At 67.1% G+C, this 56,555-nt stretch carries 49 protein-coding genes and 1 pseudogene (2 of these 50 cut by a window edge); 20 read left to right on the plus strand and 30 right to left on the minus strand.

The genetic code is table 11. The features are described from left to right. From ABZ803_RS20235 to ABZ803_RS20250, 4 genes are all read left to right on the plus strand, one after another. A protein-coding gene (locus ABZ803_RS20235; protein ID WP_357040224.1) for a polymorphic toxin type 37 domain-containing protein crosses the window boundary here: on the plus strand, nt 1-1,203 show its 3' portion. 45 nt of this gene lie to the left of the window's left edge; 1,203 of the gene's 1,248 nt are visible here — the last part of the coding sequence; the start codon falls outside the window, past its left edge; the stop codon is at nt 1,201-1,203. Further along, complete coding sequence (locus ABZ803_RS20240; RefSeq protein ID WP_357040227.1) at nt 1,203-1,517, plus strand: hypothetical protein; 315 nt, start codon at nt 1,203-1,205, stop codon at nt 1,515-1,517. Before ABZ803_RS20235 ends, ABZ803_RS20240 begins: the two co-directional genes overlap by 1 nt. A 262-nt stretch (nt 1,518-1,779) precedes the next feature. After that, nucleotides 1,780-2,088: a hypothetical protein gene (locus tag ABZ803_RS20245; RefSeq protein WP_357040230.1), complete on the plus strand. Its 309-nt coding sequence runs from the start codon at nt 1,780-1,782 to the stop codon at nt 2,086-2,088. Nucleotides 2,089-2,627: 539 nt separating this feature from the next. Further along, nucleotides 2,628-2,975 (plus strand): HNH endonuclease, encoded by a 348-nt coding sequence (locus ABZ803_RS20250; RefSeq protein WP_357040233.1) that lies wholly within the window; start codon nt 2,628-2,630, stop codon nt 2,973-2,975. 339 nt (nt 2,976-3,314) lie between these two features. Here ABZ803_RS20250 and ABZ803_RS20255 read toward each other — a convergent pair whose 3' ends face one another. Next, nucleotides 3,315-3,626, minus strand: coding sequence for a hypothetical protein (locus ABZ803_RS20255; protein WP_357040236.1), 312 nt, complete (start codon nt 3,624-3,626; stop codon nt 3,315-3,317). Nucleotides 3,627-3,630: 4 nt separating this feature from the next. Further along, nucleotides 3,631-3,828, minus strand: coding sequence for a hypothetical protein (locus tag ABZ803_RS20260; RefSeq protein ID WP_157114718.1), 198 nt, complete (start codon nt 3,826-3,828; stop codon nt 3,631-3,633). 250 nt (nt 3,829-4,078) lie between these two features. Between ABZ803_RS20260 and ABZ803_RS20265 the strand changes: the two genes are divergently transcribed. From ABZ803_RS20265 to ABZ803_RS20275, 3 genes are all read left to right on the plus strand, one after another. Continuing rightward, nucleotides 4,079-5,005, plus strand: a complete 927-nt coding sequence (locus tag ABZ803_RS20265) for a helix-turn-helix transcriptional regulator (protein ID WP_357040241.1) — start codon at nt 4,079-4,081, stop codon at nt 5,003-5,005. Beyond that, nucleotides 4,995-5,201, plus strand: a complete 207-nt coding sequence (locus ABZ803_RS20270) for a DUF397 domain-containing protein (RefSeq protein ID WP_357040244.1) — start codon at nt 4,995-4,997, stop codon at nt 5,199-5,201. Before ABZ803_RS20265 ends, ABZ803_RS20270 begins: the two co-directional genes overlap by 11 nt. A gap of 217 nt (nt 5,202-5,418) precedes the next feature. Next, complete coding sequence (locus ABZ803_RS20275) at nt 5,419-5,781, plus strand: hypothetical protein (protein ID WP_357040247.1); 363 nt, start codon at nt 5,419-5,421, stop codon at nt 5,779-5,781. Nucleotides 5,782-6,177: 396 nt separating this feature from the next. Here ABZ803_RS20275 and ABZ803_RS20280 read toward each other — a convergent pair whose 3' ends face one another. Next, nucleotides 6,178-10,311 carry a class I SAM-dependent DNA methyltransferase gene (locus ABZ803_RS20280; RefSeq protein WP_357040250.1) on the minus strand — a complete coding sequence of 1,378 codons (4,134 nt, stop codon included), beginning with the start codon at nt 10,309-10,311 and terminating at the stop codon, nt 6,178-6,180. Here ABZ803_RS20280 and ABZ803_RS20285 point away from each other — a divergent pair. Further along, nucleotides 10,291-10,827: a hypothetical protein gene (locus ABZ803_RS20285; RefSeq protein WP_357040253.1), complete on the plus strand. Its 537-nt coding sequence runs from the start codon at nt 10,291-10,293 to the stop codon at nt 10,825-10,827. The genes ABZ803_RS20280 and ABZ803_RS20285 overlap by 21 nt on opposite strands. On the opposite strand, the gene ABZ803_RS20290 is transcribed toward ABZ803_RS20285, so the two are convergent. Further along, nucleotides 10,821-13,706 carry a helicase-related protein gene (locus ABZ803_RS20290; RefSeq protein WP_357040721.1) on the minus strand — a complete coding sequence of 962 codons (2,886 nt, stop codon included), beginning with the start codon at nt 13,704-13,706 and terminating at the stop codon, nt 10,821-10,823. The two genes, ABZ803_RS20285 and ABZ803_RS20290, sit on opposite strands and share 7 nt — an antisense overlap. 1,346 nt (nt 13,707-15,052) lie before the next feature. On the opposite strand from ABZ803_RS20290, the gene ABZ803_RS20295 reads away from it, so the two are divergent. Beyond that, complete coding sequence (locus ABZ803_RS20295) at nt 15,053-16,267, plus strand: cytochrome P450 (protein ID WP_357040256.1); 1,215 nt, start codon at nt 15,053-15,055, stop codon at nt 16,265-16,267. A gap of 35 nt (nt 16,268-16,302) precedes the next feature. After that, nucleotides 16,303-16,542, plus strand: coding sequence for a hypothetical protein (locus ABZ803_RS20300; RefSeq protein WP_357040259.1), 240 nt, complete (start codon nt 16,303-16,305; stop codon nt 16,540-16,542). A gap of 75 nt (nt 16,543-16,617) precedes the next feature. On the opposite strand, the gene ABZ803_RS20305 is transcribed toward ABZ803_RS20300, so the two are convergent. From ABZ803_RS20305 to ABZ803_RS20320, 4 genes are all read right to left on the minus strand, one after another. After that, nucleotides 16,618-17,637: a DUF4041 domain-containing protein gene (locus ABZ803_RS20305; RefSeq protein ID WP_357040262.1), complete on the minus strand. Its 1,020-nt coding sequence runs from the start codon at nt 17,635-17,637 to the stop codon at nt 16,618-16,620. A 164-nt stretch (nt 17,638-17,801) separates the two neighbouring features. Then, nucleotides 17,802-19,097 carry a hypothetical protein gene (locus tag ABZ803_RS20310; RefSeq protein ID WP_357040265.1) on the minus strand — a complete coding sequence of 432 codons (1,296 nt, stop codon included), beginning with the start codon at nt 19,095-19,097 and terminating at the stop codon, nt 17,802-17,804. A gap of 310 nt (nt 19,098-19,407) precedes the next feature. Continuing rightward, the gene (gene galE / locus ABZ803_RS20315; RefSeq protein ID WP_357040268.1) at nt 19,408-20,388 is read right to left on the minus strand and encodes a UDP-glucose 4-epimerase GalE; all 981 of its coding nucleotides are present in this window, start codon (nt 20,386-20,388) and stop codon (nt 19,408-19,410) included. Next, a complete protein-coding gene (locus ABZ803_RS20320) occupies nt 20,385-21,449 on the minus strand; it encodes a hypothetical protein (RefSeq protein WP_357040271.1) in 1,065 nt (354 codons plus the stop codon). Before ABZ803_RS20320 ends, galE begins: the two co-directional genes overlap by 4 nt. Before the next feature lie 71 nt (nt 21,450-21,520). Here ABZ803_RS20320 and ABZ803_RS20325 point away from each other — a divergent pair, with 71 nt between their 5' ends. Further along, nucleotides 21,521-22,276, plus strand: coding sequence for a DUF6882 domain-containing protein (locus ABZ803_RS20325; RefSeq protein WP_357040274.1), 756 nt, complete (start codon nt 21,521-21,523; stop codon nt 22,274-22,276). A 36-nt stretch (nt 22,277-22,312) separates the two neighbouring features. Here the strand turns inward: ABZ803_RS20325 and ABZ803_RS20330 are convergent, their stop codons facing one another. Next, nucleotides 22,313-23,512 (minus strand): hypothetical protein, encoded by a 1,200-nt coding sequence (locus ABZ803_RS20330; RefSeq protein WP_357040277.1) that lies wholly within the window; start codon nt 23,510-23,512, stop codon nt 22,313-22,315. 415 nt (nt 23,513-23,927) lie between these two features. Between ABZ803_RS20330 and ABZ803_RS20335 the strand changes: the two genes are divergently transcribed. Both ABZ803_RS20335 and ABZ803_RS20340 read left to right on the plus strand, forming a co-directional pair. Continuing rightward, nucleotides 23,928-24,512, plus strand: coding sequence for a hypothetical protein (locus ABZ803_RS20335; RefSeq protein WP_357040280.1), 585 nt, complete (start codon nt 23,928-23,930; stop codon nt 24,510-24,512). Nucleotides 24,513-24,687: 175 nt separating this feature from the next. After that, nucleotides 24,688-26,643: a GMC family oxidoreductase N-terminal domain-containing protein gene (locus ABZ803_RS20340; RefSeq protein ID WP_357040283.1), complete on the plus strand. Its 1,956-nt coding sequence runs from the start codon at nt 24,688-24,690 to the stop codon at nt 26,641-26,643. A 16-nt stretch (nt 26,644-26,659) separates the two neighbouring features. Here the strand turns inward: ABZ803_RS20340 and ABZ803_RS20345 are convergent, their stop codons facing one another. The 5 genes from ABZ803_RS20345 to ABZ803_RS20365 all read right to left on the minus strand — a co-directional run bounded on the left by ABZ803_RS20345 (nt 26,660) and on the right by ABZ803_RS20365 (nt 33,751). Further along, nucleotides 26,660-27,034 (minus strand): DUF742 domain-containing protein, encoded by a 375-nt coding sequence (locus ABZ803_RS20345; protein ID WP_357040286.1) that lies wholly within the window; start codon nt 27,032-27,034, stop codon nt 26,660-26,662. Beyond that, nucleotides 27,031-27,447 carry a roadblock/LC7 domain-containing protein gene (locus tag ABZ803_RS20350; RefSeq protein WP_040872147.1) on the minus strand — a complete coding sequence of 139 codons (417 nt, stop codon included), beginning with the start codon at nt 27,445-27,447 and terminating at the stop codon, nt 27,031-27,033. The genes ABZ803_RS20345 and ABZ803_RS20350 overlap by 4 nt, the downstream gene beginning before the upstream one ends. A 32-nt stretch (nt 27,448-27,479) precedes the next feature. Next, entirely contained in the window at nt 27,480-29,810 is a 2,331-nt protein-coding gene (locus tag ABZ803_RS20355) for a nitrate- and nitrite sensing domain-containing protein (protein ID WP_357040289.1), read from the minus strand. A 625-nt stretch (nt 29,811-30,435) separates the two neighbouring features. Further along, complete coding sequence (locus ABZ803_RS20360) at nt 30,436-32,226, minus strand: 3-deoxy-7-phosphoheptulonate synthase (RefSeq protein ID WP_357040292.1); 1,791 nt, start codon at nt 32,224-32,226, stop codon at nt 30,436-30,438. Nucleotides 32,227-32,275: 49 nt separating this feature from the next. Beyond that, nucleotides 32,276-33,751, minus strand: a complete 1,476-nt coding sequence (locus tag ABZ803_RS20365) for an NAD(P)/FAD-dependent oxidoreductase (RefSeq protein WP_357040295.1) — start codon at nt 33,749-33,751, stop codon at nt 32,276-32,278. A 1,203-nt stretch (nt 33,752-34,954) separates the two neighbouring features. On the opposite strand from ABZ803_RS20365, the gene ABZ803_RS20370 reads away from it, so the two are divergent. Continuing rightward, nucleotides 34,955-35,563, plus strand: coding sequence for an STAS domain-containing protein (locus tag ABZ803_RS20370; protein ID WP_357040298.1), 609 nt, complete (start codon nt 34,955-34,957; stop codon nt 35,561-35,563). Nucleotides 35,564-35,625: 62 nt separating this feature from the next. Here the strand turns inward: ABZ803_RS20370 and ABZ803_RS20375 are convergent, their stop codons facing one another. From ABZ803_RS20375 to ABZ803_RS20385, 3 genes and pseudogenes are all read right to left on the minus strand, one after another. Then, nucleotides 35,626-36,282, minus strand: coding sequence for a TetR/AcrR family transcriptional regulator (locus ABZ803_RS20375; protein WP_357040301.1), 657 nt, complete (start codon nt 36,280-36,282; stop codon nt 35,626-35,628). Between the two features lie 120 nt (nt 36,283-36,402). Further along, nucleotides 36,403-36,837: a nitroreductase family deazaflavin-dependent oxidoreductase gene (locus tag ABZ803_RS20380; protein ID WP_357040304.1), complete on the minus strand. Its 435-nt coding sequence runs from the start codon at nt 36,835-36,837 to the stop codon at nt 36,403-36,405. A 129-nt stretch (nt 36,838-36,966) separates the two neighbouring features. Further along, nucleotides 36,967-37,305, minus strand: a pseudogene (locus ABZ803_RS20385) (winged helix-turn-helix domain-containing protein); the annotation flags it as partial. Between the two features lie 55 nt (nt 37,306-37,360). Between ABZ803_RS20385 and ABZ803_RS20390 the strand changes: the two are divergent. The 3 genes from ABZ803_RS20390 to ABZ803_RS20400 all read left to right on the plus strand — a co-directional run bounded on the left by ABZ803_RS20390 (nt 37,361) and on the right by ABZ803_RS20400 (nt 40,312). Continuing rightward, nucleotides 37,361-38,035 carry a hemerythrin domain-containing protein gene (locus ABZ803_RS20390; protein ID WP_357040307.1) on the plus strand — a complete coding sequence of 225 codons (675 nt, stop codon included), beginning with the start codon at nt 37,361-37,363 and terminating at the stop codon, nt 38,033-38,035. A 149-nt stretch (nt 38,036-38,184) separates the two neighbouring features. Next, the gene (locus tag ABZ803_RS20395) at nt 38,185-38,643 is read left to right on the plus strand and encodes an SRPBCC family protein (protein ID WP_357040310.1); all 459 of its coding nucleotides are present in this window, start codon (nt 38,185-38,187) and stop codon (nt 38,641-38,643) included. A 136-nt stretch (nt 38,644-38,779) separates the two neighbouring features. Further along, nucleotides 38,780-40,312, plus strand: a complete 1,533-nt coding sequence (locus ABZ803_RS20400) for an FAD-dependent oxidoreductase (protein ID WP_357040313.1) — start codon at nt 38,780-38,782, stop codon at nt 40,310-40,312. On the opposite strand, the gene ABZ803_RS20405 is transcribed toward ABZ803_RS20400, so the two are convergent. The 3 genes from ABZ803_RS20405 to ABZ803_RS20415 all read right to left on the minus strand — a co-directional run bounded on the left by ABZ803_RS20405 (nt 40,301) and on the right by ABZ803_RS20415 (nt 43,265). Further along, a complete protein-coding gene (locus ABZ803_RS20405; protein WP_357040316.1) occupies nt 40,301-40,969 on the minus strand; it encodes a hypothetical protein in 669 nt (222 codons plus the stop codon). The two genes, ABZ803_RS20400 and ABZ803_RS20405, sit on opposite strands and share 12 nt — an antisense overlap. 459 nt (nt 40,970-41,428) lie before the next feature. Then, on the minus strand, nt 41,429-42,652 hold the full coding sequence (locus ABZ803_RS20410; protein WP_357040319.1) for an oxygenase MpaB family protein: 1,224 nt from the start codon (nt 42,650-42,652) through the stop codon (nt 41,429-41,431). Beyond that, nucleotides 42,603-43,265 carry a helix-turn-helix domain-containing protein gene (locus tag ABZ803_RS20415; RefSeq protein ID WP_357040322.1) on the minus strand — a complete coding sequence of 221 codons (663 nt, stop codon included), beginning with the start codon at nt 43,263-43,265 and terminating at the stop codon, nt 42,603-42,605. Before ABZ803_RS20415 ends, ABZ803_RS20410 begins: the two co-directional genes overlap by 50 nt. 201 nt (nt 43,266-43,466) lie before the next feature. Between ABZ803_RS20415 and ABZ803_RS20420 the strand changes: the two genes are divergently transcribed. After that, a complete protein-coding gene (locus ABZ803_RS20420; RefSeq protein ID WP_357040325.1) occupies nt 43,467-44,054 on the plus strand; it encodes an LppA family lipoprotein in 588 nt (195 codons plus the stop codon). A 115-nt stretch (nt 44,055-44,169) separates the two neighbouring features. Here ABZ803_RS20420 and ABZ803_RS20425 read toward each other — a convergent pair whose 3' ends face one another. Beyond that, nucleotides 44,170-45,105, minus strand: a complete 936-nt coding sequence (locus ABZ803_RS20425) for a helix-turn-helix domain-containing protein (protein WP_357040328.1) — start codon at nt 45,103-45,105, stop codon at nt 44,170-44,172. A gap of 71 nt (nt 45,106-45,176) precedes the next feature. On the opposite strand from ABZ803_RS20425, the gene ABZ803_RS20430 reads away from it, so the two are divergent. Then, nucleotides 45,177-45,512 carry a cupin domain-containing protein gene (locus ABZ803_RS20430; protein WP_040872161.1) on the plus strand — a complete coding sequence of 112 codons (336 nt, stop codon included), beginning with the start codon at nt 45,177-45,179 and terminating at the stop codon, nt 45,510-45,512. On the opposite strand, the gene helR is transcribed toward ABZ803_RS20430, so the two are convergent. The 6 genes from helR to ABZ803_RS20460 form a co-directional block, all read right to left on the minus strand. After that, nucleotides 45,497-47,719, minus strand: coding sequence for an RNA polymerase recycling motor ATPase HelR (helR, locus tag ABZ803_RS20435; protein ID WP_357040724.1), 2,223 nt, complete (start codon nt 47,717-47,719; stop codon nt 45,497-45,499). The genes ABZ803_RS20430 and helR overlap by 16 nt on opposite strands. Before the next feature lie 120 nt (nt 47,720-47,839). Continuing rightward, nucleotides 47,840-48,823 (minus strand): glycine betaine ABC transporter substrate-binding protein, encoded by a 984-nt coding sequence (locus ABZ803_RS20440; RefSeq protein WP_357040331.1) that lies wholly within the window; start codon nt 48,821-48,823, stop codon nt 47,840-47,842. Further along, on the minus strand, nt 48,820-49,557 hold the full coding sequence (locus ABZ803_RS20445) for an ABC transporter permease (RefSeq protein WP_357040334.1): 738 nt from the start codon (nt 49,555-49,557) through the stop codon (nt 48,820-48,822). Before ABZ803_RS20445 ends, ABZ803_RS20440 begins: the two co-directional genes overlap by 4 nt. Next, entirely contained in the window at nt 49,554-50,828 is a 1,275-nt protein-coding gene (locus ABZ803_RS20450; RefSeq protein WP_357040337.1) for an ATP-binding cassette domain-containing protein, read from the minus strand. Before ABZ803_RS20450 ends, ABZ803_RS20445 begins: the two co-directional genes overlap by 4 nt. Further along, nucleotides 50,825-51,469 (minus strand): ABC transporter permease, encoded by a 645-nt coding sequence (locus ABZ803_RS20455; protein ID WP_062970155.1) that lies wholly within the window; start codon nt 51,467-51,469, stop codon nt 50,825-50,827. The genes ABZ803_RS20450 and ABZ803_RS20455 overlap by 4 nt, the downstream gene beginning before the upstream one ends. 477 nt (nt 51,470-51,946) lie before the next feature. Next, nucleotides 51,947-52,513: a helix-turn-helix domain-containing protein gene (locus tag ABZ803_RS20460; RefSeq protein WP_357040340.1), complete on the minus strand. Its 567-nt coding sequence runs from the start codon at nt 52,511-52,513 to the stop codon at nt 51,947-51,949. A 92-nt stretch (nt 52,514-52,605) separates the two neighbouring features. Here ABZ803_RS20460 and ABZ803_RS20465 point away from each other — a divergent pair, with 92 nt between their 5' ends. Then, entirely contained in the window at nt 52,606-53,544 is a 939-nt protein-coding gene (locus ABZ803_RS20465) for an SDR family NAD(P)-dependent oxidoreductase (protein ID WP_357040343.1), read from the plus strand. 46 nt (nt 53,545-53,590) lie between these two features. On the opposite strand, the gene ABZ803_RS20470 is transcribed toward ABZ803_RS20465, so the two are convergent. The 3 genes from ABZ803_RS20470 to ABZ803_RS20480 all read right to left on the minus strand — a co-directional run. Then, nucleotides 53,591-55,366, minus strand: a complete 1,776-nt coding sequence (locus tag ABZ803_RS20470) for a hypothetical protein (protein WP_357040346.1) — start codon at nt 55,364-55,366, stop codon at nt 53,591-53,593. 377 nt (nt 55,367-55,743) lie between these two features. Continuing rightward, on the minus strand, nt 55,744-56,097 hold the full coding sequence (locus ABZ803_RS20475; RefSeq protein WP_357040348.1) for a YrdB family protein: 354 nt from the start codon (nt 56,095-56,097) through the stop codon (nt 55,744-55,746). 162 nt (nt 56,098-56,259) lie between these two features. Next, nucleotides 56,260-56,555: the 3' end of a class I SAM-dependent methyltransferase gene (locus ABZ803_RS20480; protein ID WP_357040351.1), read on the minus strand. 556 nt of this gene lie beyond the right edge of the window; 296 of the gene's 852 nt are visible here — the last part of the coding sequence; its start codon lies beyond the right edge, outside the window; its stop codon occupies nt 56,260-56,262.

Here is a 56,555-nt window from a genome sequence, read left to right on the forward strand (position 1 = left end):
TGCTACAAGCTGTCGAGGGAGTTCCAGTCCGCGTACAATCCGCTGCAGACGGCGCTGCTCGAAACCAGCGGTATGGCCGGGAGTTGCCAGGCCGCGAAGGCGTGGTCCGCGGCTTACGATGAGCGCGCGGGCGCCTTCACCACCGCGGCGACCAACTTCGCCAGGGCGTTGCAACATTTCGGCGACATCCTGATCGCGTCTGGCTACAACTGGGAATGCTCCAACTACGCGGCGAATCGTGACCCGAACAAGGGGACCGGTCCAGCGTGCCCGCGCACCATCCCTTCTGAATTGCCATACAGCGCGAACGTTGTCGTCGGCGTGGCGTCGTCTCGGAACAATGGCCCCGGGCTGGAAACCGAGTTTCCCGAGCTGTACGACAAGGTCGTCACCCAGCTCGCGGGTGACAAGGTCCCCGATGGCGACACGGACAAGCTCGATCGCGCGGCGCAGGCGTGGAAAGCCTTCGCCGACAACAACGCGATCTTCGCCGCCGGACCTCGCCTGCGAGTCGTCGCCGCCGGACTCGCCAAGTTCGATGCACCCGACATCCCGAATCTGACCGGCCACTTCGAAACACTGGCGAAGAACGCGGACGACATCAAGCTGGTCGCCGACGATCTGGCGAAATCGACATCCAGCCACCACGCCGCTGTCGTCGCAGTTCGCGCGGACATCAACACCCAGGTGGCGGCAACGCTCGTCGTCGCGTCGGTCGCCATCGCCGTAACGGCCGTGGCAATTCGCAACCCGCGCGCGGCCACAGTGGAGGGCCCCGCGCTGGAGACCGCCGCGAACGCCATCGCCGGCGCCGTCGGGTCATTCTTCACCGCACTGGCCGGGATCAAGTTCAGCACCGCGGCACTGGCCGTAGGAGCACTCGCCACCATCACCGGCCTGACCATCCTGTCCATCGCCGGCGACTCGACATTCAACTCGAACTACAAGCCTCCGGCCAATGCCTACGATCCCAACGGGCCCAAAGCTCCAGGCCGTCCAGGTGAGGCGGAAGGGTTCGTGCCACCCAAAGGCGGGGACCGATGGGTGCCCAACCCCAACGGTCGCGGCTTCGGCTGGGAGGATGCCGATGGAAATGTATGGGTGCCGACCGGTCAGGGCGGTGCGGCACATGGTGGCCCGCATTGGGATGTGGAGTTCCCGAAGGGCGGCTACAGGAACGTCAGACCAGGAGGAGGAAGCTGATGAGCGACGGATCGACGGTGGTACTGGAGGCGACCGACGTCTGGTATTACTCGCGTGGGGACGAGGCGGCGTTCTTCGAGTGGCTCGACAGGATCCCTTCGGTCCGCTCGTACGGTGGGCGACTCAGCACGTTGGAGATCGTCGTCGAGACCCCGGTGGACGACGACTCCCTGCGAGAGCTCCTGGCGCTCTTCCATCGGTACCACATCGACTTGGCTCAACTTCGCCAGCTTGACAACAGCCGAATCGGCCCTTGGTTCCGCGATCCCCAAAAATTCTGGCACGAATCTGTTTTCGGTACATCCGCCAAATAATCACACGTCCCCGGGCGGTGCCTACGATCCCAACGGGTCCACAGCGCCGGGCCGGTGTGGTGAACCAAAGGGATTCGCGCCGCGTGCAGGTGTCAACCGCTAAGTGCCGAATCTGACCCGAGCGCCATCGCTTCGCTAGGGTAGATGCCGACGGAAATGGTGCGCGCCGACCGGTAAGGCGGTGTCGCACAGGGCGCACCCACCTGGGTGCAGGGGCAAGGACCGCAAGAATTGGAGAACCGTTACCCAGGGGGCCAACCCGATGAGCGGCACTGAAATCATGCTGAAGGCAGCTGGCGTCAACTACGGGTCACCGTACGATGAAGCAGCCCTCTTCGAGTGGCTCGACAAGATCCCAGCTGTGCGGTCATACGCAGGGGAGCTGCGAACACTCAAAATCGAAGTCGACGCGATGGCCGACGACGAATCCGTATACGAACTCGTATCCCTGTTCCATCGCTACCACGTAGACATGTCGCAGTTGCGGGTGTTCGACACGGAGCGGATCGGTGAGTGGTTCAGAAATCCCGAGAGTTATTGGTATGAGTCAGTCTTCGGCGCGTCGAGATAGGTCAGTCGTACGCGCACCGGAGGCGAAAGGTGTTTGCGATTCGATGTTCACGGCCGACCGGCATATGACACGCTCGACTACGTGAGTGCCATCTTGTTGACCTGGAACCCGAAGATCTGGAACCGCTGGCATCCCGACTATGATTCGTATGCCCGCGAGGTGCGAGACAACGGCCCATGCCCGGACAGCTGGTCCATAGGCAACCACCGTAACGGGATCGTACCCGGAACCGAGGCATGGCTCTTGAAGCAAGGCGGTCTCGACGCCAGCTGCCGCGGGATCCTGGGGCATGCCATCGTGAGTCCAAACCTCGGCCCGGCACTGATCACTCGGATTCGAGCAAAACGACCCAATTCATCGACATCGATTTCGATTGGCTGCTGCCCGAGGCGGACCTCATCGATATACCCACACTGGAAGGCACTGCTACAGCGACAAAGTGGCGCCAAATCTATAGTTCCGGGACGCGTGTTGATCCCGCAGATCTCCCCGCCCTCCGCACGTTGTGGATAGAGCACGCCCAGCCTACGGCTTATGACTTGGGCGACGAGGAAGTGCCTGGCACCTACCCGGAGGGCGCGACGCGCACCGTCCAGGTCAATAGATACGAAAGTAGTCGCGCAGCTCGCGAAGCATGTATCGTCCACCACGGCACGGTGTGCATGGTCTGCGGCTTCGACTACCGACAGGTGTATGGCTCGATCGGCGCCGGCTACATCCAGGCGCATCACACGGTGCCGATCTCTCAAATGGGCGAGGACTATGAAGTGGATCCGATAACGGACCTTGTTCCTCTGTGCGCCAATTGCCATGTCATGGCACATCAGCGGCAACCCGACCCCTACACAGTACGAGAACTCGAGGTCCGCGTCAGGCGACGCCGCTGAGGAGGGTGAGTGCCCCGTTCCCTGCGAGTACTGCCCAGCTTGCGGCGCGTCACGTTGCATGGCGGCGGGGGGGTCGCCGTCACCGTATGCCACCTCGCCACTCGCGCCCGCATCCGCCGACTGGTCATAGCCCGTGCCGGCGAAACGGCCTCGCGCTGGCAGCGGACAGGGCGACCGATGAACTCGACGACTCCGCGAACGTGACCATCGTCTTCGGGTGACGGAGCATGTCCTGCCGTTCCAGCTGCGGGTGCAGCATCGACCCATGACATCGACGTCTTCGCGGAGAAGGTCGCCAAGGTCTGCTCATCTGGGCGACCTCCGTCCTCGGCCCCCAAGTCACTCGGAAAGTGTGCGCTCCGGCTGTTTCCTCGGCCGCTGCCAGCGCGTCAGCCCGCGGCATCCCATCGCGAACTCCTCCGCGTCGCGCAACGCTCTGCCCGCGACGAGGTCCAGTTCGAACGAGTCATCGCCGTGTCCGGTCATGGCCGCGATCATCTGCCGGGCGGTGGACCGGATCGCCGACTTGTTCCCCGTCACCGTCCAGCGGTCCACGGCAGGCACGTGGATGAGCCAGCGCGGGGCGCAGCAGTGCACTGTGACGCGGTAATGGCGCACGGTCACGACCTCCGCGCGCGGACGGCCCTGCATCGGATCACTCGGTCCATGACAGGGCTTCGGTGAGGGTCACCGGAGGCGGGGGAGGGGTCGACACCCCGCCTCCGGGACGTTCGGGGGCGTCGGCCCACTGGCGAAGCGCGACGGCGTAGCGCTCGAGCACGGGCAGCGGCACAGCCTTGTAGGGAGCACGGGCTCGTGGGAACGGAACGCGTTGCGGCAGTGCTTTGGTCATGTGTCCTCCGCAGGTCGAGTGGCGGCGAAAAGGGCTTACGCCGCTCCGATCACGCGGTCAGTTGAGCACCGGATACGGGGTGTGTGGACATTTCCACGCGGATTCGCGACACAAAGTGGCAAATGCCCTGGACACCTTCCAGCGACCCTGCACAATGTCTTTCAGTCGGTCGAATTGCGGCCTTCCACAATTACTTTCAGAGAAATTCCAGCCAGCGTGTGTGGATATTCCACAGAAGGGAGCAAACAGGATGGGGGAGAGGGATGCGGACGCCGATGATCGGCAGCTCAGGGCCGACATTCGCGGGACCGGGGGCGTTCCACACCGCAGCCTCGGCCGCTGCCTGCGCGGGATGAGGCAGGAAGCGGGACTGTCCATCGAAGTGGCGTCGCGGGCGATCGGGCGCGGGGCGGGGACGCTGCACCGGTTGGAGACCGGCGCGCCGAACGTGGTCGTCAGGGAGGAAGACCTGCGGCGGTTGTGCAGGTTGTATCAGCGGGTGGACATGCTGCCGGTGTTGAAATCGTTGGCGGCGCAGGGGAGGACGCCGTCATGGTTGGACGAGTTTCCCGATCAGGTGAATCCGACGTTCAATGCCTACGTGCAGATGGAGGCGTCGGCCTCTCGTATCACCGTGTATCGCCCCGATATGGTGCCTGGATTGTTTCAGGTTCCCGACTACGCGCGGGCGTTGGACCGTGTCTACTTTCCGATGGACACCGCAGAGGAGATCGAGCGTCGCGTCCGGGTGCGGCGCAACAGGCAAGCGTTGATCACTCGTGACTTCTCGCCACTGACAGCTGTACTCGTCGTGGATGAGGCTGTCACCAGGCGAGTCGTCGGAGGTCCCGGCGTGATGTCGGCGCAGCTGCGTCACCTGGCTGATCTGCCACCGAACGTACGGGTGCAGGTGTTGCCCTTCGGGGTTGGCTTCCCGCTGGGGGTCTCGACCGGTCCATTCACGATCCTGGATTTCGCCGGTGACGGAGAGGCGCGACCTTTGGAGCCGCCAGTGGTCTATGTCGAGAGCTACACAGGCAACATTTACCTGGAGCGCACCAGCACCGTGCGGCGGTACAGAGCTGGATTCGAGGTCATCCAGCGAGTAGCTTTGGACGTGCCGAATAGCAAACGCCTACTGCGGCAGGCAGCGAAGGAGTTCGACCGTGTCCGTTGACCTATCTGGAGCGCGCTGGTTCAAAAGCACTCGTAGTGCCGCCGGGAACGACTGCGTCGAGATAGCGCATCTGGATGGCGGCCATGTAGGGGTTCGTGACTCGAAGAACGTCGGCGGTGGAGTGCTGGTGTTCACGCCCTCGGAGTGGGATGTGTTCCTGGCGGGCGCGCGGAGTGGAGACTTCGACCGGTTTTGAGCTGAGCGCCAGTCTCGTCTGTGGTACCGATCTCGTCGCGAGATCGGTAGCGCGATTACGCCTACCGACCTCGATTGCGGCGCAGACTCGTGGCGCGTGTTCTGCGGATGGGACGATCTTGCCAACCTCTCGGTCTGACGCCTCTCCGAGAATTCGACGGTGTTTTCAGGATCGGCACCGCATCATTCCAGACGCAGCGCGAGAACCGAGAAGCACGATGAGTAGTACACAGCCGCGGACGCTGACCGATCTCGAAACCAGCGTCGTCACCAAGCTGCTGTCCTCAGGGGTGCCCGGAGCCTCCGAGTACCTGGCGCAGGTGCCGTATTCGCAGGTGGTCGCTACCTGGGGTATCGGTTCACCCAGTGTCGATCTCGCGGTGCGGCCCGGCGCGGTGCGAGCATCCGGTTCGCCGAACGGAATCTTCGCCAGCGGAGCGGTCACCGACCGCAACGGATCACCGATCGGCGAAGTCATTCTATGGGTGGAGAACGGCTGGCTCAGCGCGATCGAATACGCCTGGTATACCGACAAACGCCCACGCGCGCTGCCCGATCCCGCTCGAATCGAGATTTTGTAAGCCTTACCCGTGGAATGGGTCGGCCTCTCCCTGGACTGCCAGCCGCCAGGTGTTCGGCGATTTGGAGCCCTCGTTGAGGCAGCGCGGAAACCATCGAGTTCTTTGAGTGACGAGAGCCCGTGCATAGCCCTGACTGTGTGTGCCGTACGCGGTTCTGTGGTCTCGGCATATCGCAACACATCTGGGACGACTTGTCGGGACACCGTTACCGTGTATCCGGCCAACCCCATGGCGCTGACCGGCATGCCTCGTCCCGGATGGATTGGGTCGACATCTATGACGTCACCTTGCGCGGGAAGGCCGTGGTCCCTCGGACATGATCGGTCAGCGTACGATCAGGTGGGCCGCCCAGCAGGCCATCGACGCCCGATAATCCGGTGTGTCCGGTCGCAATGATCATCGCGATGTCTCCTCAGTCGCCCGCTCGATTCGAGACCCGCCGAAGCCCTCGGAACTCGTGAGACCAGCGAGGCTCGAGAAATGTGCATGGGCCAGCAACATGTCGCGCTCGCGGTCGACGCCGGTGAAGGGGGCAGCGTAGGTGATGCCGTTTGCGGTGATATCGGTGCGGCCAAGGGCGGGGTCCTTGCGGAGTTCGGAAGCGACTTTTGTCGGGAGTTGGCGACCGTTGGCGTCGTAGCGGGCTTCGCGTTCGTAGCGTTGCAGGACGGGGAACTGGGTGCGGTAGATGGTGAGGAGCTCGTCGGCCGAGATGTTGAGCATGACGGCTACGATTGCGTCGATTTCAGCCAGAGCTTGGCGGCGGTCAATGGCAGTGCGGAAGGGGGTTCGCCGCGTCCAAGTGCGCGACACTGAACCCAGCGCGGACTCGTGACGTCGTGTGGCCGTTTCGTCAGGAACCCAGGAGTCGTCCCGCCAGCGGCTGTCGTACAACTTTGACCAGAGCGAAGAATATTCGGCTACAACGCAATTCAATCTCAGGGCGCGAAGCGTGAGGTTCGGCTCCAAGACATGGTTTCGGATGTGCGGAATTTTGCCCAGCGCGGATACCTTTACGTGACCGACGCCCATGACTTTGATCAGGAAGTCGGCAACCAGGGAGCTTGTGATCCCGGACATGACTGCGAGATCAGTCGGATCGCTGACGGTGAGTGACAGAATGCCACCGACATGAGTTGGTCCTGGAGGCAGCAGGGCGGCGTGCAACGTACGGACTGTCGCCGAATCGCACATTTCCCGCCAGGCCAGTCGGAAATAAGTCGAGCTGGGCTCGCCGTGCCAGTGGGGGTACGCCGCCAGGTACTCGGCCGACGGTCGCGCCACCTGGTAGTTGGTACGGGGGATGAAGTCCTCGGGCAGGGTTTCCAGGTCGATCGGGGAGTAGTCCACGTTGCTGCGCATCGTCGGGTTGCCCTGTTGGTAGATCGGGGTGGCGACGGTGAGGTGCGGGCCTTGCAGGATCACGTCGTCCCAGCGGTCGGGGACGGCGGAGCGGGATTCGAAGTAGCCGAGTTTGCGATCTGCTGACTCGTGCCAGCCCGCCGTCCAGTTGAAGCCGATAGCGGATAGTCGGGGTGCGGTGGCGATCTTCTCGAGAACTTCGGCGCTGGCGCGGTTGACCGGGTAAAGAATGCGTGCTTCGGCGGCTGGGGTGCCAGGTTCGTCGATCAGGGCAGCCCAGTTGGCAAGTTCGGCTTCGGTGACTTTGATGATGCGTTCGGCATGCGGTCGGACGTCCCAACGATCTTCAGGATCTTTCACACCCGGAGCAGGGCCATCGCCATCGTGCCGCAGGGAGCGCGTCACCACCTCAGGCTGGTATAGGGCGGCTGCTTGGAGGAATCGGATGTCTGCCGACTTACCGTATACGTGCACGCCGAATAGTCGGGTGTGGTTGATCTCGCCGAACATTTTGAGTTCATTGCGGAACTGCCAGTGCCGCCGAAGGCGGTGGTAGCACTCGCTGCGTAGGCCGCGCGCCCTCGCTTCGGTGAAATGGCTTTCGGGATGGAGCATCGAGACAATGCCGCTCGAGGCCATAGAGCGCCAGGCGCGCTCCATGAAGCACCGGTACGAATCCGGCTGTAGTCCGGCGAGGACGGGCCGATCGATTCCCGACCCGAGGTGTTCGCTCTGCCCGGCTTGCTTCGCCCGCTCGTTCAAATACACGGTGTGGGCGATCGGCGAACTCAGTGCAGCAGTGAGCTTCTCCCGCTTCGCGGCTTCCGACGGCTTGTGCGCCAACTGCCACCACGGATCGAAGTCTGCGAGAACCGCCGCCTCATCCCAATCCGGCCGTACCCACGGCGGATTTCCAACCTGGAGCTCGAAGCCACCCCGTGCGAACACGGGGGCGAAGTCGAGTTCCCAGTGATGGAATCCCTGGTCCTCCGCGATGGCAGCGGCCACTCCGAGCCAGGGGAATCTGGTCAGCGCCTGGTCGATCGGCAACGTCTGAGCGAAAGTCCGGTCGGTGTGTTCCGCGACATCCAAGTCATACCAGCTCAGGTCACCGGCAATACTGATCTGCCCGTGCTTCTCGAACTTCCCCGCCTTCGGCTGCACCCCGAGCACCGCTTCCAGCCCACCGGCCCACTGATCCCAATCGGGCGCAGTCACATCCGTGGTCACCGGCCAAGACCACAGCGCACACCATGCGTCCATCGCCCGCCGCAGCCGCCGATAAGCACCGTTTTCGTCATACAGCACGGCCGCGATCTGCTCTCGGCTCACAGCGGGTGCAGGTTCGACGGCCTCTCCACCCCACAGATGCAGATCGCGCCGAATAGCCGACTCCGCGATGGTGAGCCGCCGCAAGGTCAACTCCCACAGCGTCTCCACCCGTTGCGCCAACCCGGCAAGCCGCTTCACCGTCTCCTTCGAAGGCGACTTGCGAATCTCGTTGCGCCACAGCCGCAGTTCTTCCCGCTTCTCCGGCGCATACGTCTTCGCCTCGGCGGTGTCGACCACCGCACCCCACCCTTCAGCGGGCAGCAGGAAGTGGTGGATACCAGTCCCGGTCTCCTCTCCGAGCGGCACGTCCTTCGGCACGGTCTTGAGCCACGCTTTTCGCGCCAGCTGCCCCGGCTCATACACCGCACGCCGTGCCCCGATGAGCGAGTTGCCCCGCCGTAGGTGCAACCCGAACCACGGAGCCTGCAACCCGGCGACCATCGTGTCGAGCCACAGCGAGATTTCCGCGAGTTCGACGGCGGTGGCGTTCAAGTCCACCCCGTACACCTGGTGCAGGGCGATATGCGCCTTCACCTTCTGCAACTCGACCGGATACTGATCGGCTTCGATCAGTTCGCCGAGATCTTCCTGTTTACGCTTCAGATATTCGGCCGCGAGCTGGCGGACAGCTTCGATGGCGAACGCGCCGGAGCCGAGAGCTGGCTCGCAGATGGTGAGTCCGAGGATTTCCTCGGGAGTGGTGCGGTGGCCGTTCTGGTCGAGCAGTTCCTCCAGCGCCTGGGAGACGACGAACTTGGTCAGCACCTCGGGGGTGTAGTAGGAGGCGGACTGCTGGCGTTCGCGACCGGCGAGGCGGAAGACGAAGGTGCCCTTGCGGTGGACGACGGGGCGCATCTCGTGGGTGTCGGGGTCCTCCTTGCGCACGAAATCGGTTTCGGCGAGGTGGTCGGCGCGGTCGACGGGCACCACCCAGGAACCCTTCTCCGGGTCGCCGTTCTTGGCGACCTCGTACAGGTCCTCCCCGGCGAAGAAGCCGGTGTAGGACATCAAACCCTCATACACCGCACCGAGCTGGTTGATACCGAGTTCGGCGTAGCTGATGAAGCCCCGATCCGCGCCCTTGCGTGCCTTGCTCTCCTTGCTGAGCAACAGATGCTCGAGCACCTGCCGGGTGGCCTCGTTGCCGAGACCGACCCCATCGATGAGTGCGGTGGCTTTCGGCAAGAACAGGTCCGCGCGTAGGCGGTTGAATTCGAGACCGGGAGCGGGGTCGTCGGCGACCACCTCACGGACGGCGGGAGTGTGGCCCTGGTCGACGAGATCGAACAGTTTCTTCAACGACTCGTACAGGTGGGTGCCGGTGCGGGCGCGGTGGGAGACGAGTTCGGTGAGGGTGAGTTCGCGCAGGCGGTCGAGACCGTAACCCTCCTCGTATTCTGCTGCGCCGGTGGGCAACACCTGCATTTCGGGTGATGCCTCGGCATACAGCAGGAACAGGATTCGATACAGGAAGCGCAGCGACTGCTTGGCGAGGTCGTTGCCGTCGATGCCATCCATGGTCGGGCCGCGTTCGCGGCGGCGCACCACCTCGTTGGCGATGATCTCGATGGACAGGCGGATGCCTTCGCGCAGATCCTTGGAGACGCCGACGGTGTGTTTGACCGAGTCCTCCAGCACGCCGGTCCACCAGATACTGCCGTCGGCGTCGGGCAGCAACGCCTGAGAGCCGAAAATGGCGCACACGCGGTCGATCTCGCCGCCGCGCGCTTCGTGCTTTCGTTCGGCGACGACGAGCAGGTCGACAGCCAGATACCGGCCCTCGGCCCAGCGTTCGGCCTCAGCCAGCAGATGCCATTGACCGGCCTGCACCACCACGAACGCGGGTGGGGTGTCGGAACGGAACGCCGCCGAGACGGCCTTGGACACCGACTCGATCGGCTTGCCGTCCTCGGTGGCGGGGGTGATGAGCAGACCGGTCTCCGGGGACAGCAGATCCTCCAGCGTCCCCACCGGACTCGCTTGCAGGAAAAGGATTTCCGAAGTGCCGGGGAGCTGGGCGTCGGGGATGACCAGCTCCGAGCCTGCGCGTTCGGCGGTGAAAGGGGAGAGTTCACCGTCGAAGCCGAAGACATCGCGGACCTGGGCATGGGCCTTGGGAGCGGCCTCCGGGTCCTCGGCGAGAGCGGCCAGCGTGGTTTGCAGGTCGCGGGCTGCGGCGAGGAAGCGGCCGCGGACGGTGGCGCGGCCGTCCGTCGCTTCGGCGTCCCACGTCTTGCGCAGGTCCATCACCCGGCCGTGGAAGGACTCCTTCACCGAATCGGTGGTGAAGTAGTGCTCGCTGATCCAGTCCTCGCCGACGACGACGGAGTCGAAAGAAGGCACGGTCACTGATCCTTGTCCGGGACGATCACCAGCAGCGGGCGCACCAACTGCTGGGTGGGGGCGAGGGATTCCGCCAGCCGCTGCTCCTCGGCGATTCGGCGAGAAAGACTGTCCACCCTTGATTTCCGGCTGCCGAACAGGTCGAGCTGATCGGCGGCGGCATACCAGCGGTCGGCGCGGGCGCGCCAGGCGGCCAGCCGTTCGGTGGCCGAACTCTCCTGCTGATCCAGCACCAGCCGCATCGCTTGCGCGGCCTGCTCGACGGCGCGCGGGATCAGCGGTCGCAGGGCGTCGGTGTCGTCGAGGGGGCCGGGATTGGGGGTGCCGGGGCGCAGACCGGTGTCGGTGAGCAGGAATCCGAGATCCTGATGGGTCTCCACGAGCGAAAACGAAGGGTTGGCCGGATTCGGGAAGACGACCGTGGCGAACACGCGGGAGACGAGCTGGCCGCGCCGGTTCATCAGCGTGCCCATCAACAGCACGGTCGGCGCGGCCAGGGAGCCGCGGATGGCGAACACCTGATTGCGGCCGAGCGCGCTGAGCGCGCGGTCGCTGGCCCAATCGAGCACGGGGTGCAGCGGGCCCAGGAAATGCGCTTCCGGCCAGGTGCTGTTGCCGACGCCTCTGCCCTGCTTGGCAGCGCGCAATTGGGCGTCGCCCACCTGCGGCGTGGTGGCGAGCTTCAGGCGTTCGAGCACCCGGCCGTGCTCGAGGTAATTCTGCGGAAGCTGATTCAGGCGCTGGCGCAGATCGCGTGGCGGAACCAGTTCGGCGATGCCATGATTGGCGTGCACGGTCCAGCCGACGCCGCCCGCGGCCGGATCGGCGTGCGGGATGTCGTCGAAGGCGGCGCGCAGCGCCTCGTCGAGGAAAGTGACGTCGTCGGGGTAGAGGCTCTGGCGGGGTAGTTCGGGCAGTTCGGGTGTGTCGTCGTCGAGCATGTCGAGCTGGGCGAAGAAGGCGTCGATGTCGTCGCCGTCGACCACCTCCTCGACCGTGCGGACCTGTTCGTCCAGGCTGGTCTTGCGGGCCAGCACATCGCGGATCGCCGACTCCTCCTCGCTCACGCTATGCCGGCCCATCAAGGAGGCGACGTCACCCAGCGCGGAATGAGCCTGATTCTCCTTCTCCAGAAGGCGCGACAGCACCCGCAGGTCGCCGGAGAACTCCGGCTCGGAGGGCTCGAGGATCAGTGAGGAGATGACCGGCGGGCGGCGCTGTCCGTACCGGTCGATGCGGCCGTTGCGCTGCTCGATGCGGATCAATGACCAAGGGATATCGAAGTGAATAAGGTTGTGGCACTGAGCATGCAGGTTCACGCCCTCGGAAGCGACATCGCCGGTGACCAGCACCCGGATCGGGGAGGTCTCCAACTTGAAGCTGTCCACGATCTCCTGCTGCTCCACATCCGACAGGCCGCCGTGCAGCATCACGACGTTCTCCGGTCGCAACCCGAGGGCGGGTGGCAGCAGTTCGGTGAGCCAATTCAAGGTCGCGATGCGTTCGGCGAAGACGACCGCCCGCACGTCCGACTCGGGTCCGACGCCGATCTCGATCAACCGCTGCACCAGAGCGGCCTGCTTGCCCGCCGCCTCGGTGAACGCTTTGTCGTTGAGATCGGAAAGCTCGTCCAGAGCGGACAGTTCGGTACGCGCCTCGGGAGTGTGCGGGCCGCCCTTGGCGGTCAGTTTGGCGCGGCGCTGATCGATCGACTCGCGCAACGCGGCGGGCGAGGAGAGGAACGCCTTGGCCAGAGTCCACGGGAACAGCGCCTTGGTCTCGCCGGAATACGGCGACGAGCCGGTGGGCGGATGCAGCCACACCCGCGACAGCTCGCGGGCCACCGCGTCCTCCGCCGCCGAGGGTTGCACCAGGCGATGCACCGGCTCGGCGCGCTCGGCCCAGTCGCTGCCGACCTCGGCGGCCACCTCGTCGTGATGGCGGTGCCTGCGGATCAGAAGGGACTGCACGTCGGCCTTCTCGAAGGAGCCGTCGGCGGCCACCACGGTCGGGTCGAGCAGGCGCAGCAGCTCGGCGAACGACTCCTCACGGCCGTTGTGGGGCGTGGCCGAAGCCAGGATCAACGCCTCGGTGTTCGGGGCCAGCACGCGTGCCAGTTCGTTGTTCTGGGTACCGGTGTTGGTGAGATTGTGGGACTCGTCGATCACCACCGCATCCCAGTACTGACGCTCCAAATGCGCTTTGTAGCGCGGGCTTTTGAGGGTGTCGATGGAGATGATCGCGCGCTTGTAGTAGGTGAACGGGTTGCGGGTTGCGGGTAGCTTCTGGCGCACCTTCTGGATGCCCGCCGAATCCAGCCGCACGAACGGCAGCGCGAAACGGCACCATAGTTCGTGCTGCATCTGTTCGAGGACGTGACGCGGCGTGACGATGAGGATGCGCTCGCCCCGGCCCCGGCGGACCAGCTCGGACAGGATCATGCCGATCTCGAGCGTCTTGCCCAGGCCAACGGCGTCGGCGAGCAGGATGCGCGGACGGATCAGGCGAGGATCGAGCGCCTTGGTGACAGCGGTCCGCTGGTAGCCGAGCGAGTCGGCGAGCATGCGGGTGGAGACTGTGAGGGTCTGGTCGCCATAGGGGAACGGGGTCTTTCGCAGCAGCGCCTCCAGCCACAGACGCGAATCCCGGTATCCGGAAGAACCATCCGCGACGACCTCGGCATCGGCCGGATCCTGCACGGTGATCTCGTCCAGGCTGTCGTAGAAGGTGGCGGTCGTGTCGGCGACCAGTTCGGACAGTCCACGCACCCGCAGCAACCAACCGTCGGAGCCATGTTCGGCGGAGGTGACCAGCCATTCCTCGTCGCGGATCACGACGATCGAGCCGGGGGCGACATTGAGGTCGGCACGCGGGGGCGCGGAGGTCATCGAGAGTGCTCCTGGCGGTGTAGACGATCGAACAACCAATCTAATACCGTTCAAGGGCGGCAATATGTTTCGTTCGCAACGCTCGAGGAGTCCGCCGGTGCTACGGTCTGCGGGGCGAACGCGCCGTGCACTGCGATTTCCGGCGTACTCGAGCGTCCAGCCGACCCGATCGCCCCGCTCCAAGTGCATCCGGTCGCGGGCTTTTTGCACTGGGGGACATACGGCCGACGAGATCGTCGATGCGGATGCCTGCGGCAAAGCTATCTGCTCACGCCAGGCGGTCACCGGCCGCTGAAGCCCGAAGTAGCTAGTAAGAAGCGGGTTTCGTGCAAGTGCGTAAGTCGCCGAGATCGTCAGCACCTACGACGGTGCGTGCTGTCCGGGAAGAACGGCAGTCGCTATGTCATCGTCGTGCGATTACAGCGATGCGGAGGTGGTGGAGCGACCCCGCGACGTTGCCAGTCGCCATATGTGGTGGTGCCGTTGCTTTGGAGGCGCCATTCGAGCCGACCGTTGGAACTGCGCCCCGCCACCATGGCAGCCGCTACTGGTGGAGACGTGAAAGCCGAGACACGGGCTGAGTCGGTAGCCTTCTCGGCGCGGACACACACCCGCGCGTCTCGTCATACTTCATCGCCATCGGCGACTCTGCAGTCCGCCTGGCCGCCAGCGCGCGACATAGGTCCACTGCCCGCGACAACCGTGCAAGAGGCCGGCATCGCGAAATCGGCCCATCACGGTCGAGACGGCGTGCCGGCCTTCTCGTAGCTGCTCGTGGTCAACCCTAAAACGCGGCCGCCGCCCCGTAGCGGTCGCCGCCTCATGCAGATCGCTGGAACCGATGACAGATCGGGCTGAGCGGGCTCCGCGTGACTTGCCTGGATGGCGCACCGTATCCGTCCGGACCCGGGTTTCCCGGCCCGCTGGTCGGCGCGGTCTATGCCGCTGTTGGGCCGGGGTAATCCCGCGACCGGCCGATACTTCGTCCGGAACCGGAACCTGCGGCCGTCGGTGACCCGAGCGAGCCGAAACACGCAGGCAATGCCTTAGTTTTCAACGGTAAGCGAGAATTGCCAGGAATTGCCTGTGCATCTCTCCCTGGAGCGGTACCGTGCACAGGGCTGACACCTACGCCCTCATCGCCGATGGCTCGACGCGGACATCGCCGAGATGTAGGAATCGGCGAAAGTTGTTCGTGAACAGCACTGTTCGCCGAGTGGATCGGCGTACCTGCCTGCAGGGAGTGGTCACACTCGGCGAGTATCTGTTCCATTGATGGGAGCCTCGTCTTTGACCGTGCACTACATCTCGGCGTCGCCGCGACAGCGTTCGTCCGCAGGTGCCCGATGATCCACGGCGAGCCCACCGGAGCGGTAGGGCCGCGCTACAGCATCTACTCGGAGGAATTCGCGAACGATCCGCATCGCGCCTATACCGCGATGCGGGATCGCCACGGCTCGCTGGTTCCCATCGAACTGGCGCCCGATGTCCCGGCCACCCTGGTGATCGGTTACGCGGCCGCACTTCGAATTCTCAATGATCCCGAGCGGTTTCCCGCGGATCCCCGCTACTGGCAGAACAGCATCCCGGCCGATTCGCCGGTACGGCCGATGATGGAGTGGAACCCGACCGTCCTGCGCAGCAGTGGTGAACTGCATCAGCGCTATCGGCGGGCGCACGTGTACGCCCTCGACGGGATAGATCTGTACGAGTTGCGCCAGAATGTGGAACGGATCGCTGTCCCACTCATCAACTTGTTCTGTGAGTCGGGGAAGGCCGATCTCGTCACCCAATACGCGTTCCCGCTGGTTTTCGAGGTGCTCAATCGTATGGTCGGATGCACACCGGAATTGGGGCAGCGGGTGGCGGACGGGGTCGCAGCGCTTTTCGAAGGCATCGACGCGGAATGGGGGATGAAACACCTTGCCGAGGCGTTGCTGGAACTCATCGTCGAGAAGCGAGCCTGTCCGGGCGACGATGTCGCTTCGAGGTTGGTTCATCATTCGGCGAGACTCGACGACGAGGAAGCGCTGTTCAACCTGAGCACCATCTACGGCGCAGGGGTGGAACCGCAGCAGAACCTCATCGTCAACACCCTGCTGCTGATGATGACCGATGAACGTTTCGGCGGGAGCATGCTCGGCGGCAGCCTCGCCACCCGAGACGCACTGGACGAGGTGCTGTTCAATGATCCGCCGCTGGCGAACTTCTGCACCACCTATCCGCGTCAGCCGGTCCTCGTGGAGGATACGTGGCTGCCGGCCGACCAGCCGGTGCTGATCAGCCTGGCCGCGTGCAACAACGATCCGGCCATCCGGGGCGGTGAATTCGCGGGCAACCGATCCCACCTCGCCTGGAGTATCGGACCGCACGCCTGCCCGGCTCGCTCGCCGGCATACGTGGTGGTCGAGGCCGCGATCGACCTGCTGCTCGACGCGCTCCCGGAACTGGAACTGGCGGTGCCTGCCGAACAACTCGTCTGGCGCCCGGGACCGTTCCACCGGGCACTGGCAGCACTGCCGGTCGTCTTTCCGCCCTCGCCGCCGCTGAATCCTGTATAGGGCGCGGCGCAGTTCGGCGGTGAACTTATCCATGAATGCATTTATTGCACGCGAACGTCGGCAGTCGTGCGACCGTGCGGGTAAGCGCGGTCGCGGCGGTGTCGCTCGCTGCCCCGGAGATCGGTGCGGTATTCGGCGAAGCGCTCGGCCGTGTCGGCTTCGTCGATGCGGTCGTGTTGCACGACCTGCAACGCCTGTTCAGCAGTCTGCCCCAATGCTTCAAGGGCATTGCTCTCCAGGACTACGTTCAATCTGGACAGCCCGACCTCAGGTGACACGTAAGATCGCTCGTCACGCACGCCGTTAGCGCATACCCGGTGCTGGCAACCGGAGCGACATCCGCGCGAATTTTACAATCGCCGGTCGGGCCAGTACCGCTTGGATTGGAAGTATTGTGTGGCTTCGGGGGCGTCGTTGTAGTCGAGAAGGTTTCCTACCTTCTTCGCGAGCACTCGACGTACTTCTTCGGGGCTGGCGAAGAAGAACTCTCGGCGCGTATTCGCGTGGTTGAGCCGCGCCGCAGCGAACTCTTTGTGGAGTTCGTTTTCGAGTGTGACTGCGTCGTCGGAGAAGTAGATGGCGTGGACGTCGAACGGGAAGGGGACGGATGCGCCGCCGAGTTCGCGGACTCGGTCGAGTGGTTCGAGTCGGCGAGTCAGCCCGATCTTGACGATGTCGGGGCCGAAGGCGCCGATGTTGGAGATGACGTAGACGTAACCTGCGCGGATGTTTGCTGCACGGTAGTCGTTCTGCGTGATCGCGTCGGCGATGCGGGTGAGTTGGTCTTCGATGTCGCGGGTGTCTTGTCCGCTGGCGGTGAGTCGTTGCAGCACTGCTCGGTAGTGTGCTTGCTCCTTCTCGAGTCGCTCGCGTTCGGCGGCGAGTTCTTGTTCCACCTTGCGTTCCTCGCGCAAGCGCTCGCGTTCTTCGCGGGCGGCTTCTCGTTCCTCCTGCACCCTCATCATGTAGTCGGCTGTGAGTTCGAGTTCCTTGATCCGCAGCGCGTGGTAGGCGGGGGAGACGTGCATTTGCATTGCCGCGCCGAGCTTTTCGATGTCTTTGGCGGCCTTGTCGAGTCGTCGTTTGGCGGTGTCCAGGTTGCCGGCGCGTATGGTTCGAACGCTGTTTTCCGCTTCGGCGTTGTAAGCCCGCAGCATGAGCTTGGAGAGGTCAGCGGTCAACCGGCGGCCCTCGGCGAGGGAGTTGTTGAAGCTGAACTTCTTGGCCACCACGATGGCCTCACTGGTCTTCACTGCTTCTCGCACGTCCGCGCGCAACTCGGCGAGGGCTTGTTTGTAGCTTTCGGCATTCTCCAACGGGTGGTGGTACTCGTAGATGCCCACCTCTTGAAGCACGAGTGCGTCGTCCACGGTGATGAGCCGGGGATCGCTCAGCGGAGGCGGCGCACCGGCTGTGGTCGGGCGGGCTTGCAGCTGTGCGGTGAGTTCTTGGATTCGATCTTGTAGGTCGGCGGATTCGCGTTCTTTGACGATCAGCATTTTACGCAGTGCGACGATCGCGGCTTGGGGATCGTTCATCCGCGTACTCCGTGGTTTGCCATGGGCACCAGCCCGTAGGGGTTCTTCGATACCGCGGCCGCGAGATGAGCCAACGTGGCTGCCGGATCCACCCGTGCGAGGTCGATCGGCAGGAAATCCACGCGGTCGGTGGCCAGCCGGACAAGGTCGATGCGGGTGTCGTGGCCGGTAGCGGCATCGACCGTGTCGACAGCGACGGTGAGTGCGATGCTGTCGATGATCTCTTCCCGATCGGCTTCGAACACTTCGTGCGCTGTCCGCAGCGCGGTCTGCGCGATCGCTGATGCATAGCGGCGCTTGACCTCGGCCACTGGCAGAGTCGTTGCGGTGATCTCGTCCGTAGTCTTGTTGTAGCGGAATGCCTTCGTTGTCGGGAAGGCGTCGGGATGCGGAGCCAACACCGTGACGCGTAGTTCGCGGTCGCTCGCATCGAAGGAGTGCTCGTAGGACACTTCGAACGCTTCGGGATAAATCGAGTTGGCCAGCACGATGCCGACGTACTCGTCCATTGCGTCGGGCCGACGCTCACGTAATCCAGCGATGAGCCGATCCAAGCGCGCGTTCGATTCCTCGACCTGACGGCGACGTTCCGTATTTGCTTGCTCGAGCCGTCGCCGAGCATCGCCAAGCTCCGCGACACGCGAGGCTTCCTGCTGTCGCCACCCGGCGCGAAATTCTGCGTTCGCGGCGCAGGTCCGGGCGAGTGTCAGCTGCCACTGTTGCACAACGTTGAAGTACTCCCGTTGCGCCGCCTCCAGTTGGGTGGCATGCCTGCGGTTGCCGCCGAGGGCGCCGCTGAGACCCGACGGCGGTGCGGGCGGCACGAAGACCGGGCGATCCGGCAGGGCGTGGTAGCGCGGGGCGGGTGATGGAGTGAGCAAATCGGAACGATCGAACGGCAGGTCTGGGGGCGATTCGCGCAGTGACTCGAGGTCGACCCAGTCATCGACTTCCAGCGTGGCGTCCAGCAGGTGGTCGATCGCGTCGTAGGTGACGGCGAGCTGCGCGTTCCTCTCTTCGGCCTCTGCCTCTCTGGCGGCGATGTGGGCGAGTTTCGCAGCCTTCTCAGCGGCCGCGCGTTCGGCCGCCGAGGCACGCATGGCGGCGGCCGCAGCTCGTTGCCGCTCCTGCGCGAAGCGTTGCGCCTCCCGGACAGCCATGTTGTGGGCACGCATCGCTGCCCGCTGCTGCTGCGCCTGCCGCTGCTGCGCCAGCCTCTGCTGGTGCTGCAGTTCCGCGAAGAACCCCCTGCGCCGCGCCACCCCGGAAACACCCTCTTCCGATATCGACATGAGCCGACCGGACAACCCCGGCCTGCAATTACTGTCGCGACAGAACCATCTCTGTTACAGGCGCCACACCGTAGTTCTCCGGCTATGAACGCTCGAGCTCGTCGTGGCTCATCGGCAAGGACGCGCTGTCCCGTCAGCTCCTGCGCAGCACCCCGGCAGGGCTGAGCCGGTGTCGGCGATGGAGACGACGCCCGCGCTCGAGGTGCTCACTGAACTGTCGGGTTGAGAGCCGCTTCCTCCAAGTCGGCGTGCGTGGCGCGGCGCGCGATGCCGGCACGGCGGGTGGTTCCGCTGCGCCGGCGCATTGGAGCTAATGCATCGAATGCTGGCTGTGGAAGTTCCACGCATCACGCACGATGTCGGTGATGTCTGGTTTCTGTGGTGTCCAGCCGAGTTCGCGTTGTGCGAGTTCGGAGGAGGCGTAGAGGGTTGCGGGGTCGCCTGGTCGTCGTGGTGCTGTCTCGATGTCGAACGGTATTCCGGTGATGTCTTGGATGGCTTGGATGACTTGGTGGTTGGAGTAGCCGATGCCGTTGCCGAGGTTGTAGATCTTGTGTTCGCCGGGGTGGATGTTGTTGAGGGCGAGGAGGTGGGCGTGGGCGAGGTCGGTGATGTGGATGTAGTCGCGGATGCAGGTGCCGTCGGGGGTGGGGTAGTCGTCGCCGTAGAGGGTGAATTTGTCGCGGTGGCCGAGGGCGGTGTCGAGGGCGAGGGGGATGAGGTGGGTTTCGGGGTTGTGGCGTTCGCCGATCATGGTGCCGTCGCCGCAGTCGTGGGCACCTGCGACGTTGAAGTAGCGCAGGGAGATCGCGCCGAGCGTGGAGGCGCGGGTGTAGGTGGTGATGGCTTTGTCGATGGCGAGTTTGGTGTCGCCGTAGGTGTTGACCGGGTTGGTGGGTGAGGTTTCGAGCAAGGGGAGTTGGGTGGGTTCGCCGTAGACGGCGGCGGTGGAGGAGAAGACGAGCTTGCCGACGTTAGCGGTGTGCATGGCGTCGAGGAGGGCGAGGGAGGCGCGGGTGTTGTTGTCCCAGTGCCATTCGGGGTGGTGCATGGATTCGCCTGCGGCGATGAGGCCGGCGAAGTGCAGGACGGCGTCGTAGCCGGCGGTGGGTGTGAGAATTTGGGCAATGTCGTGGACGCGCAGTCGGATGAATTCGGCGTCGTGGGGGATTTGGCGGTCGTCGTTGCGGGAGAGGTCGTCGATGACGGTGACGTCGTGTCCGGCGTCGAGGAGCAGGCGTGTGACGGTGGCTCCGACGAATCCTGCACCCCCGGTGACCAGGATTTTCATCTGACCTGCACTTTCATGGCGAGTAGGTGGTCGTGGATGGTTTGTTTGTGCGCGCGGAAATGGTCTTCGGGGCTTTCGCGGCGTGCGCTGCCGGTCCAGCCGGTGATGCGTTCCCAGGCGCGCTGCTTCACCGTAGTCAATGCGATCGGGTCGGGTGTGGTGTGCCATGCGTCGGCCATGGCGCGTGCGAGGGCGTGGACGGTTTGGTGGTGGCGGGCGACGATTCGGCCGCTGCTGGTGACGGCGTAGCGGGTGTAGTTGACCGCGTCGGGGCGTGGTTGTCCGAACTCGGTGTCGAACCGGGTAAAGGCGTAGTGGAAGTAGGTCCAGGCCGGTGAAGTTGATCTTCGGCGGCACTCCGAGCCGGGGCGGGGCGGCGCGCTGCGGCATCGATGCATCGGCGGACCTGCGCCGGAATTCGTGCCCTGCCCGCAGTCGCTGATGACGGCGCTGAGCCAGTGTTCGGGCACGGGTGTCCGGAGGATGACTTCGGGCTTAACAGCCAGATAGCTGTGACCGCGTGGGGCTCCTTGCCGCCGACGCGGCGGTACCGTGATGGTGTGTCGGAGCGGGGGATCGAATTCAAGCCGGATGCGGATGATCCGAAGCGGGTGAAACTGTACAGAGGTCTGCCACAGGGCGTTTCCCGGGCCGAGATCACCTACCGCGCCGAGGGTGGTTTCCGCGGTACCCGACTCGTACGCTGTTCCGAGGCGGAGTTCGCGCAGCTTCGCACCGCCGTCGACGGGGTCTACGAAGGGCCGTGGAGCGAAGCCCGCCGGATAACGGTGTCGGAAGCCCGGCATTACATCGACCAGGCGCAACGGCGGATCGAGCAGCAAGAAGCGGAGATACGCCGCAGGCGGGAATCCGTTGACCTGACCTGCCCGTGGTGCGAGCGGCAGCGCACCTACCTCGGCATCCTCGGTTTCATCACCGGACATACCGGCTTCATGACCGACCACCCCAGCGAGCTGGGCCAGCAGGTCGTCCAGCAGCATGCCTACCGGTGCGATCGGTGCGGCTCCATGCAGCTGTTCGCCGACGGTTTCCTCACGCACCCGTTGCCCGGCAGGAAGCCGTCGTAGGCGCGGCGTCGCAGCGGTGACTCCGCGTTGACTACGCTGACGCGGTGCCCCAATCCGTGCCACTGACGAGACTTCTCGATGACGCGGGCTTGCTGTCACTCGAGCATCGGCTCCACCTCGAAGACGTGCTCGGCGCACACGTGTGGGAGGTCGACCTGGAAGAACGCCGACTCGAATTCGCGGGCGACGAGGGCTCGTTCGTGTGCACCGACGTCCATCTGCTCGGTACGGCCGACGCCGAGACGTGGCTGTGGGGGTGGGTCAATCCCTGGGGTTACCCGCGTTCGCTGCTGCGTGCCTCGGAGACGGTGCGCGAGTTCGGCGTTCGATACGGTGTCGCCGAATTGTGTTCGGCCGAACTGCCGGTGGTGCTGGGTGGCGCGGCCCCGGAGCCCTATCAGGTGGCGGGGCTGATGGCGGACGCGGCGAAGATCGTCTGTGGGCGCTGGAACTCCTACTGCGGCGTCATCGATGGCGCCTGCGTCGCGTTTCTGATCGACCATCCGGCGTTCGAACTGCCCGCGCCCACCCCCTCGGGTCTCGCTCGCGTCTTGGCCTATGGTTTCGGCGCACTGCCGCTGACCGATCACCGGCGCGCCGTGTACAGCTACCTGAACCGGCGGGGTCTGGCCACCGAATTCCTCGACGACTACCGGTGGCTGGAATTCGGCGGCGACGGTCTGGCGGGTGAAGTGGAGTTCGACGCTTCCGGCCGGATCGCGAGCCTGGATATCCGACTCGCGACGGAGGGGATCGATTCGCCCGTGGAGGCGCGGACGCAGTCGGCCTCTTCCCACTGACCGTCCATCCGGCCGGACGGCGGCGGCCTGCCGCGGTCAGTTCGGCGGGAACTCCCGCTGGAACCAGTCGAGGATCTCGGGGAGGGCAGTCCGGGCCGATCCGGCGTGGTCCACCTCGCCCAGGTCGCGCAGCGTCGCACTGCCGCCGGCGAGAGCTCGCAGGCAGTGCTCGGCGTTGGGATAGGGGACGGCGCGGTCGCCGTGGGAAGCGTAGAGGCGGACCGGCACCCGTGGTTGCCAGTCGCACGTGCCGTCGCTCTCGGCGACAGCCGCGGCGGCTGCGCCGGTCGGGTCGGTGGCCAACTGGAGGAAACGCGGGGTCAGCACTTGCGCGGGGGTGGCGGCCAGCGAGGTCACGATGGTGATCTCGCTGTGGAAGCCGTCGAAGAGTTCTTCCACTTTGTCGGCATAGGGCTGCTGGAAAGCTTCGGTCGGATCGTCGTAGAGCGGGTGGATCCGGTTCATCGAAGTCAACCAATACGAGAGGAACAGCACCGCCGCACCCGGTACGACCCGTCCGTCGAGCGCGGCGGGCGCCTGGACGTGCTGGAGGTCGTAGGGGCCGCTGATCGGGGCCAGGGCGGCGACCCCGAAACCGGGGATCGTTCCGGCGTGTAGCGCTTTGCCGAGCGCCATCGCGGCGTGGCCGCCCTGGGAGAAACCGGTCACCAGCACATTCGGGTCCAGCTCCCGGTGCTGTTGTGCCGCGAGGGATTCGGCCGCGCGGAGCAGGTCGGCCGAGGCGCTCGTCTCGGAGGGCGCATGGGTGTAGGGATGCGTTCCGGGACCGTTCCCGAGGCCCAGGTAATCCGGTGCCGTCGCCGCGTACCCGGCGGCGGCGAACGCCACCGCGCGCAGCCGCTCGGAGAGATTGCGGGTGTCGACCGACGGCGCGTCGCTCTTCAGCGTGATGGTCCCGTGTTCGTAGCTGACCACCCGCAGCCGCCGAGAGTCGCTGCGCGGCAACACCACCAGCCCGCTGGCGGTGGTCGGCTCGCCCTGCGGGGTGATCGTCCGGTAGTCGAGACGAAAGGCGTCGACGCCGTTACGGACGGGCGTGCGGATATCGCCGTCGGCCAACAGCGCCGCGGTCTGCTCGGGCGGCAGACTCAGCAGGGGAGTGGTCGATACGATCGCACCGCGGTCAGGCGGCGATTCGCGCTCGGTGTCCGCGCACCCGGCGGCGGCGCCCAGCAGGACGACCAGCGCGACCAAGCAGCGCCTCAGACGGTCCATCCGGGAATCCTCTCGATGATCATCGGGTCCGCTCCATCATCGCGCTTGTACCGGCGGATGGGCGGCTCCCGCGGTCACTCGAAGATCGCCGAAGGCTCGGGCGCGGCGGGCCCGGTCGACGATCGCGCCGCGATCGTCTCTGCGAGGCCGTGTCCAGTGGGTTCGGTGCCTGGTCGTAGCCAGCAGATTCACCGAGGAGTCGCCCAGTCGATAAGTAAATCGCTGTTCTGGATAGATTCATCTATCTACCAGCCCAGACTCGCGATATGTTATGGGATATTATTAGTGATCCGGGTAGCCTGGTGTGATTGCTGCCTGCACGACGCAGGGCTGTCGAGGCTATCCGGTCGAAGCTGTCCGGTCGGCGCCGACACGCGGAGGTGGCCGATCGAGGGTTACTACCCGAGGAGTGGGTGTGGGCACGGTACCGGCGAGCGCGACGACCGAGATCTACTTCCGTGCGGCGGCCGCCGCTTTGGTCGAGGCGGCGACGGTGCTGGCTGATTTCGGGTGCTCCCCGGTCGACGTGTCCGGCATTCTCCATCGGTTGCGCCGAGTCGAGCACGCGCTGGGCGTGATCATGGCCAACCTGAGCGCTGCCCTGGCGTCCGGGCCGGTGGCCGCCGACCGCGCGCGATTCTCCGAACTCGGCGAGGCCCTCGGCCGCGTCCTGGAGCGCACGCACGAGGCGGCCGCCCTCGCGGACGGCTATGTCATCACGGCGGTGCCGGACGAGGTGCTCGAGGTCGTGATGACGATAGGTCGCTGCGCCCAGCTCACCGCCGCTGCGCTGGGGGCTTGCGAGCAGCCGCTGCTCGGGTCGTATCGCGCCGAGCTGCTGCGCCTCGCGGTGCATGCCGAGCGGACGTTCACCCGGTGGTCGCTGGCGCGGCCGCGCACCGGCGGGGACCCGACGGCGGAACTCGGCGGCGCGCTCGTCTCGGTCGTCCACTCGTTCCTGGCGGTCGGCCACGCGGCGGCAGTCGTCATCCCGGCGTGAACGGCCGGGTAACCCTGCGGGCCGCAGCGAGAATGGACCGCATAGTACCCATACCGATATGTGGCCATAGATTCTTCCGGCTAGGTTGCTGTCACCTGGGTGAATGCGGCTTTAGTTAGTGGTTGTTCATATCGTGTGATAGAACTCACTGGCGAAACGAAGGGGACTGCTCGACATGCAACCAACAGCCAAGCAACGCGCGGCGATGAACCTCATCTGCGACACCTTCAACCCGGGCGACGGGCTGACGCTGCCGTCGGCGAGCGCGCTCGGCGCCGTCGATACCGTCTTCGAGTTGCTGGGCCGCAATCCCCGCGAGGCCGAGAAGAAACAACTGGCCACGCTGCTGAACCTGTGGGATTCGCGGCTGGCGGGCCTGCTCACCGGCAGCGGTCCCCGGCGTTTCTCCACACTGACGCAGGAGCAACGGGAACAGGCGTTGCTGCGGCTCGCCGATTCCCGCATCGAGGCGGTGCGGGTGATCTTCCAGGCGCTCAAACAAGCGTCGCTGCTGTCCTACAACATCACCCCCGGCCCCGCGGGCGTCAATCCGCTGTGGAAGGAGATCGGTTATCCGGCCCCTGCCGGTCCGCTCCAGACCGCGCCCGCGCCCGCGCTGTCTCCGCTGCGCTTCGGCGAAACCACCGAACTGCACTGTGATGTCGTGGTCGTCGGTTCCGGCGCCGGAGGCGGTGTCGCGGCCGCGGTGCTGGCCGAAGCGGGCCTCGACGTCGTCGTGCTGGAACGCGGAAATTATTACGACGACCGGGATTTCGGCCTGGGCGAACTCGGCGGGCTGAAGCACCTGTACGCGCCGGGCCCGCCCGGTTCCACCGAAGGCCAGATCACCCTCGTCGCGGGCACCTGCCTGGGCGGTGGAACGGTCGTCAACTGGAGCACGTCCTTGCCGACGCCGCAGGACGTCCGGGCGGAGTGGGCCGCGCTGGGCGCCGCCCAGTTCGCCGAGCCGGAGTTCGACGAAGCGCTCGAGGTGGTGCGCCGCCGGCTCGGCGTCACCGAGCAGCGGTCGGTGTTGTCCGCCCGCGACGGTGTTCTCGAACGCGGCGCCCGAGCGCTGGGCTGGGAAGTGGATACCCTGCCGCGCAACGTCACCGACGCCTGCGATGCCGGTGTGGAGTGCGGTCGCTGCGGATACGGCTGCCGGTTGGGCGCCAAGCAGTCGGTGACCAAGACCTGGCTCGCCGATGCGGCCGATCGCGGCGCGCGGCTCGTCGTGGACGCCGATGTGCGGCGGATTTCCGTGCGCGGCGGCCGGGCGCAGGGCGTTTCCGCGGTCACCTCCGACGGTGTGGCGATCGAGGTGCGCGCTCGGGCGGTGGTGGTGGCGGCCGGAGCGATCCAGACTCCGGCGTTGCTGCGGCGCTCCGGGTTGCGCAACGACAACATCGGCCGCCACTTGCGCCTGCATCCGGCAGCCGCGGTGTTCGGCGTGTTCGAGGAAGAGATCCGGCCGTGGGAAGGCGGCTTGCAGACCAGGATCTGCCGTCGGCACAGCGACCTGGACGGCGACGGCTACGGCGTGATCTACGAAACCGGCCCGATTCATCCCGGTCTCGCCACCGGGTTCATGAGCTGGCGCGGCGCCGAGAACCATCGGGCCACCATGCTCGATTTCGCGCGTTCGAACGCGATCGGCATCATCACTCGTGACCGCGACTCGGGCACCGTCTCCGTCGACCGCGGCGGTGAGCCGATCGTCAACTACCGTTTGTCGGATTACGATGCCGCCCATCTGCACACCGGGTTCGAGGGGGCGGCGAGCATCCTGGAGGCAGCGGGCGCGCAGCGCATCTTCTCCGGGCACCAGGCAGGCGTCTCCTATGAGCCCGGCCGGCGTGGGTCGCATGCCGATTTCGCGGCCGCGTGCCGGGCCGCCGGGTACGGTCCGGGACAGTGTTCCCTGGGCGCGCTGCACATCATGGGCTCGGCACGGATGGGTGGCTCACCGGAAACCTCGGCCACCAACCCGGACGGCGCCACCTGGGAGGCGGCGAACATCGTCGTCGCCGACGCGTCCTGCTTCCCCACGGCGTCGGGCGTCAATCCCATGGTCTCGATCGAGGCGATCGCCTACATGAACGCGAAACGGCTTGCCGCGCAGCTGGTCTGAGTAATCGGCCGGTCGGTCAGAGCGCGCGGATGCCGTCGAGCACCGCGCGCAGGAGGCCGAGATCCGACTCCGGTCCCGTCGCGGGCGGGGCCGACCGGCAGATCAGCCTGCCGTCGTCGAGCAGGTCGCCGATGAGCACCTTCGTCATCGTCAGCGGCAGGCGCAGTCGCGCGGATACCTCGGCCACCGACTGCGGAGTGCGGCACAACTCCACGATCGCCGCGTATTCCGGTTCGGTGCGCCGTAGCGCGGAGCCGGGCGCGCCGTCGACCACCAGGGTGACCAAGTTCAGTTCCCGGCGCACGGCACGACCCCGGCCGCGGGTGATGGCGAAGAGCCGGACCAGCGGACCGGCGTCTTCCTCGTACCAGGGATCGTGCTGATAACTCATGGCCGTGTCGAAGCGGGCGGGTGCGGGCGCGTATCGACCGACAGGTGGGTTCCGACTCGCTGCACCGTCTGATTCATCTCGTAGGCCACCATACCCATATCGGCGGTCTCGGACGCCATCAGCGCCAGGCACGCGTTGGCCCCCGCCGTGGTGACGAACAGCACCGCGCGATCGAGTTCCACCACCGTCTGGCAGACGCCACCGGCGTCGAAATGGTGGCCCACGCTGCGGGACAAGCTGTGCAGTGCCGATGCCATCGCGCAGAATCGCTCGGCGTCGGCCTTGTCCAGCTGAGCCGAATGGCCGATCAGCAGCCCGTCCGAGGACAGCAGGACCGCGGACTGGGCTCCGACGAGTCCGGCGACCAGCTCGTCGAGCAGCCAACCGAGGCCGGTTCCCTGGGAAGTAGTCATCGTCGCCTTCTGAATGTGTATGGAATTGCGGACTAGTCGAGGTCGGGACGCTTCCGGCGTCCCTGGCGGGTCCCGCTCTCGATGGCACTCATCAGATTGCGTGCTTCATCGGCGGTCCGTTGCCGTGTCGGTGCCGCGGCGGGCGGCGCCGACTGCTCGTCGGGAGACTGGCGGCGGCGGCGCGGCAGCGGCGGCCTGCCATCCGGAGCGGGCTCGATGTGCGGCGCGGCCCCGGAGTCGGATCCGCGACTGCCGTCGGTGTGCGGGCCCTGCGCCCAGGACTGCTCGGAGGGCGAGGTGAACCATGCGGACCGTCCCGGGACCGGTGCGGGCCGAGGAGGCGCGCTTTCCGGCGCCGGTGTCTGTACGGGCTCCATACTGTCACCGTCGTTGTGTTCGGGTGACTGCGTCCCCGACTGTAGAAGCGCGTTGGGAATCAGCACCACCGCTCGCACGCCGCCGTAGACCGATTCACCCAGACGCACCGAGACACCGTGGCGGTGAGCCAGTTTCGCGACCACGAACAATCCCAGCCGGGTATCGCTGGACAGGGACACCACACTGAAATCGGGCGGGTTGGACAGCAACTCGTTCCGCGCGGCGAAGTCGGCCTCCGACATGCCGAGGCCTTGGTCGATGATCTCGACCGCCACACCGCGCCCGACGATGACGCCGGACACCTCGACTCGCGCCTGCGGGGGTGAGAAGGCCGTCGCGTTGTCCATCAGCTCGGCCATCAAATGGATCAGGTCGGCTACGGCGTTGCTCGATACCTGGGACTCCGGCAGCCTGCCGGTCTGAATGCTGGCGTAGTCGAGGCTTTCCGCGACGGCGGCGCGGACCAGGTCCAGCAGCGGCACCGGCTTGCGCCACCGCCTGCCCGGCTTCTCGCCACCGAGGATGATGAGGTTCTCCGCGTTGCGCCGCGCCCGCGTCGCCAGGTGATCGAGCTGGAACAGCAGCTCGAGCTGGTCGGCGTTCTCCTCCTGGCGCTCGGCCTGATCGAGCAGGGCGAGCTGGCGATGCACCACGACCTGGCTGCGATGGGCGATGTTGAGGAACACCGCGTTGACGCCCGCCCTGGTCTTCGCTTCCGCGACCGCGGCCGACACGGCCGCGACATGGGCGCGGTTGAAGGCGTCGGCCACCTGGCCCAATTCGTCGGTACCGAAATCGAGCCGCGCCAGTTCGGTCTCGGAGTCGAGGTTCTCGCCGCGACCGAGCCGTTGCATGACTTCGGGCAACTGCTGGTCGGCCAGTTCCAGGGTGTCGCGCCGCAGTCGCCGCATTCGTGCGATGAATCGGTTGGCCAGCACCAGCGCCGCCAGGAAGGCGAGCGTCGCGACCAGCAGCACCGCCGCGCCGCCCAGCATGGACTGCTGCGCGGTCCGGTCGCCGCGCTCGCGGGCGATGGCGTGCGCGTCGCGGCTCTGGTCGTCCCACAGTTTCAACAGGTTCGTCCCGACCTGGCCGGAAGCCTCCTGCCACGCCGCGACATTCATGGGCAACGGCTCACTTCGCGAGGTCGAGCGGCCGCTCTGGGTTCTGCCGGTGCCCTCGCGAGTGGACTCGTCGAAGTCGGTACCCGCCTCCACCGGCCCCCGCAGCAGCACGGCGTCCTGCATCGCGATCACTTTCCGATAGGCCGGTCCGCCGGTGATCTCCTGGAGTTGAGCCAGGCGCTTGCCCTTCAGGACGCGGCCGGCGTATGCCACCTGACCACGGAATTCCCCGAGCAAACGGCTGAATTCGGTCAACTGCTCCGGAGTGTGTTCGCCGACGGTCACCGCCACCGCGCCCAGGGTGTCGGCCATGGACAACGCTTCGGCCGCGCGCAGGGGCTCGACGCCGTAGCTCAGCTCCATGGCGATGTCGGCTTCCGGCGCCACCCGCGCGGCGAGTGTCGACGCGGCGATGATCGTGCCGATGACCCCGCTGAAGACTTCGAACACCTCCTTCGGCGGGGCCTGCCGGCTGTCGACCCCGGCGCGCAGCGTCGGAACCAGCGCGAACAGCTTGTTGTAGCCTTCGATGTCGGAGGCGGACCCGCCGGGATTCAGTTTGCGGGCGGCATCGCCTTTGGCGATCACCGCGGCCAGCGCCGCGTCCGAGCGTTGACGCGCGGCGGTGAGCCCGCCGACGATTTCGGTGTCACCGGCCAGATACAACAGCGACAAGCGCCGCTCCTCCTGGAACGACTGCACCATGAGAATGGCCGGCGTCGTCGTACTGCTGGCCAGCTCCGCCCATTCCTTCGCTGCCCGCGCGGAGTGCACCAGGTAGCCCGCCGCACCCACACCGATCGTGAGAAGTGTGACGCTGGAGATGAGGACGATCGCCAGCAGTCGTACCCGGACACCCACTCGACCACGGACATCACGCTGGCTCGACCGAACCACTCCCACAGCGGATTCGCGTAGCTCAGACCACTTGCTCACGGCTTGAAATGCCTACCTCTGACACGGCCCCGCCCGGCCCGGGCGGCACCTCACCTGTACCCGACCGAAGAATAACGAAAGTGTAGCGGTTCGATCGCGAATCGTATGGTTTTGTGATACTCGACAAGTGAACGGCAATTACTCCTGAATTTCGCTGTGCATGCTGTAGGACGATTAGAACCGCCCGCGGACCGGCAATCGCCGGTCAGGGTCGCAGCAAGCGTGTATGACGGGACCGCAGCCGTTCGAATCAGAGCGATTCCCTATTATTAACTTATCGCCGGTTCTTGTGGTTATTCCGTCAGCGGGCTCGGCGAACGCCCGCATGACGGCCGCTCTGCCAGGTCATGCGGGCCTGCCGAGCTCGACACGGAAAACACACTTATCCGTGCTGATCCAACCGGGCGATGATATAGCGTCGGTAGGGAATTCGAGTTCCCGCCACTGGTGACGATCCGCCGTCCGATCGGTTCCCGGAACTCGGCCTGCCGTCGGCCGGGCAGCGGATCCTCGGGCATCGGGCGCTCCCGGCGGAGCGCCGGTCACCGCGTCACGGGAATCCGGTGGCCCGCAACTCCAGCGCGGCGATGACGCAGTGCAGGATCTCCGCGGAATCCAAGCCCGGGGCGCGACGACTTCGGCGGTCCGCGAGAAGCTTGCCGGTTTCCCGGTCACTCCGCGCGTCGATGACGGCCTCGGGCCCGTACGCGAGATGCAGGCCGCCGGGAACGGTGCCGGTCGCCCGGCAGGCTCGGAAGAACGCGTGGATCGCGTCGATGGCACCGTCGATGCGAAGGGTCGCGGGGCCGCGGCTCGTCCGCCTGGCCGGCATCGGATCGCCCACCCAGCAGACCGGGGTCTCGCACGCGGCGGCCGCGGCGAACAACGCCGGAAGCGTGTCGAGGGTGCGGGCGACGCCGAGCCGAGGCACGAGTGTGAGTCTGCCCGGTAGCCGCTGCGGATTCAGCGCCCGGCACAGGCGCTCGACGTCGTGCGGGGTGGTCGTGGAACCGAGCGCTACCGCGACGGGGTTGCCGACACTGGCGGCGAATCGCACCCGCTCCCGCGCGGGATTGCCGATCCACACCAGGTGCGCCGAACGATCCCACCACAGCCCGTCCGGTCCCTGGCGGGTCGATGCGGCGGCGTGCGGCAGCGTCGGCTCGCGCGAGATACTCAGCGGCGCAATCGAAGTGTGCAGTTCGTGAGCACCCGGCGGGGCGACCGCGGCGACGGGCAACAGTCCGCCGACCGTGCGGAGCAGATCGCGTCGCACCGGCTCGCGGCACCGATCCGCCGCCCGGTGCAGCATGCTCACGCACAGCGTGAGCGGCAGGCGGTCACCGGGCCACTCGCCGAGCGCCTCGGCGGCGCGAAAGTATCCGGGCTGCCGCCTGGGCGCTCGTTCTATGGTGACGGCCGTTTCTCCCAGCACATGCGCCATGACCGCCGCTGCGGCGTGCGTCAGCGCCCGGCGGTCGGCGACCGCGGTCTCGCTCCCTGGCGATGTACCGTCGCGCCCGCCCAGGTGCAGCACGAAACCCTCGCCTCGAGCGACCTTCGCCAAACTGGTTGTGAGCGAGTTGCATTCGTCGGGGTGAACCAGGGTGGGCATCGGCCGCGAACGCCGCGCGCCGTTCGGTGAGGTGGCGGACACCTCGCCGTGCCCCACCCTGTCCCGGAGATCGTGCATGGGGAACAGTTGTCCCGGAATTGCGGGCGATGCCGGCCCCGCGAGCGCCGGTTCGTCGGCCCAAGGCTGATCGTCGCCGGTCGTGGCGGTGAAATCGGAGGGAATGACGTCGGGATTGAACGATTCCCGGATATAACAGAGTGGCTGGTCTCCGAGCAGCATGACGTACGCGCGCGCCGCGCACACCCGGCCGTCGGGCCACGTTGTCACGCCGGTGCGCAAGAGGTGCCGCCGCTGGGATACCCCACGGGAGATCAAGCCGGACCCGATCGGCGTCCCGACATCGTCCAACCCCGAAGCAGCCGCGCCCGAGCGCCCGGCGACGACGTAGTTGACGGACGCGGTGACCAAGTCGGCGTTGACCAGGCAGGAGTGGCGCACGAGGACGCGATCGGCACCGGACACGCGCAGGGCATCGGTGACGGCGCTCGGCAGCAGCCCGGCCGCGACAGCGTCTTGGCGCAACACCCGCACGTGCAGGTCGGTGCCCAATATCGCGGACAGGGCGGGCGTGGTGAATCCGTCGCTCGCCAGCAGCATTCTGGTCAGAGGGTGGCCGAATCGCCTTATTTCGCTGTGGTTTCGGAAGCCCGAACCACCGGGCGGGCAATCACCCGGTGGTTCGGGGCCGGTGTGCGTGATCGTCACGACCGGCTCCGTGCACTGACTATCACGAGAGATCCGTACGAGACCGGTGCTAGAGAATGGGCGCACCGGCTGTGGTCGGGGGGAGTACGGGCCGGGCCACGGCTTCGATTTCCTCGTCCGTCCTGGGCCGATCCGTCAGGCCGAGCACCGGTTCGGTGGTGATTCGCAGCTCGCCGGTGGTGGTGTCGGCCAAGGGGTCGCGCCAGTGATCCCACACCACGGACATGTCGAGATGACCCATGTATTCGAGATTCGCCGACTCCGCGTGGAGATGTTCGGCCGCGGAGATGATGGTTTCGGTCGCGGTGCGCTGTTGCGCTCCCGAGGACTCGTCCATGTCGGTCAGGCCCGCCATGATCTCGGTGAACTGGGCCTGCTTCGTGTCGCCGCTGTGCCCGGTGGTGAGCGTGCCCGCATGCGCGAAGTATTCCTCCGAGCCGACGTACTGCTCGTACATGCGCGAGACCAGCACCAGGAATCGCGTGTAGGCCCGGCGATAGGCGTGCTCGTAGAAGGCCAGGGCCTCGGGCTCGCCCAGTTCGCCGCGCGCGACCGTCGCGATCGCCGCGGCGGCGACCAGTCCCGAGTACGTCGCCAGATGCACGCCGCTGGACAGCAGCGGATCGAGGAAGCAAGCCGCGTCGCCCACGACGACCCAGCCCGGGCCGCTGAACCGGTCGGAGGTGTAGGAGTAGTCCTGCTCCGCCTTGACCCCCGCGACCTGCCGCGCGCCCGCGAGCAGCTTGCCCATCGCCGCGCTGTCGCCGATGGTCTCCAGGTAGTACGCCTCTCGGCCTTGTTCCCGAAGCTTCGGCGCGGCTGTGCGCGCGGAAACGACGTAGCCGACGCTGTGGCGGCCGTCGGAGAGCGGAATGTTCCAGAACCAGCCGCCCTCGGGGGTGGACACCACATTGATCGCGCCCTCCGGGCTGTCCGGATGTAGCTGCGCGCCTTCCCAATACGACCAAACGGCCACATTGCGGAAGGCCGGGTGCTGCTGGCGATCCACGACTTGGTGCTTGGCCAGCACGCCGGCCCGGCCGGACGCGTCGACGAGGAAATCTATCCCGGTGGTGTGGATTCGGTCGTCACCCTCGACGGTCCACTCGACGGCCGTCGGCCGCTCGCCCTCGAACAGGACGTTGGTGACCGTCGCCCGCTCGATCACCTCCGCGCCCTGCTCCGCGGCGTTGCGCAGCAGCAGTTCGTCGAAGACGTCGCGCTCGACCTGCCACGACCAGGCTTCCGCGTCCACCAGCTTGGACCAGTCCAGCAGCCAGTTGTCGTTCTGCCACTGGAAGTGGCCTCCTCGTTTGACCTGGAAGCCGTGCGCGGCCACCGCGTCGTAGGCGCCGGAAAGGCGCAGGGTCGACAGCACCGACGCCAACAGGCTCTCGCCGATGTGATAGCGCGGGAACTTATCTCGTTCCAGGAGCGTCACCCGTACCCCCGACTTGGCGAGCAGGGCTGCGGTGGTGGACCCGGCCGGGCCGCCCCCGATGACCAGAACGTGCGGATTGTCCATAGCGAACTCCCTGGAACTGCCGACAACGGAACGTGCACGCACTTCAGTGGCGGAGAACTCCGGGCGACCCCACGGTCTGGGTGAGCCAGGACGTATATTGCCGCTGGTTAGCTAGGCTAACGGTGCACGATCTGAGTGTAGCAATTGATAGCGAAACTGCAAGATATGCAACGCATTTGACAACCCTCAGCAGATCGACATTCGGATTGCTCCAGGGATGCCAAAATCCCCGCACGGTGCCTCTCTGCCGATTCGTCGTCACTCGGCCCGACCGGTGGCGCCCAACTGATCGGGTGTCGAAAGGCGGTGTGAAAACCGTTGCGGGGAACAGTGTTTCGCGGCCGATACGCATTCGCCGCTGATGATGGGGGATGTCTGGGGTAGGTGGGGGCGGCACACCTCGTATGGTCATCACCCCGCTCTCCCTACGGAATCAGGATACGGGGGACGGTCCGGCCGCACGAGCCGTTCACCCAGAGTTACCTCGCCGGTGGGCTCGTCGCGGTGCCGGGCCAACTCCGGGCGACGACCCGGCCGGGTGGATCACGTTGCGGCGCGGTTAATTTGCCGGACCGTGTGACCTGCGCGGTAAGGAATTTGGAGGTGTCGGTGGATGTGACACTCGGGCAAGCTTTTTCGGCGCCTGTGTGGTGGGAGTCGTATCCGCGCTGCTCCTCGAAAATCGACAAGGGCGCGCGTGGTAGCGGTGGCTGGGTGTTCTTCGAGACGGTCGCGAACGGCGACAGTCGATGGACGAATTCGTCTTCTCGGCGGATCGGCGGTCTCGCTGTCGGAGTAGCGCTGGAATATGGCAGGCGGGGGTCACCATCGCCACAGCGAAGATGCGGTGATCGCCGATGGTCGCGGTGGCGCCGGTGCTCGCGGCTCCGTCGCGCCACACGATCGCCAGCCGCGTTCGATGCTGCCTTCCGAGCGGCTGCGCAGCGCCCCCGGGCGTGAGGCTTCCAAGGCGCGGACGGTTCCCGGCGCGCGGTCTCGAATCGACCCGGACCACCAGGTGCGGAGAACGGAACCGGAGCGAATGGATCTCGTTTTCATTTCGGGCCGTGGAATTCGTCCGCTTCGCGCGCCGGTCCCGGCTGAGCGTGGTAGGACGGTGGTCCGGATGTGTCTTGAGAAGTGCAGGACGATCTGGCTTCGGAGCGCGCCGCGTGGGTGTGCTCGGACCGAATCGGGAGCGTCATGGAGTCTCCAGCCGAACCCCGCCCGTCCGACCTCGAGCGGGCGCCCGCATCGAACAAGAACGCCGATCCGCGGACGCGGTTGTCCAGCAGTCTGCGAAGGCAGGGCCCGGCGGTGGTGATGTCGACGCGGGGCACGGCCGACGCGTTCACCCTGGCCGTGTGGTGCGAGGACATCCGCCGGGCGATCGAATGCGCAGAGGCTTCCTCCTGCGGCTTGGTCGTCGACACGACCAAGCTCGAGTTCCTGTCCTGTCGCGCGCTGCTGGCACTGGCCCGCGAGGCCGTCCGCTGCCGTGGCCACGCCACCGCGGTGAGCCTGGTCAGCCCGAGCCCGACCATCGCCAAGATCGCTTCCGCCGACCCGGTGATCGGACGGTTGCCGGTGCACTCGACCGTGGTCAGCGCCCTCACCTCACTCCGGCTGCACCCACCCCGCCGAGCGCTATCGCGAACCGCGCGGCCGACCGCGCCGTCGAAGCCAGGTGCGTTGGGAGCCGCCTTCCGGAATTCGGGCAAGACGGCGATGCGGCCGGGGTCGGCGTCGAGAATCGCCCGGACGACACCGCCGGTGCCCGACGAGGACCGGGACTCGCGGACTCCTGAGTGATCGACCAGCCGTCGAACCCGCACTATCGCAGCGTGATCGATGCGTGCTCGCCGGCTGCGGGCCTACCGGTTTTCCGGAGCCTCGTAGGCGCGCAGGAAGGTATCGACCGCCGCCGTGGCGACCGCGCGCATCTCGGCGGTGGAGACCTTGCGGGTGCCCAGCCGCGAGCGGTCCTCCATCGGGGCGGTGATCAGCACGAGGAACTGTTCCGCGGCGGTCGCCGGGTCGCACGCGCGCAAACGGCCGGACAGCGACAGGCGGGCCAACCGGTCGGCCAGTGCTTCGGCCGGCCGGTCGGTCGTGCGGCTCACGACGATGTCGATCAGATCGGGGAACTGCGCGACTTGGCCGTAGGTCAGCCACCGCAGCGATCGTGAGCGCTCGGCGCAGCGCACCCGGATCAGCCGATAGGCCAGATCTTCCAGGGCGGCACGCAAGTCGGGGCCGGGGTTGCGCAACCGATCCAGCACGGACAGATTCTCGGCCAGCACCGCGTCGCTGACGGCCGTCAACGCGTGCCGGAACAGGGTTTCCTTATCGTTGAGGTGGTTGTAGATCGTCGGCTTGGCGACGCCGGCCTCCTCGGCGATCTCCTGCACGCACGCCTGCGCGTAGCCGCGGCGCGCGAACACGACGAACGCCGCGTCCAGGATCGCCTGCCGTTTGTCGATCCGCCCGCGCGAAGCCGCCTGTCCGGCCCGCGATGTCACTGCTGCCACTCCCGCAGTGTAAACCGCCCGATCTGCAGGGTTTCCCCACTGGTTCAGTTCGATGAACCAGGTGATCGAGGGTCTACCGCACGCCGCCCGCACCGGACAGGGATCCCACCGCGGACCGGATCACCGAGCAACGGGTGTCAGCACGACGAGGGGGATCGTTCGGGTGGTCTTCTCCTGGTAGTCGGCGTAGCCGGCGTGGGCTGCCACGACGTCGGGCCAGAGCTCGTTCCGCTCCGAGGGCGGCAGGACACGTGCGGTCATCGGCCGGGGCGAGCCGTGCCCGACCGACACCTCGACCGCGGGATTCGCGCGCAGATTGTGCAGCCACGCGGGATCCCTCGGGTCGCCGCCGCGCGAAGCGACGACCACGATCGTGTCCCCCTCGATGATCGGCGCGGTGAGGATGACGGTGTGCGGACGGCCGGACTTGCGGCCGATGGTGGTGAGCGCGATCGTCGGCATGCCTTTGAAGGTTGTGCCGAAGGTCCCGCCGCTGAGTTGGATGATGGAGCGGTGGACGGCGTTGCAGATCTTGAGCTGGAAATCGCTGGGCATGGGTTCCGCTTTCTTCGGGGGGGTAAGTGGAATCGGCCTCCAGCGTCCCGAACGCCGCTAGTGATCTGCTTGTGAATTTCTTTTGGCGCGCACCGCGGTGATCCACTGTTCTTCGAGATCCCGCGGCACGGTTCGTACTTCCGCCTCGAACTGCCGAGCGTCCACGGCTTCGGCGTCGAGCCGCAACGCGTAGCCAGGGTCCTGGCTGACCAGCGCCGTGGCCGGTGAACGCGGCGGGCGGTCCGGCTCCAGCAGCTTGCGCAGATGCGATATGTAGGCCTGCGGCGCGCCCACCGCGCGTGGCGGTGGCTCGCCGCGCCACAGGTCATCGATGAGGCGGTCGACCGGCACGACCGCGCCGCGCGCCACCAGTAGAAGGGCAAGCGCACCCCGCTGCCGTGGACCGCCGACGATGCGACCGCGCTCGTTCGCCGCGGTCAGCGAGCCGAGCACCTGGATTCGTACCATCACGTGCCAAGCGAATTGCAAGCCCGCTACAAGCGGCTCGACGGACAGTGGGTTCATGAACACCGCCACCCAGACCGCCGAACGCCCCGATACCACCGAAATGGTGCTCGTCCACAACGCCTTCCGGCGCCACTTCGATGCCCTGCCCGGCCTCGTCGCCGAGGTCGCCGACGGTGACACCGCCCGTGCGGCCCGCATCGCCGGGTTCCTCACCGAACTCGACACCGGGCTGCATCACCATCACAGCGCCGAGGACGAGCTGATGTGGCCGTTGCTGCTCGAGCGGGCGCAGACCGACAGCGCGCTGATCCTGCGGATGGAGGAGCAGCACGAGCGGATCGCGGAACTGATCGAGCGCGCCGACGGGCAGGCGGCGCGGTTCGCCGCGTCGGCGCATCCGCAGACGCGTGCCCAGCTCGCCGCCACGCTGCGGGCGCTGGCCACCGCACTCGACGAACACATGGCCGAGGAGGAGGCGCACATCCTGCCGCTCGTCGAGCGCGTCATGACCGTTCCCGAATGGGAGGCGCTCGGTGAGCGCGGCCGCGCGGCCGTGCCGAAAGACCGGCAGCTGATCTTCCTCGGGTTCATCCTGCAAGGTGTGCCCGCGGTGCAGCGGCGAAAGTTTCTCGTCGCCATGCCGTTTCCGGCCAGGCTCGCGTGGTGGCTGCTCGGCCGGCGTGCCTTCGCCAAGGAGTACCGCTCGATCTACGGCACGGATCCCGCCTGACCGTTCGGGGGCGCTCGAGAGCGTCCCCGCAAGGTCTTGCCCGCATGGTCGGCTGTCCGCCCCCGCTCGGGCTGACAAACGAGCCGAGTATGTCTACTATGGTCTGTAGTAGATCCGGATGGGGAGCCGCGAAATCGGGAGGGACCACTATGGAGACGATCACCGTCGAACGCACGATCGCCGCGCCTATCGACGCGGTGTTCGACTGGATCAGCAACGCGCACAACTACACTCGCCTTCGATTGGTGCTGCGCGAGCGTCTTGCTGTCCCCGGTGACGAAGCGCCCTATGGCCGCGGTGCGGTTCGCGTCCTGATCTGGGCCGTCGGCTGTTTCTGGGAACGCATCACCGCCTACGACCCGCCGCACTCGTTCGAATATCACGTCTACCGCAGCATCCCGCCGTCCGAGCACGAGAACGGGCGGGTCGACTTCACCGAGACCGCGGGCGGAACCCGCGTGGTGTGGACCACCACCGCGCGACTCCGGTTGCCGCTCATCGGCGCCGCTCTCACCCGCCGGATCGTGCGGCCGCTGTTCACCTATGCGTTCGGCCGGGTCCTCGACGCGGCGTCTCGCGACCTCGCCGCGCGATCGGAGATCGGCTGACCCGCACCCCGCCGTGCTGGGCGCGCGGAGTCGCGCGGTGCACGGAGGCTCGGTCGTCCTCGCGGTGTACGACGCTGCCGCGATACGCAAGTGGTGTGCAAGAGCGGCGCAATGAAGCCGCAGCACAGTGGTTCTCATGAACGAGACACGTGAAGTAGTGGTGGTCGGCGCCGGGCCGGTCGGGCTCATGCTGGCCTGCGAGTTGCGGTTGGGCGGGGTGGACGTGCTGGTGGTGGAGCGCCTCGCGGAGCCGGATCGCACCATCAAGGCGGGTGCGATCAATGTGCCGACCGCCCAGGCCATGTATCGCCGCGGACTGCTCCCCGAACTGCGCGCCGCGCAGGAGACCGCACTCGCGCGGTTCGCGCAGTTCCGCCGCGACGGTGGAATGCCGCTGGTCGCCGATGGACGGCGGCCGGCGGCGGGGCATTTCGCGGGTCTCATGCTGGACGTGGACGCCATCGACTTCGACGACCCGCGATTCGCCGAACTCGGTCCCGCCGCCGAGGTCTTCCTGGTGGCGCAGCAGTCCATCGAGGCGATACTCGCTCGCCGCGCCGCCGACCTCGGCGTGGAGATCCGGCGCGGGGCGCAGGTGGCCGGGTTCTCCGACGACGGCGAGGGCGTCACCGTCGAATGCGGAGACCATGCGGTGCGCACCGGCTGGCTGGTCGGCTGTGACGGCGGGCGCAGCATCGTGCGCAAACTCGCCGGCTTCGAGTTCCCCGGCATGGGTCCGGAGATCACCGGCCATCAGGCGATCGTGGAGATGACCGGCGCCGAGGACCTTCGAATGGGCTGGAACACCACCCCTTCCGGCATCTACACCTACGGACCCATGCCCGGCCGTGTACTCACGGTCGAACTGGACGGGCCGCCCGCCGACCGCGAAACACCCGTGACGGCGGCCGAACTCCAACAGAGCATCCGCACCGTGTCCGGAGTCCCGGTGGTGGTCACGGCCGTGCATTCGGCCACCCGCTTCACCGACAACACCCGTCAGGTTCCCGACTACCGCAAGGGCCGGGTACTGCTGGCCGGCGACGCCGCGCACGTGCACTCGCCGTTCGGCGGACAGGGCCTGAACCTCGGGATCGGTGATGCGGTCAACCTCGGCTGGAAGCTGTCCGGTGTAGTGCGCGGCTGGGCGCCCGAAGGACTGCTCGACACCTACACCGCCGAACGCCATCCCATCGGCGCATGGGTGCTGGAGTGGACGCGGGCGCAGGTCGCGCTGATGCGCACCGATGCCCGCAGCCGCGCCCTGCGCGCCGTCATCGCCGAACTCCTGGCCTCTCGCGACGGTGCGACCGGGGTGTTCGAGAAGATCTCCGGTGTGCAGCACCGCTACGACCTCGGCGGGGTACATCCGTTGATCGGAGCGGCCACTCCCGATATCGAATTGGCCGACGGCACCCGCCTCGGTGCGCATTTCAGCGGCGCCGAGGCCGTCCTGCTCGACCTCACCGATTCCGCTGATCTGCGATCCCGAGTCACGGGATGGTCCGGGCGGGTGCGCGTCGTCACGGCGAAACCCACGCGGCCGCAGAAGCTCTCGGCTCTGTTGGTCCGTCCCGACGGCTACGTCGCCTGGGCTGCCGACGGCGGCGACCTGGACGGCCTCGAGGAATCGCTGGGCCGTTGGTTCGGCGCTCGGTCAGCTCAGTAGCCGCTGTTCGAGTTGAGCGAGGACGGATCGGTTGCGCTGGGCGTCCAGGGCGAGGGCCGCGGCCCAGACGTGCGCCGAGATGACTCCGGTCTGGACACGGTCGATCCAGTCGTGGATGGTGCTGTGCCGGTCGAGGGTGTCGTCGTCGAAGGTGATCGGTTCGAGTTCGGGCATATGCACGTAACGCAGCTGGGTGGTTTCCCTGCCGCGGGCGTCGAAAATGCTTGCCGCCCAAACTTCCTCGGTCGTGGACGGTTCGTCCGGCGGTGTGCTGGTCGTCGTGTCGGGCTGGTTGTCGATCCCGTGCACGACGGCGTCCGCGGCGGCCCGGTGGGCCAGCCCGAATCCCCACAGGCGGCCGTGCATCCCCGCCATCATCCGCCCGGCGATGTCCAGGATCGGAGAGCCCGCGACCGTGGGGCTGTCGTCGGGTGAGAATTCCGCGAAACCCGCCGCGCTGGAAGTGTCGTCGTCGCCGGTGCCGGTGAAACCCCAGATGTGTACGAGGCCGAGGTCGGTGCAGGGCGCGCTGCTGCGGCGCGAGATCATGGCCGGTAGCAGAGTGTCGATGATGGACCGGGCCGGATATCGGATCGCAGGCACGGCGTCGGATCGACGGATGCTGCTGGAGCGCTTGTGATTTCGTCGGCCGGACATAGGCTTCTCCGTCGCGGTGGGGTTTTCGGACAAGGCATCGACCCGGTTGCAGTCAGCGTTGCCAGTGTAGATAGCCCACCGGTGACGGTGTCGCAACATCGCATACTCGTGCGCGATGTGTGTGGTGAACGCGGGGGACCGGCTGCCGTCCGTCGTCACGTTGCGGATCGGCGGTCGCGCCCGCCGAGGCTTGTTCGTCCAGGTCCGCGCAGCAGTCGTCGACGCGTCGAACCGGTTCCGCGGCGCGGACTCCGGCCTACGCGCGCGGTGCCGGACATCAGGACGCATTGACAAAGCGGGACTGTGCGGCGGTGTCCGCCAAGGGCGGAGGGATGGAACAGCTCATGCGCGAGGATGATCGGAAACCAATCACTGCCTTCTCGGCCAGGCGGGCGGTCGGCCGGTCGTCGGGCAGCGGGCGGGTGATCGAATTCTCTGACCGGCCGCCCGGGTGGGCGGTCAGGCGGTTCGGTCCAGTTGCGGTGCGGAGTGGCCGATCGTGGCACTGGTTTCGCCGATCAGGCGTTGCAGGAAGGCTTCCTGCTGCTTGCGGCCGTGAATGGCGGCGCGGTCGAGTCCACCGGGGGTCAGGTGGGTGTAGGCAGTGCGTACGAGGTTGACGGGGATGCGCAACGCGGGGTACCAGGGCGGGACATAGGCGGGCAGTCCGAGGATCCGCATCGCTTTGGGTCCGAGGAAGGCGCTGCTGACCGACAGGTGCTGGGCGCGGGCGAGGCGGCCGCGCAGACCGGGCAGGTCGGGGTAGGACCAGTGCAGTGGATCGTCGGCCATCGGACGGGCGAGTTGGCGGCTGGTCTCGTCGGGGTTGGTGATGGCGGTCAGGCAGTGGTCGAGGATGGCGATGCCGTCCCGGAAGCCGTTGGGCAGCCAGTGTTCTTCGACGCCGATGAGCCAGCCGACGTAACGGGTGAGGTGGGCCGCGGCGGCCAGTTCGCGGGGGGAGAGGATCACACCGAGCGCCATGCCGCCGACCACGGGCGCGAGCAGGGCGCCGACCAGGGTGGCGGCCATGTCGGTCTGGTTGATCGGCAGTCCCCATTCGTCGGTGCGCCAGTCGGGCATGGCGGCGACGTGCCTGCGGACCAGGGAATGGATCAGCCGCACATGCAGGGTGGAGCGGTAGCCGACGCCGTAGCGATCCATGCCGTTCTCGGTGGACACGTCCATCGCCCATTGCAAGGTCTCGGCGAACCGGCGGGCCGGGCCCTTCTCGAGTGCGCCGGTGCGCAGGAGGGTCTTGTTGAACCCGGAGGCCAGATAGCCGCCGATGAAGGACACGTCGCGTGCGAAGTACAGCCCGTCGTTGCCGCCGGAACGGAACACCCGCTCGCCGTCGCGCAACAGGTCCGGGTCGACCCACGCCGGGGTGTCCTCGACGACGGTGAAGAAGTCGCGCAGTGGCGAGGGAGCGCCGGGGATGCTGTCGATGCCCGACGTGAGTGCCCGCTCGAACAACGGCCGCGTAGCGGCCATGCCTTCGGCGTACATCCACTCGACGAGGCGGTCCATCGGCTCGTCACCGACGAGCAGTGATTCGCCGAGCAGCCGCCAGCGCTGCGGGGACGGTTTCCCGATGCGCAGCAGCGCGGCGAACGGGCCGAGGCCGGGTGCTTTACGGGGCCGGTCGGGATGCCGTGCCGGGATGGTCGCGGACGTGGTCATGGGTGGGCTCCTCGTCGGGGCGGGTGATGCCGTGCTTCATCAACGGCACGATGGTGGTTCGGACAAAGGCGCGGGCGCGGGCGTCGTCGGTGAAGTCGACGCTGCCGCCGCCGGGGGTGAGCATCAGCGAGGGGGCGAGGCGGGCGACGAGTTCGGCGACCGGGCGCGGGTCGTAGTCGTCGACGAGGCCCGCGGCCTGGGCGTGGGTGAGCATGCCGACGATGTACTCGATTCCGATGGACACCAGGCGTTCGCCCTGCACGGTGGAAAAGCGCAACGCCTCCTCGGGCGCGACCCGCAGCAACTGGGTGACCAGCCGGTGGATGCGGGTCTGCAGCAGGACGTACAGCATCGTTTCCTCGATCTGGGCGTCCACGTCGGCGGTGGTCGTCGCGATCGCGGTGACCTCGGCGAGCATGCGGCGGGTCTCGCGCGCGAGTACCGCCTCGATCAGGTTGTCCTTGCCCGCGAACCGGCGATGGATGGTGATCCGGCTGAGCTCGGCCCTGCGGGCGATGTCCTCGAGGCTGGCCCGGCGGATCCCGACCTGGAGGATGCGTTCCAGCGCGGCGTCCATGATCCTCTCGTCGACGCCGTCGCTACCCTCGGTCATGATGCAAAAGTACAAAGATTGTTTCATTGTGTCAATGGATCCGAGATCTCCTTCGCCGACCAACCGCCCGGCCGCGTCCGTCGGCGCCCGACAGGAAGTCGGGACGCGCCCGCGACATCGCTCTCGCGGCGCCGGTCCCGAATACGATTGCCGCAAAAGCGCGCTCACGATGTGTGGCCACGGGGATGGCGGGAGGCGATGATGACCGGACGGCGCGGGCCTGCCGCCGCACTGCGCTGGTCCGCCGCACTCGCGGTGGTGGTTTCGACGGGCGGATGCGCCACCCTGCTCGGGGAGCCCGCGCCGCCGCCGTCCGCCGAGGAGATCGCCACGGCGACAGCCGAATTGGCCGCCTTGCCGGCTTCGGAGGTTGCGGAGCGGCAGGTGGCGGCGGTGGTCGAGCAGATCGCGGCCGCTGCCTCGGCGATCGAACCGGCGCTGCGGTGGACCCGCAGCGAGGAGCGAGCCCTCGGCCCTTGTTACGGCCCGTACGAGCACACCGGCGGCAGGCGCGTCGTCCTGCCGCGCTATCGAGCCGACGGCTCGCTGCCCGAGGAAGCGTGGGCGGGGTTTCAGGAGACGGCGCGCGAGCTGGCCGCGTCGGTGGGTGCGACCGACATGCTGCCCGGCGGTAGTTCCTCGCCGGACCGGCACGTCACGTTCGAGGGTGCCGATGGTGCGGAGTGGGACAGCAACACCGAGCTGTCGGTGTTCGCGGACACCCGGTCGATGACGATCACCGCGACCGTGGGCTGCCGGCTGCCCGCGAGCGAGCGCCCGGCTGGGTGAGGCTGCCACCCGTCGTCTGCGGTGCCGGGAACCGCTCCAGCGCAACTCTTCCGGCCGCACATCCCGCGCGTCGACCTCGTTGTGCCGACCGAGCGGTGCGCACGTCGACGGGGTGCTACGGGCTTCGGAACGCTCGCCGGTAGGCGCCCGGGGTGGTGCCCACCCGGGCACGGAAGCGGCGGCGAAGATTCACCGCCGAGGTGAGGCCGACACGCGCCGCGATCGCCTCCACCGGCAGGTCGGTTTCCTCCAGCAGCAGGCGCGCCTCGGCCACCCGGCGCGACAGCAGCCACGCGCCGGGGCTCGTGCCGAGCTGTTCGGCGAAGCGCCGGGCCAGCGTGCGGGGCGAGACGCTGAGATGTGCGGCCAGATCGCCCACCGACAGCGGTGTCGCCAGGCGCGCTCCGGCCCATTCGAGGAGGCCGTCCAGCGCGTCGGCGGGCGGTGGGGGCGGGGCGTACTGTACCTGGCCGCCTTCGCGGTGCGGGGGCATCACCATGTGCCGCGCGATGAGCGCGGCGTGGGCGGCGCCGTGGTCGCGCCGGACCAAGTGCAGGCACAGGTCGATACCCGCGCCGGCACCGGCGCTCGTAGCGACATCGCCGTGGTCCACGTAGAGCACATCCGGCTCCACGCGAACCTCGGGAAACTCCCGTGCCAGCTGGGCGGCGCGGGCCCAGTGCGTTGTCGCCGAACGCCCGTTCAGCAACCCTGTGCGGGCCAGCGCGAACACCCCGGAGCAGATCGTCACGAGCCGCGCCCCACGAGCGTGCGCCCGTAGCAGCGCGCGGCGCACGCGGTCGGGTAGCGGTGCGTCCACCGGCGACCAGCCGGGGATCAGCACGGTGTCCGCGGAGGCCAGTGCCGAGAGTCCCCGCGAGACCGACAGCGCGTAGCCGGACGTCGTCGCGACCGGGCCCGGCGTCTCCGCGCACACCTCGAACTCGTAGTACTGCGGCACACCGGCCCGCTCGGTCCCGAATACTTCGGCGGCGCAGCCGAGTTCGAACGTCGACTGCACCGGCCGCACCAGGGCCACCACACGATGCATGGCAAAAAAGTACCCTGTGATGACTGACCGGACACTTACCCGGCGTCGCCGCGCGCGGCACCGTGGGAGGCATGCACCCCGAGATCCTCGCCCAGGAGGGCTACACCTCCGTCTCCGTCACCGAATCCCCGGTCCGCGAACTCTTCCCCGGCATCCGGCTACGTCACCTCTGGAAAGGCCCCTCCGGAGCGCAGGCCAACGTGCTGGAGATGGACCCGGGTACCTCGTGGCCGCGCCGCGATGTCCACGAGCCCGGCCCGGAGGAGGTCTACGTGGTCGCGGGCACGTTCAACGACGGCGCACGCGACTACCCGGCCGGGACCTTTCTGCACGCCCCGGCCGGGTCGTGGCATGTGCCCGCGACCACGACCGGCTGCACGCTGTTCGTCTTCTACCCGGAAGGGTAGGAGTGCGAGAGGTCTCCGCTCGGGAGGTAGCGGTCGCGGCCGCCCGCCGCACCGTATTCGGCCAGCCCGGTCAGGGCCTGCGGCAATGGACCCCGGTGCAGGACGCCGAGACGCTGGGTGGCGCGGGTGAGGGCGACGTAGAGTTCGGCCGCTCCGCGTGGTCCTTCGGCGAGGATCCGTTCCGGTTCCACGACCAGGACGGCGTCGTACTCCAGGCCTTTGGTCTCCGACGCCGCCACCGCGCCCGGCACATCCGGCGGCCCGATCACGACGCTGGTGCCTTCGCGACCGGCTTCCTCGCGGACGAAATCCGCGATGGCCGTGGCTGATTCGTGCTCGGTGACCCGCCTGGACCACGGCTGGACGCCGCACGCGCGAACCGACTCCGGTGGTTGCACCCCTGGCGCGAACTCGGCGAGCAGCGCGGCGGCGACGGACATGATCTCGGCCGGGGTGCGGTAGTTCACCGACAGCGACCGATAGACCCAGCGGCCGGGCACATACGGCTCGAGCATCGTGTGCCACGAGGTCGCTCCGGCGACCGACCGGCGTTGGGCGAGATCGCCGACCACCGTGAAGGAGTGGCCGGGGCAGCGCCGCATCAGCACTCGCCAGTCCATTTCGGACAGCTCCTGGGCCTCGTCGACCACGACGTGCCGGTAGGTCCAGTCCCGGTCCGCGGCGGCGCGTTCGGCGAGTTCGCGAGTGTCGCGCTCGAGGAAGCGATCGGCCAGATCGTGCCCGTAGAGCATGTCCTGGGCCAGCAGGTGATCCTCGTCGTCCATCAGGTCCGCACGGCTGACGAGGAGGTCCAGCACGCCCGCCGCGTACGCGGCCTCGGCCTGCTGTTCCCGCTGTGCCGCGCGGTCGTCCGGCTTCTCGCGGCCGAGCAGATCGACCAGCTCGTCGAGCAGCGGCACGTCCGACACCGTCCAGTCATCGCCGTCGGCGCGCCACAGCGCCTCGTCGGCGCCTGCCGCCGCCAAGCGCTCCGGGGACTCGTACAGCTGCGCCAGCAGAGCCTCCGGCGTCAGGATCGGCCAGAGTTCGTCGAGTGCGGCGGTGAACCGGTCGTTGTCCGCGAGTTCGGCGATCAGGTCGGCGCGCAGGTTCTCCCATGCTTCGCGCTCCTCGCGGGTCAGCCAGCCTCGGCCGATCCGGGCTATCGCTCGTTCGGTGAGCACCCAGGTGACGATCTCGCAGAACACCGCGCGGGCTTCGTTGTGCGGCCGGCCGCTCGCGCGCGCCTCCTCCCTGGCCCACTCCGCGGTCTCGGCGTCGATGCGCACCGTGACGTCGGTCAGTTCGATCGGCAGCGGCTGCTCCGGCAGCCGCTGCCGATCGGCCACCGCTGCCGCGAGCACGTCCAGGATCCGCAGCGAGCCTTTGAGCCGGGCGGCCTCCGGGGTGTCCTCTGCGGTGACGCGCAGACCGGGCACCAGGTCGCCGGTGGTCGTGAACACGACGTTCGTCTCGCCCAGCGACGGTAGAACGCGGCTGATGTGATCGAGGAACGCCGGGTTGGGACCGACCACGAGCACACCGTTGCGTTCCATCCGCTCCCGCTGGGTGTAGAGCAGGTACGCGACGCGGTGCAGCGCCACCACCGTCTTCCCGGTGCCGGGGCCACCCTCGATCACCAGCACACCGGGGTGGTCGAGCCGGATGATCTCGTCCTGCTCGGCCTGGATCGTCGCCACGATGTCACGCATGCCGGTACCGCGGGGCGCGTCGACCGCCGCGAGCAACGCCGCGTCGCCTCGCTCGCCACCACCGGGGCGGCCGAGCACCTCGTCGGTGAAATCGACCACGGTGCGCCCGCGAGTATGGAACTGGCGGCGTCTGCGCATGTTCTCCGGGCTGGCGGCGGTGGCGACGTAGAACGCGCGCGCGGCCGGGGCGCGCCAATCGAGCAACAGCGGTTCGTACTCGTTCTCTTCGTCGAAAAGGCCGATCCGGCCGATGTAGGAGTGTTCGCCCGAGAGGCTGTCCAACCGGCCGAAACACAGGCCGTCGTCCGCCACGTCCAGCCGCTTCGCCTCCTTGGCCAGCGCGCGCACCTCGACATCGCGTTCCATCGGCGTCCCGCCGGTTCCCCGCAACGCCGCGGCGTAGCGACCTTTCACCCGCGCGCGCTCGGCGTCGAGCCGCGTGTAGAGCCCGGCCACGTAGTCGCGCTCGGACCGCAATTCGTCTTCGTACCGAATTTCGCTACTCCCATTTCCGCAGGTTCTGGCCACGGCCAGCGATTCTGCGGCATGACCCGGGTCTTGCCGCAAGCCCCCGGGTGCGCTATAGATTGGGAGTGGAAAGAGGTTGACCGCCTTCTACCGGATCAGCTTCTCGCTCTTCAGCCAGTCGTAAGCGACGTCGGCCGGATCCTCACCATCGATGTCGACGCGGCCGTTGAGGTCTTGCATCAGTTCGTCGGTGAGGTGCTCGGAAATCGTTGCGAGCAGAGTGCGTAACTGCGGATAGCGGTCGATGATCGCGCCGCGCACGACCGCCGTGCCGCTGTAGGGCAGGAAGAACTTCTCGTCGTCGTCGAGCACGACCAGATTCAGGTTCTTCACCCGGCCGTCGGTGGTGTAGATCATGCCGAAATTGCACGGGGTGCTCTTGGCCGTGGCCGTGTAGACGACACCGGCGTCCATCCGTGTGACGTTGCCGGACGGCACACCGTTCGGATCGTTGTAGGGGATCCCGTACTTCCGCAGCATCGGAATGAAACCGTCCGAGCGGCTGAAGAATTCGTCGTCGACGCAGAACGTCCGATCGGGGACGGGGAGCGCCGCCACGTCCGACAGCGACCGGACGTTCAGGCGTTCGGCGGTCGGCGTCGACGCGCCGAACGCGTAGGTGTCGTTGAACTCGGCGGGCGGCAGCCACTCCAGGTCGTGGTCACGCTTCTCGATGTCGTGGACGCGCTGCCAGAGTTCGTGCGGGTCCGAGATCGTCTCGGTCTGGTTGTGGTAGTTGACCCAGCCGGTGCCGGTGTACTCCCAGAGCACGTCGGCGTCACCGTTGAGCTGGGCCTGCCGAGACGAGGCGGAACCCGGCGCCCCGGTCAGGTCGGTGACGTCCGCGCCCGCCGCGGCCAGGTAGGTCGCGGTGATCTTGCCCAGCAACACGCCCTCGGTGAAGCTCTTCGAGGTGACGACGAGCTTCGCCCCGTCCAGCGGCCGCGCACCGTCCGGCAGGCGCGCGGCGTGGAAGGTTCCCGACGAGCTCACCAGGCCGCACCCGGCGAGCATCGCGGCTACGACGAGCGCGGACAGCACCGTGACCACTCGTGCTCGCGGCGATCTCATGAGATGCCCCGTGGGGTCGCGGCCAGTTCCACCAGCCTGCCGAGCCAGTCGATGAGCAAGGCCAGGAGCCCGACCAGAACCGCGCCGGAGACGAGCAGTTTCGGCAGGAAGAGGGTGACCCCGGTCGTGATCAGCGTGCCGAGGCTGGTCGCGCCGATGAACGTGCTCAGCGTCGCGGTGCCGACCAGGATCACCAGCGCGGTGCGCACCCCGTTGAGGATCACCGGCACCGCGAGCGGCAGCTCGACCTGGAAGAGGGTCCGCGAAGCGGAATAACCGATGCCCCGCGACGCCTCGATCGTGCGCTGATCGACCTGCCGAAGCCCGACGATCGTGTTCTGCAGGATCGGCAGCACCGCGTACACGACGAGACCGACGATCGCCGTGCGGAATCCGGTGCCCAGCCAGAAGGTGAACAAGACGAGCAGGCCGACGGCAGGTGCGGCCTGGCCGATATTGGCGATGTTGACGGCGACGGGCTCGAGCCGCTGAAACGCGGGCCGGGTCAGCGCGATGCCCAGCGGGATCGCGACGACCACCACGATCACCGTGGCCACCACGGTCAGCTTCACGTGCTGAAGGATCGTCGTCTGGAGGTTGGCCCAGCCGAGGGACGCCTTCTCCGTCGGCGTGAACGTCGTCGAGCGATACCAGATGACGTATCCGACACCGATGACGAGGATGATGATCGGTTCGAACCACACGTCGAGCGGGACGCGGCGCAGGCGGCTCATGACTGCCCGGCCGATCCGGGTTCGTCGTCGGCGGCGACCACCGGGGTCGGCGCCGGGTCGGTCCCGTCGACATAGGTCGTGTAGGAGAGGTCCTCCTCGTCGCCGCGCCCCTCGGCGAGCTTGTTCCGGATCACCTCCGTGACCGTGCCGATACCGAGCGAGCCGAGGACCGCGCCGCGACCGTCGGTGACGAGCGCGGCGCCCTGGCTGGTGGCGAGCATGGCGTCGAGCGCGTCGTTGAGGGTCGAGGATCGTGCGATGACGGGCAATCGCCGATCGAGGTAGTCGGAGACCTCCGGTTTGGTCGCCAGCTCGCCGAGCGAGGGCCACGACCGCGGCCGTCCGGCCTCGTCGACGACGACGACCCAGGTCTGTCCGGCGGCCTTCGCGCGCTCGATCACGCTGTGCGCCGACTCGCCGACGCGAGCGGTGATCACCTCGTCGTAGGCGACGTCGCGCACCCGGGACACGGTCAGATACGCCAGCTTCGCGCCGGAGCCCACGAACTCCTCCACGAACGGCGTGGCCGGATCGGTGAGGATCTCCTCGGGGCTCGCGTACTGCTCGACGTGACCCCCCTCGGACAGGATGAGCACCTTGTCGCCGAGCTTGGTCGCCTCCTCGAAGTCGTGGGTGACCAGCACGATGGTCTTACCGAGTTCGTGCTGGATCGCGATCAGGCTGTCCTGCAGGCGAACCCGGGTGATCGGGTCGACCGCGCCGAAGGGCTCGTCCATGAGCAGTACCGGCGGGTCCGCCGCGAGCGCGCGCGCGACGCCGACCCGCTGCTGCTGGCCGCCGGACATGTCCTTCGGCAGCCGGTCGGCGAAGGTGCCCGGGTCGAGACCGACCAGATCGAGCAGGTACTCGGTGCGTTCGGCGATCCGCTTCTTGTCCCACCCGAGCACCCGCGGGATGGCGCCGACGTTCTTGGCGACCGTCCAATGCGGGAACAGGCCACCGGACTGGATCACATACCCGATCGATTGCCGCAGCTTGTCGGGGTCCTCCCTGGTGACGTCGCGGCCGCCGATGAAGATCCGGCCCTCGGTCGGCTCGATCAGCCGGTTGATCATCTTGAGGGTGGTCGTCTTGCCGCATCCGGAGGGGCCGACGAACGCGACGATGTCACCCGCCTCGATCTCCAGGTCGAGACGCTCCACCGCCGGCTTCTGCTGGCCCTTGTAGCGCTTGACGACCGAGTCCAGCGCGATGGACGCACCGGTGACGTTGCGCTCCGGCGCGGGCTGACTGGTCACATCGTCGGTCATGACAGTCCCTTTGCGATCGTGAGGCGTCCGAGCAGGACGAGGAGCGCGTCGAACACCAGCGCGATGATGACGATGAGGATGGTGCCGGTCAGCGCCATCTCCAGGGCGTTCGCGCCGCCGAGGCGGGAAAGGCCGTTGAAGATCAGCGATCCCAGGCCCGGTCCGAGGACATAGGCGACGATGGCGGCGACACCCACGATCATCTGGGTGGACACCCTGATGCCGGTGAGGATCACCGGCCAGGCGATCGGCAATTCGACGGTGAGCAGAATGCGCCATCGCGAAAAGCCGATCCCGCGCGCGGATTCGACGACCGAGGCGGGCACCGACCGCAAACCCACGATCGCGTTGCCGATCACCGGCAACGCCGCGAAGAACGCGAGCATCACGAAGGACGGGACCACACCCAGTCCGAAGGGGACCAGCAGGATCGCCAGCAGCGCCAGCGAGGGAATCGTCAGCGCCACCCGGCTGGAGGTGAGCGAAAGCGCGGACAACAGCGGGAGTCGGTATACGGCCACCGCGACGAGGACGGCGACGACCGTTCCGACCAAGACCGTCTGGAACGCCAGGGAGGCGTGCTGATATGTGAGGAACGCAAGAACTTCGCCCCGCCCTCGGATGTAGTTCCATAGATTCACGGGATTCCCATCGTCAGCCGAAGATCAGGCCGTACCTGTCTGCGATCGGTCGTCCGGGGGCGCGAGCCGTCAAAGAGTAAACGATGCCGCGCGGTCGATTCCCGACGGCGCGCGGAGGGCGAATCGCCGGACAACACGGTCATTCATCACAGAGCCTTTCGCTCGAACCCGACGATCGGCTCAGAGAAAACCACGCTCACCCCGGCCCGGCCAGCATTACGGTCACCCGGATCGAAATAGGCGACTTCAACGACAAACCATGCGGGGGCTCGATGCGGTGTCCGGGCTGCCAGGGTTGGTGCGAAGGCGCGGCGGGTGACCCGGCCCGCGGATTTCAGGCGGGCGAGGGAGCCGCCGCCGATGTGGTGGCGTTGCTCACTCTATTCGACGCAGGAGCGGGAGAGGCCGGTCGATCAAGGAGCGGGTTGGAGTCCGTGGCGGAGTGAGCACCCGGTGCCGCCCGCCCGCGGCCAGGGCTCAGGGGCGGGGACGTAAGCCGTCGACGAGCAGATCGAGCAGGCGGCCCGCCTGTTCCCGGCGTTCCGCGTTCTCGGTGGCGAGCGAGATGCCGCTGAGGCCGACGAGCACGTCCTCGGGTGCGACGTCCGACCGCAGTGTTCCGGCCGACGCTCCGGCTCGGAGCAGGGTGGCGACCGCGGCGGTCAGGCGGTCGCGACTCTCGGAGAACGGGTTGCCACCGGAGGCGATGAGTGCGCGCAGCGCGTCGCCCATCCCGCGTTTGGCGGTCATGTAGTCGACGAAACGGTCCATCCACCTGCGCAACGCCTGGTCCGGCGGGAGGGCGGTCACCAGATCGTCGACCGAATCGCACAGCCGAGCGAGTTCGTTGCGGTAGGCGGCGTCGATGAGCGCCTCGCGGGTGGGGAAATGGCGGTACAGCGTGCCGATGCCGACGCCCGCTTCTCTGGCGATGGCTTCGAGCGTGACCTCCGGTCCCTCGTGGGAGAACGCGCGCACGGCGACCTCGAGCAACCGGTCTCGGTTGCGTCGCGCGTCGGCGCGCAGCGGGCGTGCGGATGTCATCGAGTCCTCCCGGGAACAAAGCGGAGGATCCTCCGGTTGTAGGGAGTACCGGAGTGTCCTCCGGTTCGAGTCTAACCGAGATGGGACCTGTCATGACCGACCGAATCATCACCCCGTTCACCGCCGAATCGACCGCCGCGGAGGTGATCGCGGGGATCGACCTCACCGGGCGGCGGGCCATCGTCACCGGCGGCTCGTCCGGAATCGGCATCGAGACCGCGCGCGCGTTGGCCGGGGCCGGTGCCGAGGTGACCCTCGCGGTCCGCAACCTCGAAGCGGGGCGGCGCACCGCGGCCGACATCGCAGGCACCACCGGTAACGAGCGGGTGCTGGTCGCTTCGCTCGATCTGTCCGATCAGGCGTCCGTCGCGGCGTTCGTGGCCGGATGGGATGGGCCGCTGCACATGCTGATCAACAACGCCGGTGTGATGGCCGCGCCGCTGTCGCGCACACCGCAGGGCTGGGAGATGCAGTTCGCCACCAACCACCTCGGCCACTTCGCGCTGGCCACCGGCCTGCACGGGGCACTGGCCGCGGCGGGCGGTGCGCGCGTCGTGTCGGTGAGTTCCAGTGCGCATCATCGGTCACCGGTCGTCTTCGACGACATCCACTTCGAGCGCCGCCCCTATGATCCGTGGTCTGCCTACGGGCAGTCCAAGACGGCCAACGTGCTGTTCGCCGTGGAGGCGACCCGGCGATGGGCCGAAGACGGCATCACGGCCAACGCGCTGATGCCCGGCGGAATCCGCACCAATCTGCAGCGCCACGTGTCCGACGAGGAACTCGCGCAGCTCCGAGCTGCCGCGGGCGGGCCGCGCATGATGTGGAAGACGCCGGAGCAGGGCGCGGCCACCTCCGTTCTGGTGGCGACGTCGCCCTTGCTCGATGGCGTCGGGGGACGCTACTTCGAGGACTGCGGCGAAGCCGAGGTCGGCGTGCTCAGCGCCCGCAACGGGGTCGCCGCGTACGCGCTCGATCCCGACGCCGCCGCGCGGCTGTGGCGGGTATCGAGCGAGATGCTGTCCGCCTGAGGCCACGCCTTCTCAGGGCCGGATGCCGCTGGCAGGGCGCCGGGGATCAGGGCCGATCGACGCGTTCGAGGGCGAAGCGAGCCAGATTGGTGGAGATGACCTCCGGTTGCCCGCCGGATTGTCTCGCGGCGGCGGTGAGCACGTCGATGTGGTGGTAGCCGGGGGCTGTCACCGTCTCGCCGTGACCACGCGCCCCGGCCGCGACGACCACTCCGGCGCCGCCGATCAGGTTGATCGTCGGATTGGCGAAGATGCCGCCGGGGTGCGTGCGGTGGCGCGTGAGCTCGGGTGCCTGCGACTGGAAGACGTCGAACGCGAGTCTCATCGGGAAATACCACTCGGTGAAGTCCAGCGGTTGCGCCGCCAGGCTGCGCGAGAGATCCGCGATATCGGTGACCTCATGGGTGGCGTCGGTGAACGGTACGCCGTGGCGGTCGGCCGCGCCCGCGGCCACGGCCGGGTCGTCGTAGTCGCGCCAGGTGTAGAGGGGGCCGTTCGGCTGATCCGGGATGGCTTTGCGATCCGGGCCGAACAACATGCCGGTGAGCCCGCGCAGCGCCGGGACCGCGGCGACGTCACCGGGAAGCGGGAAGTCCTTGTCCACTACGGTGCCGCCGTCGAAGAAGCCGAATCCGGCTTGCAGCAGGGCCAGCGGCTGAGAGTTGGCATCGAGGAACGCTCCGAGCGCGGCGGCATTGGTGATCCGGAAATCGCGCACCGACGGCGAGCCGGTGGCGGCGGCCGCCACATTCCGCGACACCAGCACGCGGTAGGTGGCCTCCTGGTTGAGGCTGCTGGGAACGTAAGCCGCCAGGTCGGATTCGGTGTGGGGTGCGAGATACGCGGCCAGCCCCGCGATGCCGAGCAGGTTCATCGTCTCCGGATTGATGACCGCGGGCAGGGCCAGTACGCGGGGGATCGCACCGCCGTCGAGGGCGGCCTCCGCCGCGGCGGAGCCGATGCCGCCGATGGAGAGGTCGAGGATGTCGGGGATGCCGTTGAGGGCGGACAGCGAGGTGTCTATCGAGGAGTCGAGGGCGAAATAGCCGGCGCACTGGTCGGCGCCCGCGACCCCGCCGAAATCCCATTCGGCGAAGAACGCGGTGATCACCCCGCCGAGGGAATGACCACCGCACAGCGTCTTTCGCTTGCGCGATGCCGGATCCGGCAGTTCGGCGGTGAGCAGATCGTATTGGTCCTGCACCGTTTGTGCCACGCCGACCCGACCGAGCCACCCGAGCTGCTCGTTCGGCACCACGCCGCCGAAGCGGTGGCCGTCGATATCGGTGTCGCGATAGTAGTAATCGATCGCGAGGTGCACGTCGCGCGATGCGAGACCAGCCCGCATGCCGAGATGGTCCTCCAGGCAGTTGGAGCGACGATCCAACGCCCAGAACTCCAGATGCCTGCCCTGCTTCGCCGCCGCGGCAACGGTATTGCGCGCGACGCTGTCGAACGCGCCCGCGCCTTCGAAGATCCCCGGTTGCGCCACCAGAACGGCGTCGGCGTCCGCCGAGCGGGCCGGGCCCGCGGCATCCCGGTAGCGCAGATACGACAGCCGGTCGCAGGCGGCTGGATGCGGCCCGACCGACTCCGGCAAGGGAATTCGCAGGGTGACAACCGATTCCGCCACGGTTGTGATCGGCGATGAGGAAGCGACCGCTGTCTCGGTACGTTCCGGCCCGTTCGGCTGCGCCTTCGCACTCGGCGCCGCGATCGCGACGACCAGCGCGGTGGTCACCATGCCGGATTTCAGGAAACGCAGAACACCGTCACGATGTCTGCCGAACCGACCGTGGCTCGTCAACGATTGTGCCGACATCGACGACCTCTCGTCACGACAGCGGAGCAGCTGTGTCACCGGCACATTCCGTGTCGGCGCGATGAAACATAAGGCGACCGCCACCAGCTGTCAACGTCGGTCGAAGCGCCTACGAAACCTCCCAAAACGCTGACGGTCAGCTCTGGGGCACCACCCATATGCGTCGAGGCCGAGCAGTCGCCGCGCGGACTCGTCGTTCGCGCGCAGCCGCGAGTCCGACGCCGGAACCGGCGTTCCGGCGCCTTCGGGCTCAGGACCTGACGGCATGGAGCAGCGCGAGTGCTTCGAGCGAGCGTGCGTCCCTGGTGTCGACCGCGGTCACCGAGCTGCGGCGGCGGATATGTTCCAACATCCCGGCCCCGGCCCGGCCTTCCGGACTACACCTGATTCCACGCGAGGCGCAGTACGCCATTGAGCAGATAGCAGGCGAACAGGATCGCGGCAGGCGGCAGAGACGTGGCGCCGTAGAGCGCCACCGCACCGGCGCCGAACCACGCCAGTTCGAAGAGCATCCGAACTGGGCCGTGCAGCGGGAAGGTGGCATTGGTCCCGCCGCCGGCTGCGAACAGCGCCCACAGCACCCCCAGGAGCACCGGCGCGCCGATGCCTGCCGCCACCTTGATCGGCCACTGCGCATTCGCGGTGAAACCCCAGTACCCGGCACTCGCCAGCACGCTCAGTTCCAAGAAGAACATCAGGACCGCATTGAGCGCTTTGACAGTGCCGAACATAGCTACCTCCAGTGACTATCGCTCTCTCTAGAGAGCAATGCTCTCATTTGATAGGCGGCAGGTCAAGCGGCGGCCGTGACCGAGTGGAGTTCGAGAACTCATCGGGATCTGTGAAATGCCGGCTCGAACTCCGATCCTGTTCATGGGGTCGGTCGCCGCCGATCAAGTCGTCGCGATGACGATCTGCTCCGATTCGGCCGGCCGCAGGCCGTCGGCCCGGTCGGCGAAGTAGCGGGTGGTCAGCTCGGCGGACGAGATGTGCCGGGCGGTGGCGAAGCCGGCGTCTTCGGCCAGCTTCACCAATTCCTCGGGCCGGAAGAAGCTGAGGAACGGGGTGCCGGACCGGCGGGCGCCTTCTTCGGCGAACCGGCGTAGTCGTTGCTCGTCGGCGTCGACGAGTTCGAGTGGCAGCAGGAACGTCGTTGCCAGGGTGGAACCCGACGCGAGTTGCGAAAGTT

The sequence above is a fragment of the Nocardia sp. NPDC047648 genome, assembly GCF_040642815.1.
Classification (GTDB): Bacteria; Actinomycetota; Actinomycetes; order Mycobacteriales; family Mycobacteriaceae; genus Nocardia; species Nocardia gamkensis.

Excerpts from the sequence above, each read along its gene's own strand:
- ABZ803_RS20420 (WP_357040325.1), top strand. The coding sequence starts at position 43,467 with ATGACCGGACGGCGCGGGCCTGCCGCCGCACTGCGCTGGTCCGCCGCA.
- ABZ803_RS20265 (WP_357040241.1), top strand. The coding sequence starts at position 4,079 with ATGGGGGAGAGGGATGCGGACGCCGATGATCGGCAGCTCAGGGCCGAC.
- ABZ803_RS20300 (WP_357040259.1), top strand. The coding sequence starts at position 16,303 with ATGCATTTATTGCACGCGAACGTCGGCAGTCGTGCGACCGTGCGGGTA.
- ABZ803_RS20460 (WP_357040340.1), bottom strand. The coding sequence starts at position 52,513 with ATGACATCCGCACGCCCGCTGCGCGCCGACGCGCGACGCAACCGAGAC.
- ABZ803_RS20255 (WP_357040236.1), bottom strand. The coding sequence starts at position 3,626 with ATGCAGGGCCGTCCGCGCGCGGAGGTCGTGACCGTGCGCCATTACCGC.
- ABZ803_RS20370 (WP_357040298.1), top strand. The coding sequence starts at position 34,955 with ATGGAGTCTCCAGCCGAACCCCGCCCGTCCGACCTCGAGCGGGCGCCC.
- ABZ803_RS20240 (WP_357040227.1), top strand. The coding sequence starts at position 1,203 with ATGAGCGACGGATCGACGGTGGTACTGGAGGCGACCGACGTCTGGTAT.
- ABZ803_RS20475 (WP_357040348.1), bottom strand. The coding sequence starts at position 56,097 with ATGTTCGGCACTGTCAAAGCGCTCAATGCGGTCCTGATGTTCTTCTTG.
- ABZ803_RS20450 (WP_357040337.1), bottom strand. The coding sequence starts at position 50,828 with ATGACCGACGATGTGACCAGTCAGCCCGCGCCGGAGCGCAACGTCACC.
- ABZ803_RS20465 (WP_357040343.1), top strand. The coding sequence starts at position 52,606 with ATGACCGACCGAATCATCACCCCGTTCACCGCCGAATCGACCGCCGCG.
- ABZ803_RS20365 (WP_357040295.1), bottom strand. The coding sequence starts at position 33,751 with ATGGACAATCCGCACGTTCTGGTCATCGGGGGCGGCCCGGCCGGGTCC.
- ABZ803_RS20260 (WP_157114718.1), bottom strand. The coding sequence starts at position 3,828 with ATGACCAAAGCACTGCCGCAACGCGTTCCGTTCCCACGAGCCCGTGCT.
- ABZ803_RS20295 (WP_357040256.1), top strand. The coding sequence starts at position 15,053 with ATGATCCACGGCGAGCCCACCGGAGCGGTAGGGCCGCGCTACAGCATC.
- ABZ803_RS20245 (WP_357040230.1), top strand. The coding sequence starts at position 1,780 with ATGAGCGGCACTGAAATCATGCTGAAGGCAGCTGGCGTCAACTACGGG.
- ABZ803_RS20340 (WP_357040283.1), top strand. The coding sequence starts at position 24,688 with ATGCAACCAACAGCCAAGCAACGCGCGGCGATGAACCTCATCTGCGAC.
- ABZ803_RS20275 (WP_357040247.1), top strand. The coding sequence starts at position 5,419 with ATGAGTAGTACACAGCCGCGGACGCTGACCGATCTCGAAACCAGCGTC.
- ABZ803_RS20440 (WP_357040331.1), bottom strand. The coding sequence starts at position 48,823 with ATGAGATCGCCGCGAGCACGAGTGGTCACGGTGCTGTCCGCGCTCGTC.
- ABZ803_RS20400 (WP_357040313.1), top strand. The coding sequence starts at position 38,780 with ATGAACGAGACACGTGAAGTAGTGGTGGTCGGCGCCGGGCCGGTCGGG.
- ABZ803_RS20405 (WP_357040316.1), bottom strand. The coding sequence starts at position 40,969 with ATGTCCGGCCGACGAAATCACAAGCGCTCCAGCAGCATCCGTCGATCC.
- ABZ803_RS20410 (WP_357040319.1), bottom strand. The coding sequence starts at position 42,652 with ATGACCACGTCCGCGACCATCCCGGCACGGCATCCCGACCGGCCCCGT.
- ABZ803_RS20470 (WP_357040346.1), bottom strand. The coding sequence starts at position 55,366 with ATGTCGGCACAATCGTTGACGAGCCACGGTCGGTTCGGCAGACATCGT.
- ABZ803_RS20380 (WP_357040304.1), bottom strand. The coding sequence starts at position 36,837 with ATGCCCAGCGATTTCCAGCTCAAGATCTGCAACGCCGTCCACCGCTCC.
- ABZ803_RS20430 (WP_040872161.1), top strand. The coding sequence starts at position 45,177 with ATGCACCCCGAGATCCTCGCCCAGGAGGGCTACACCTCCGTCTCCGTC.
- galE (WP_357040268.1), bottom strand. The coding sequence starts at position 20,388 with ATGAAAATCCTGGTCACCGGGGGTGCAGGATTCGTCGGAGCCACCGTC.
- ABZ803_RS20390 (WP_357040307.1), top strand. The coding sequence starts at position 37,361 with ATGAACACCGCCACCCAGACCGCCGAACGCCCCGATACCACCGAAATG.
- ABZ803_RS20310 (WP_357040265.1), bottom strand. The coding sequence starts at position 19,097 with ATGTCGATATCGGAAGAGGGTGTTTCCGGGGTGGCGCGGCGCAGGGGG.
- ABZ803_RS20330 (WP_357040277.1), bottom strand. The coding sequence starts at position 23,512 with ATGGACCGTCTGAGGCGCTGCTTGGTCGCGCTGGTCGTCCTGCTGGGC.
- ABZ803_RS20350 (WP_040872147.1), bottom strand. The coding sequence starts at position 27,447 with ATGACTACTTCCCAGGGAACCGGCCTCGGTTGGCTGCTCGACGAGCTG.
- ABZ803_RS20345 (WP_357040286.1), bottom strand. The coding sequence starts at position 27,034 with ATGAGTTATCAGCACGATCCCTGGTACGAGGAAGACGCCGGTCCGCTG.
- ABZ803_RS20415 (WP_357040322.1), bottom strand. The coding sequence starts at position 43,265 with ATGACCGAGGGTAGCGACGGCGTCGACGAGAGGATCATGGACGCCGCG.
- ABZ803_RS20425 (WP_357040328.1), bottom strand. The coding sequence starts at position 45,105 with ATGCATCGTGTGGTGGCCCTGGTGCGGCCGGTGCAGTCGACGTTCGAA.
- ABZ803_RS20290 (WP_357040721.1), bottom strand. The coding sequence starts at position 13,706 with ATGACCTCCGCGCCCCCGCGTGCCGACCTCAATGTCGCCCCCGGCTCG.
- ABZ803_RS20395 (WP_357040310.1), top strand. The coding sequence starts at position 38,185 with ATGGAGACGATCACCGTCGAACGCACGATCGCCGCGCCTATCGACGCG.
- ABZ803_RS20445 (WP_357040334.1), bottom strand. The coding sequence starts at position 49,557 with ATGAGCCGCCTGCGCCGCGTCCCGCTCGACGTGTGGTTCGAACCGATC.